The sequence below is a fragment of the Alkalimonas sp. genome (assembly GCF_020831925.1).
In the GTDB taxonomy this organism is placed as follows: domain Bacteria; phylum Pseudomonadota; class Gammaproteobacteria; order Enterobacterales; family Alteromonadaceae; genus Alkalimonas.
This window is the reverse complement of sequence record NZ_JAFIFQ010000031.1, coordinates 1-45,081: the sequence shown is the minus strand read 5'-3', so window position 1 is coordinate 45,081 and position 45,081 is coordinate 1. Positions and strand designations below refer to the sequence as shown.

33 protein-coding genes are annotated in these 45,081 nt (G+C 53.2%); 18 read left to right on the top strand and 15 right to left on the bottom strand.

Annotation, left to right across the window (positions count from 1 at the left end):
• The 4 genes from JJU14_RS10870 to JJU14_RS10855 form a co-directional block, all read left to right on the top strand.
• On the top strand, positions 1-1,497 hold a 1,497-nt coding region (locus tag JJU14_RS10870), incomplete at its 5' end, for a bifunctional aconitate hydratase 2/2-methylisocitrate dehydratase (RefSeq protein ID WP_228613439.1).
• 86 nt (positions 1,498-1,583) lie between these two features.
• Positions 1,584-2,006 (top strand): secondary thiamine-phosphate synthase enzyme YjbQ, encoded by a 423-nt coding sequence (locus JJU14_RS10865; RefSeq protein WP_228613436.1) that lies wholly within the window; start codon positions 1,584-1,586, stop codon positions 2,004-2,006.
• Between the two features lie 170 nt (positions 2,007-2,176).
• On the top strand, positions 2,177-3,070 hold the full coding sequence (locus JJU14_RS10860; RefSeq protein WP_228613433.1) for an ABC transporter ATP-binding protein: 894 nt from the start codon (positions 2,177-2,179) through the stop codon (positions 3,068-3,070).
• Positions 3,071-3,081: 11 nt separating this feature from the next.
• Entirely contained in the window at positions 3,082-6,681 is a 3,600-nt protein-coding gene (locus tag JJU14_RS10855; RefSeq protein ID WP_228613430.1) for a M1 family aminopeptidase, read from the top strand.
• A gap of 183 nt (positions 6,682-6,864) precedes the next feature.
• Here the strand turns inward: JJU14_RS10855 and JJU14_RS10850 are convergent, their stop codons facing one another.
• From JJU14_RS10850 to JJU14_RS10835, 4 genes are all read right to left on the bottom strand, one after another.
• A complete protein-coding gene (locus JJU14_RS10850; protein ID WP_228613427.1) occupies positions 6,865-7,266 on the bottom strand; it encodes a PIN domain-containing protein in 402 nt (133 codons plus the stop codon).
• Positions 7,263-7,496, bottom strand: a complete 234-nt coding sequence (locus tag JJU14_RS10845; RefSeq protein WP_228613424.1) for an AbrB/MazE/SpoVT family DNA-binding domain-containing protein — start codon at positions 7,494-7,496, stop codon at positions 7,263-7,265. The genes JJU14_RS10850 and JJU14_RS10845 overlap by 4 nt, the downstream gene beginning before the upstream one ends.
• A gap of 128 nt (positions 7,497-7,624) precedes the next feature.
• Entirely contained in the window at positions 7,625-10,057 is a 2,433-nt protein-coding gene (locus JJU14_RS10840; protein ID WP_228613421.1) for a helix-turn-helix domain-containing protein, read from the bottom strand.
• Between the two features lie 137 nt (positions 10,058-10,194).
• Positions 10,195-11,427 carry a multifunctional CCA addition/repair protein gene (locus tag JJU14_RS10835; RefSeq protein ID WP_228613418.1) on the bottom strand — a complete coding sequence of 411 codons (1,233 nt, stop codon included), beginning with the start codon at positions 11,425-11,427 and terminating at the stop codon, positions 10,195-10,197.
• Positions 11,428-11,504: 77 nt separating this feature from the next.
• Here JJU14_RS10835 and JJU14_RS10830 point away from each other — a divergent pair, with 77 nt between their 5' ends.
• Positions 11,505-12,419: an AAA family ATPase gene (locus JJU14_RS10830; protein ID WP_228613415.1), complete on the top strand. Its 915-nt coding sequence runs from the start codon at positions 11,505-11,507 to the stop codon at positions 12,417-12,419.
• An 89-nt stretch (positions 12,420-12,508) separates the two neighbouring features.
• Positions 12,509-13,264 (top strand): general secretion pathway protein GspB, encoded by a 756-nt coding sequence (locus tag JJU14_RS10825; RefSeq protein WP_228613412.1) that lies wholly within the window; start codon positions 12,509-12,511, stop codon positions 13,262-13,264.
• 1 nt (position 13,265) lies between these two features.
• Here the strand turns inward: JJU14_RS10825 and JJU14_RS10820 are convergent, their stop codons facing one another.
• Positions 13,266-14,414 (bottom strand): HD-GYP domain-containing protein, encoded by a 1,149-nt coding sequence (locus JJU14_RS10820; protein WP_228613409.1) that lies wholly within the window; start codon positions 14,412-14,414, stop codon positions 13,266-13,268.
• A 161-nt stretch (positions 14,415-14,575) separates the two neighbouring features.
• Positions 14,576-18,346, bottom strand: coding sequence for a bifunctional proline dehydrogenase/L-glutamate gamma-semialdehyde dehydrogenase PutA (gene putA / locus JJU14_RS10815; RefSeq protein WP_228613406.1), 3,771 nt, complete (start codon positions 18,344-18,346; stop codon positions 14,576-14,578).
• A 145-nt stretch (positions 18,347-18,491) separates the two neighbouring features.
• On the opposite strand from putA, the gene JJU14_RS10810 reads away from it, so the two are divergent.
• The gene (locus tag JJU14_RS10810) at positions 18,492-18,977 is read left to right on the top strand and encodes a winged helix-turn-helix transcriptional regulator (protein WP_091339548.1); all 486 of its coding nucleotides are present in this window, start codon (positions 18,492-18,494) and stop codon (positions 18,975-18,977) included.
• A gap of 31 nt (positions 18,978-19,008) precedes the next feature.
• On the opposite strand, the gene JJU14_RS10805 is transcribed toward JJU14_RS10810, so the two are convergent.
• Positions 19,009-19,608: a TIGR04211 family SH3 domain-containing protein gene (locus tag JJU14_RS10805; RefSeq protein WP_228613404.1), complete on the bottom strand. Its 600-nt coding sequence runs from the start codon at positions 19,606-19,608 to the stop codon at positions 19,009-19,011.
• Between the two features lie 153 nt (positions 19,609-19,761).
• Between JJU14_RS10805 and JJU14_RS10800 the strand changes: the two genes are divergently transcribed.
• Together JJU14_RS10800 and glnE are read left to right on the top strand one after the other, a co-directional pair.
• Complete coding sequence (locus JJU14_RS10800; RefSeq protein ID WP_228613402.1) at positions 19,762-20,682, top strand: inorganic triphosphatase; 921 nt, start codon at positions 19,762-19,764, stop codon at positions 20,680-20,682.
• Positions 20,683-20,690: 8 nt separating this feature from the next.
• Entirely contained in the window at positions 20,691-23,486 is a 2,796-nt protein-coding gene (gene glnE, locus JJU14_RS10795; protein WP_228613399.1) for a bifunctional [glutamate--ammonia ligase]-adenylyl-L-tyrosine phosphorylase/[glutamate--ammonia-ligase] adenylyltransferase, read from the top strand.
• Here the strand turns inward: glnE and JJU14_RS10790 are convergent.
• The 3 genes from JJU14_RS10790 to tolC all read right to left on the bottom strand — a co-directional run bounded on the left by JJU14_RS10790 (position 23,483) and on the right by tolC (position 26,477).
• Positions 23,483-24,055, bottom strand: a complete 573-nt coding sequence (locus JJU14_RS10790) for a TcpQ domain-containing protein (protein WP_228613397.1) — start codon at positions 24,053-24,055, stop codon at positions 23,483-23,485. The two genes, glnE and JJU14_RS10790, sit on opposite strands and share 4 nt — an antisense overlap.
• 40 nt (positions 24,056-24,095) lie before the next feature.
• A complete protein-coding gene (gene lpxL, locus JJU14_RS10785; protein WP_228613395.1) occupies positions 24,096-25,019 on the bottom strand; it encodes an LpxL/LpxP family Kdo(2)-lipid IV(A) lauroyl/palmitoleoyl acyltransferase in 924 nt (307 codons plus the stop codon).
• A 129-nt stretch (positions 25,020-25,148) separates the two neighbouring features.
• Positions 25,149-26,477 carry an outer membrane channel protein TolC gene (gene tolC, locus JJU14_RS10780; RefSeq protein ID WP_228613393.1) on the bottom strand — a complete coding sequence of 443 codons (1,329 nt, stop codon included), beginning with the start codon at positions 26,475-26,477 and terminating at the stop codon, positions 25,149-25,151.
• Between the two features lie 116 nt (positions 26,478-26,593).
• Here tolC and nudF point away from each other — a divergent pair, with 116 nt between their 5' ends.
• The 9 genes from nudF (at position 26,594) to rraB (ending at position 35,930) form a co-directional block, all read left to right on the top strand.
• Positions 26,594-27,220: an ADP-ribose diphosphatase gene (gene nudF / locus JJU14_RS10775; protein ID WP_228613391.1), complete on the top strand. Its 627-nt coding sequence runs from the start codon at positions 26,594-26,596 to the stop codon at positions 27,218-27,220.
• 64 nt (positions 27,221-27,284) lie between these two features.
• On the top strand, positions 27,285-27,746 hold the full coding sequence (locus tag JJU14_RS10770; RefSeq protein WP_228613389.1) for a DUF1249 domain-containing protein: 462 nt from the start codon (positions 27,285-27,287) through the stop codon (positions 27,744-27,746).
• Between the two features lie 13 nt (positions 27,747-27,759).
• Positions 27,760-28,521: a metallophosphoesterase gene (locus JJU14_RS10765; protein ID WP_228613387.1), complete on the top strand. Its 762-nt coding sequence runs from the start codon at positions 27,760-27,762 to the stop codon at positions 28,519-28,521.
• The gene (locus JJU14_RS10760; protein WP_228613385.1) at positions 28,518-29,123 is read left to right on the top strand and encodes a YqiA/YcfP family alpha/beta fold hydrolase; all 606 of its coding nucleotides are present in this window, start codon (positions 28,518-28,520) and stop codon (positions 29,121-29,123) included. The genes JJU14_RS10765 and JJU14_RS10760 overlap by 4 nt, the downstream gene beginning before the upstream one ends.
• Entirely contained in the window at positions 29,120-31,012 is a 1,893-nt protein-coding gene (gene parE / locus JJU14_RS10755) for a DNA topoisomerase IV subunit B (protein WP_228613383.1), read from the top strand. The genes JJU14_RS10760 and parE overlap by 4 nt, the downstream gene beginning before the upstream one ends.
• Before the next feature lie 54 nt (positions 31,013-31,066).
• The gene (locus JJU14_RS10750) at positions 31,067-32,485 is read left to right on the top strand and encodes a tetratricopeptide repeat protein (RefSeq protein ID WP_228613381.1); all 1,419 of its coding nucleotides are present in this window, start codon (positions 31,067-31,069) and stop codon (positions 32,483-32,485) included.
• Positions 32,482-34,764, top strand: a complete 2,283-nt coding sequence (gene parC, locus JJU14_RS10745) for a DNA topoisomerase IV subunit A (RefSeq protein WP_228613379.1) — start codon at positions 32,482-32,484, stop codon at positions 34,762-34,764. Before JJU14_RS10750 ends, parC begins: the two co-directional genes overlap by 4 nt.
• 49 nt (positions 34,765-34,813) lie before the next feature.
• Positions 34,814-35,554 (top strand): 1-acylglycerol-3-phosphate O-acyltransferase, encoded by a 741-nt coding sequence (locus JJU14_RS10740; protein WP_228613377.1) that lies wholly within the window; start codon positions 34,814-34,816, stop codon positions 35,552-35,554.
• A 4-nt stretch (positions 35,555-35,558) separates the two neighbouring features.
• The gene (gene rraB / locus JJU14_RS10735; protein WP_228613375.1) at positions 35,559-35,930 is read left to right on the top strand and encodes a ribonuclease E inhibitor RraB; all 372 of its coding nucleotides are present in this window, start codon (positions 35,559-35,561) and stop codon (positions 35,928-35,930) included.
• A 68-nt stretch (positions 35,931-35,998) separates the two neighbouring features.
• Here the strand turns inward: rraB and JJU14_RS10730 are convergent, their stop codons facing one another.
• The 5 genes from JJU14_RS10730 to JJU14_RS10710 form a co-directional block, all read right to left on the bottom strand.
• Positions 35,999-38,947 (bottom strand): TonB-dependent receptor, encoded by a 2,949-nt coding sequence (locus JJU14_RS10730; protein ID WP_228613442.1) that lies wholly within the window; start codon positions 38,945-38,947, stop codon positions 35,999-36,001.
• Between the two features lie 26 nt (positions 38,948-38,973).
• Positions 38,974-41,592, bottom strand: a complete 2,619-nt coding sequence (locus tag JJU14_RS10725; RefSeq protein WP_228613373.1) for a glycoside hydrolase family 16 protein — start codon at positions 41,590-41,592, stop codon at positions 38,974-38,976.
• A 180-nt stretch (positions 41,593-41,772) separates the two neighbouring features.
• Positions 41,773-43,263 carry a tryptophan halogenase family protein gene (locus tag JJU14_RS10720; RefSeq protein ID WP_228613371.1) on the bottom strand — a complete coding sequence of 497 codons (1,491 nt, stop codon included), beginning with the start codon at positions 43,261-43,263 and terminating at the stop codon, positions 41,773-41,775.
• Positions 43,264-43,288: 25 nt separating this feature from the next.
• Positions 43,289-44,287 (bottom strand): cupin-like domain-containing protein, encoded by a 999-nt coding sequence (locus JJU14_RS10715; protein WP_228613369.1) that lies wholly within the window; start codon positions 44,285-44,287, stop codon positions 43,289-43,291.
• A gap of 1 nt (position 44,288) precedes the next feature.
• A complete protein-coding gene (locus JJU14_RS10710) occupies positions 44,289-44,996 on the bottom strand; it encodes a SapC family protein (RefSeq protein ID WP_228613367.1) in 708 nt (235 codons plus the stop codon).
• Positions 44,997-45,081: the final 85 nt, after the last annotated feature.

The following is a 45,081-nucleotide window of genomic DNA, read 5'->3' as shown; positions in this document are numbered from 1 at the left end:
GTGTTCCGTCGTCCAAGCGCGAAAGACGATAGCGGCAAAGGCTTCACTCTGGCGCAGAAAATGGTCGGTAAAGCTTGTGGCGTGACCGGTGTGCGCCCTGGTACCTACTGTGAGCCAAAAATGACCACCGTCGGCTCGCAGGATACCACTGGCCCAATGACGCGGGACGAGCTAAAAGATCTGGCCTGTCTGGGCTTCTCGGCCGACCTGGTGATGCAGTCGTTCTGCCACACAGCGGCTTATCCTAAGCCGGTGGACGTTGACACCCACCACACCTTGCCAGATTTTATTATGAACCGTGCCGGTGTATCGCTGCGTCCGGGCGATGGCATCATCCACTCCTGGTTAAACCGTATGCTGCTGCCGGATACGGTCGGTACCGGTGGTGACTCGCACACCCGTTTCCCAATTGGGATCTCTTTCCCGGCAGGCTCTGGCCTGGTGGCCTTTGCTGCTGCCACAGGCGTGATGCCACTGGATATGCCGGAGTCGGTGCTGGTGCGTTTTAAAGGCGAGATGAAGCCAGGCATTACCCTGCGCGATCTGGTACACGCCATTCCGTATTACGCCATCCAGCAGGGCTTATTGACCGTAGAGAAAAAGGGCAAGAAGAACATCTTCTCTGGCCGTATTCTGGAAATCGAAGGCTTGCCTAACCTGACGGTCGAGCAGGCATTTGAGTTGTCTGATGCCTCGGCTGAGCGCTCTGCTGCCGGTTGTACCATCAAGCTGTCGGAAGCTTCGATTGCTGAGTACCTGGAATCCAACATTGTGATGCTGAAGTGGATGATCTCCGAAGGCTATGGCGATCGTCGTACCATCGAGCGTCGCATTCAGGCGATGCAGGAATGGCTGGCCAAGCCGGAGCTGATGCAAGCGGATGCTGATGCCGAGTACAGCGCGGTAATTGATATCGATCTGAGCGAAATCAACGAGCCTATCCTGTGTGCACCAAACGATCCGGATGACGCCAGACTGCTGTCGGAAGTCGCTGGCGATAAGATTGATGAAGTCTTTATCGGCTCCTGTATGACCAACATCGGTCACTTCCGCGCAGCCGGTAAGCTGCTGGATAAATACAAAGGCCAGTTGCCAACCCGTTTGTGGATTGCACCACCGACCAAGATGGATCAGGCTCAGTTGACCGACGAAGGCTACTACAGCATCTATGGCAAAGTCGGTGCCCGCACCGAAATGCCAGGTTGCTCGCTGTGTATGGGTAACCAAGCGCGCGTTGCTGAGAACTCCACGGTCGTATCGACCTCTACCCGGAACTTCCCGAACCGCTTGGGTCAGGGAGCGAACGTCTACCTGGCTTCGGCTGAACTGGCTGCAGTCAGCTCCATCATCGGTCGCCTGCCAACCGTGGCTGAGTACCTAGAGTACGCTAAGCAGATCGATGCCACCGCGGCAGATACCTACCGCTACCTGAATTTCCACAAAATGCCGCAGTACACCAAAAAAGCGGACAATGTGATTATTCAACAAGCGGTGTAATCAACAGCTGCACTACTAAAAAGACCTGCCGCGGCAGGTCTTTTTGCTTTAAACGGAACCAACCGCATGCAACAGACAGGAGATCTATGCAGTACATTCAACGAGAGCTTCAGCTATCGCCCTATCGGCGCGGCTTTCATTTGATCACCAATGATATCATCCGCGCCTTGCCGGAGTTAGCGACACTGCAGCAGGGGTTGCTGCATGTGTTTATTAAGCATAGCTCGGCGTCGTTGACGGTGAACGAAAACGCTGATCCAACAGTGCGCGGTGATTTCGAGCGCTTTTTCAGCCGTGCAGTACCGGAAAATGAGCCTTACTATCAACACAATGATGAAGGCCCTGACGATATGCCGGCACACCTCAAAGCCAGTTTGCTTGGCAGCAGTGTGACTGTGCCAGTAACCGAAGGACGATTGAATTTAGGGATCTGGCAGGGCATTTATCTGGGTGAGCACCGCGACCGCGCCAGCGGCAGAACCCTGGTGCTGACACTGCATGGCCGTTGATCATGGCAGTGATTTAACAGGCAAGCCCTCTTAGGCACTCAGAAATTACACCCTTGCAGTACTCTGTTACAAATCATTGATTCTGCCTTAACCCACACTCTGGCATAGTGGTCTACTGGTACTGAGATCATCAGTGATTTAGCTAATTTAAGTGCGTGAGGGGCTTCAGCATGCTGACTATTCGTAATCTATCCAAAACCTACAATAACGGTGTCAAAGCCTTGGATGCTATCAATCTCGATATTCCGGTAGGAATGTTCGGCTTGTTGGGGCCAAATGGCGCAGGGAAATCCTCGTTGATGCGCACCATTGCCACACTGCAATCCGCTGACCATGGTGAGATTGTTTTTAATGGTATTAAGGTTGCTGAACAACCGGACCAGATCAGGGCGACACTCGGCTACCTGCCGCAGGATTTTAACGTCTATCCGCGCATCAGCGCCCGGGATTTACTCGACCATGTTGCGATCCTCAAAGGCATTATCAATAGCAAACAGCGCAAACAACTGGTCGATACCCTGTTGGAACAGACCAACCTGCATCAGGTTAGCAAAAAAGCGGTCAGCTCTTTTTCTGGTGGGATGCGCCAGCGTTTCGGTATTGCCCAGGCGCTGATTGGCAATCCGGAACTGATTATTGTCGACGAACCGACAGCAGGGCTGGACCCAGAAGAGCGCAATCGCTTTCACAACCTGCTCGCTGATATTGGCCAAAGCAAAGTGGTCATTCTATCGACCCATATCGTTGAGGACGTAGCGGACCTGTGCCCACGCATGGCGGTACTGGCACAAGGTCGGATCCAGCTGGAAGGGGAACCTGCAGCCCTAATGCATGAGCTTCACGGCCAGGTATGGCGCACCGTAGTTGACAAGCAGCAAGCGCCAGCTCTGATGCAGCAACACACCGTTATTTCCAGTCACTTGCAGGCTGGTCGCAGTGTATTGCATGTATTGTCTGAGCAGCAACCAGCGGACGACTTTGTCGCGGTCACCCCGGATCTGGAAGATGTGTATTTTGCCACCTTGCATAAAGTGCGGAATGGCAGCACTGCCTGCCTGGCATAAGGAGAACTGCTATGATGTGGTTGCAACTTGCCCGTTCGGAAGCGCGTTACCTGCGTCGCTTGCCGTCATTTTATATTACTGCCGCACTTTTTTTCCTGCTGGCTTTTATGACCATTGCAGTGCCTAATGTAGAAATTGCGTTCGGTGGCCCAAGCGTCCATCAGAACGCACCCTGGTCCCTGGCTATGGCGTTGATGGTCTTTAGTATTTTTGCCATGTTCCTGGTTGCCAACTTTGTTGGAAATTCCGCGACTCGTGATGTTGTAAATCGGATGGATGGTATTATTCTGGCGACACCTGTTAGCAAAGGCGCCTGGTTGTGGGGACGCTTGACCGGTTCGCTCGCGATCACCGTGCTGGTGTTTGCCAGTGTGCCTCTTGGTCTGTTACTTGGCAGTTGGATGCCCTGGCTCGATGCTGAACGCTTCGGCCCGAACGTGATCAGCTATTACATTTGGCCATTTATTTTTCTGGTGGTTCCTAGCCTGCTGTTTTGTGCGGCCTTGTTCTATAGCCTTGCCGTCGCCAGTCGCTCCATTATGGGGATGTACCTTGGGGTTGTCGGTTTCTTTATTTTGTACCTGACCAGCAGTGCCTTACTTAGCGATCCGGATTACCGGACACTTGCCGCCTTGCTGGATCCATTTGGGATGTCTTCGTTTACAGAAGTCACCCGCTACTGGACAGCGACGGAGCGCAACAGCACGATGCCTGGCCTGGAAGGGCTTATTCTGGCCAACCGGCTGCTGTGGCTTGGACTTGCTGGACTTCTTATGCTGGCAACCCATGTGCTGATCGATCCACGCCGGCCACTGTCAATACGACGCCATAAAAAGCAACAGCAAGGCAATCCTGAAATCATTGCCCCAGTCAGCATGGCGCTGACAGAGTTACCTGCACCTGAAATTCATACCGATCGGCGCAGCTGGTGGCAGCAGTTGTTGCTGCGCAGCCGTTTTGAAGTGAGCCAGATTATCAAGAGTGCCCCTTTTGTGATTCTGCTGCTGTTAACCGTTTTCTTTATCGTATCTGGTCTGCTGCAAGGTAATTTTGGCAGCGCCTATGGCACTTCCGGCTGGCCCTTTACCCGCTTTATGGTCAGTCAGGTGATCGATGGGACTGTATTGATGATGACGGTCATCCTTATTTACTACAGCGCTGAATCGGTGTGGCGGGAGCGGCAAAGTGGCATGGGCGATATCATCGACTGCACGCCGACTCACAGTTCGGTGTTTTTTGTGTCGAAACTGGTCGGCCTGACGGCTGTGATCCTTGGCCTGACACTGGCCAGCATGGTGATGACCATCGGCTTCCAGTTAATAAAAGGTCATACCTGGTTGGAGCTGGGGCAGTACATCACCCGGTTGAGCCTGTGGTATGTACTGCCGCTGGTGATGTCGGCGGTGCTGGCGGTTTTTATTCAGACCCTAAGCCCAAACAAGTTCGCTGGTATCGGCCTGATGGTGCTCTTTATCATCGTGGGGATGACGCTGTCCAATCTGGGTCTGGAGCATCATATGTTCCATTTCGCTACCAGCCCGAATAGTCTGTACAGCGACATTAACGGCTATGGCCATTTTGTGCAGCCGCACCTTTGGTACATGTTGTATTGGGGTGGCCTTACATTAGTGATGGCGGCTCTGAGTTATGGTTTATGGCGTCGAGGCAACGAAGCTAGGTTGCGCAACCGTTGGCAGCAACTGTCTTCACAACTGGCGATGCCCGGAAAGGCGACCATGACCATCGGCTTGCTGCTTTTTGTCGGTGCGGGCAGCTGGGTTCATTACAATACGAGGGTGTTGAATGCGTTTCAGACCTCGAAACAAGGCATGGATTTGCAGGCAGCCTATGAACAGAACTATCGGGTTTACCTGGATATGCCTTTACCATCCATCACTGCGGTCGATTTGGAAGTGGATATCATACCCGAGCAGCGGCGCATAGATGCCCGTGGCCATTATATGCTAACCAACCTTTCAGACACGGTGATTGAACGCATGCTGGTGCATAAGCCGCCTCATGACTCCCGGGCTAGTAGCATGCTACTGCAGCTGGAAGGAGGCTCAGTGCAAGATATAGACGAGCGCTTCGGGGTGCTGTGGCTGCAGTTTGATACACCCTTACAGCCAACTGAGTCGCGACGCCTGGACTTCGAAGTGGCGCGGGTGAATCAAGGCTTTGTGGATAAAGGATCTGACCTCAGCGTGCTCTACAATGGCACCTTTATCAGCAATTCAGAGTTGTTGCCGTCGCTGGGTTATCAAAGCAATTTCGAGTTGCAGGATCGGCATGAACGACGTAAGCGGGATCTGCCGGCGCGACATCCGATGGCGGAACTGGATGATAGCAGTCAACTGGGTGTCAGCCTGTTTTCCGGTCAGTCGCATTTCATTGATTTTGCAGTGACCGTATCCACCAACCTGGACCAGCATGCATTGGCACCGGGATATCTGGAGCGACGTTGGGAGCACGATGGGCGGCGATACTTCCGTTACCAAATGGATGCTCCGATCGCGAATTTCTTCAATATCATGTCGGCTGATTTGGCGCTTACCCGCGAAGATCATAACGATATCGCCATCAAGGTCTACCATCATCCGCGTCATGCTATGAACGTGGGGCGAATGATTGCTGGTGTGAAAGACTCGCTGGATTACTTCACCGAGCACTTCGGGCCCTATCAGCACAGGCAATTGCGGATCATCGAGTTTCCTTACCGCAGTTTTGCCCAGGCATTCCCCAATACTGTGCCATTTTCCGAGAATATGGGGTTCGTGCTGGATTTGCGCGACGAAGACGATATCGACTTTGCTTATTACGTGACCGCCCATGAAGTGGCGCATCAGTGGTTTGGCCATCAGATTACGCCGGCCAACGTCAAAGGTGCCCAGGTACTGAGTGAAACTTTGTCGCAATATGGAGCGCTGATGGTGATGGAGCGGACTTATGGCAAAGCGGCCATGCGGCAGTTCCTGAAACGAGAGCTGGACCGTTACCTGTCACGTCGGGTGTTCGATATAGTAGGCGAGACACCACTGAAGTATGTGGAAATGCAGTCTTATATCTATTACGAGAAAGGTTCACTGGTAATGTACGCACTGCGTGACCGGATGGGTGAAGAACGACTCAACCGGGCCATTCGAAACCTTATCGAGCAGTTCCGCTTTCAGCATACCCCTTACCCGACTTCTGCGGATTTGTTAAAAGCCATTCGGGCAGAAGCCCATGACGACGAGCAGGACTTTATTACTGACTTGTTTGAACGCATCGTGCTGTTTGACTTTGAGACCCAAAGCGTCATCGCCGAGCAGTTGGATAACGGCCAATGGCAGCTGGAGCTGGTTATTGAAGCCCGCAAGTACGAAGCGGATGCTATGGGGGAGGAAACCGAGCTGGCGCTGGATGAATGGTTCGATATCGGAGCTTTGCAATTGCATCCGGATCGGGTACGCAGCGATAACGAGGTGTTGTATCTGGAGCGGCACCGAATCCAGTCTGGTGAAAACCGCATTCTGCTGGTGCTAGACGAACGGCCGGCATTCGCGGGGATTGACCCGTTCGTGAAAATGATCAGCCGCGACACCAGTACCAACGTACGTCAGGTGCGTTAAGGGGCCGGTCATTTACAGGACGCACAGTACCAGCTCTGTGCTGTGCGCCTGAATATGGGGTCCTGGCCGGGGTATATCTGGAGTTCCGCGACCGCGCTGGCGGCAGCATTCTGGTACTGACACTGCATGGCAGTTGATCATGGCATTGATTTCATTGATATGGATGAGCGCGGGTCGCTAGGCTTAGGTGGATGCTAAATAAACCATTCCTACGGATTGTGCCTTCTTATCAAAACTTACTATCGAAGAACACCCTCGATGTTCGCACATAACGGCGATCAGCGCATCGCTGAAATCGGCATTACCGCTTGAGAAGCGCTTGGTCGCCAGATAGACTAAATCGGCCTCGTCAATAACCAGCTGTTTTGTAGTCAGCAGCGCATTGACAACGTCTTCAATTGTCTTTCTTGGTTGGTCATAACAGGTCTCTAAAACCCAGATGATCTCAATCAGTACAATGGATGAAATAAAGCCTGGGTTGCGCGATGTCAGTTGATCTTCAATCAGCTTATTGGCCATGGCCGACTGGATTGGGTCATCCTGAGTTAAAAAGCGCACCAACACATTGGTATCGAGCCCAATCATTGGCCGGCCTTGCGTCGGATCGCGGCGTTCATTTCCTCAACGCTGACCATGCGTTTGGGTGTAACCATGCCCCGTAGCCGGGTGATATCCTCAACAGCGGCAAGCATCTCCCAATGGCCTTCAGTCACTTTTACAAATTCTACCCGATCTCCAGGGCCAACCTTGAGATCGTTGCGCACACTGGCCGGGATAGTGATCTGGCCTTTACTGGTCACTGTTGCTGTGGTCATGACTGCCTTTCCTTTTAGATGCTGCCTTACTTATAGTAAGGTAGCAAAGAGATGAAAAATTAGCCAGTGCTTTTCAACAAGCTTGTACTCAAAAACGTTCCCTTTGCGAACCATGAGATCAGTGAACTTCAAGCCATCAGCGCTAGTTTGATCTCGCCATAGGAATACTGCTCGCCGAGTGCTTCTTTGAGTACCTTCAGGCTGTCATCCCCTAGTCTTGCGGCCGTCTTGCGGATCACTGAGATCTTATCTGCTGACACCAGTTCGGTTAGCTCCAGCTCGCCCTGCGCCACATAATGGGCCAGGTGGCTTTCGATGGTGCTTCTGACCAGGCCCCGGCGTTCGGCAATCTGCTCCAGACTAAGTCCTTGCCGGTACAGGGTGAAGCTTTCCAGTCGGGTATCGGCTTTGTTTTTACGGGCAACTGGCTGCTCAGGGCTGACCGGCGCCTGGTTGGGCTCCAAACCCTTTTGCTGGCAATAATCGGCTACCAGCTGCAGGATAGCGTCACCGTATTTTTCGACGGTAGCAGGGCCTACTTTCGGCAGAGCTAGCAGCGTTGAAACATTGCCGGGCAGAGCATTGGCAATGTGCAGCATCACCTGTTGATGCAGTATGCGAAAGTGAGCCAGGTTCTCGGTTTTGGCCTGTTCGGCGCGCCAGTTTTTTAGCCTTTCCAGCAGTTCCGGATGCTGCATATCAGCCAGTTGAATCGGCTCGGCGGATTTTTTTGCCGGAGCCTGCTTGCTTTGGTCGATGTGCGCCCGCGCCACGGCTTCCTGATAACGGCAGCTGTCAAAGCCCTGTCGCATGCAATCAAGCGCGGCTAGCTTTATCGCAACAAGTTGACGCAGATGATCCGCCGCCTTATTCAGTTGTTTTTTGATGGCCTTGTTGTCCGTATCAAAACTAAAAGCGTCTAGCCAGACATGTAAATCAGCCAGTTTGTCGGTAAAATAATCCGCTGCTTTGTGCAATCGCTCCAGCACCCGTGGATCTTGTTGCGGCTCGTTATGCTGACTGAATAAAGACGTCAGCTGGCGACAAAAACTGGCAGCTACAGTGTGTACTTCGGAGCCGATGTTGTTGTTGATCGCATCCAGTTGGGCAGCGCTGGTGCAGTGGATTAGCTTATGATGTTCGTGCAGGGCACTGACCAGGTCATGCAACCGTCGGCTCCACTGGCTAAAGTCGAATGCGTCCAGTAACAGCTGCTGCTGATAGTCTATTCTGGCGCGCTGCACTATGTCTTTGGTCGGTGCGGTTTGCTGGCGGCTGAAGTGGCTGACGGCCTCGTCGGTCAGTACCGAGCGGGCCGACAAAGGACTGCTTAGCACCAGCCCCTCGAAGCTTTTACAGCGACTCAGTGCCACATAGATCTGACCATGGGAGAAAGCTGCTTCGCCATCGACAATGGCGCGCTCGAAGGTCAGGCCCTGGCTCTTGTGAATGGTGACTGCCCAGGCCAGCCGCAGCGGGATCTGAGTAAAGCTACCAATCACCTGTTCACTGATTTCGCCGGAGTCCTTATCCAACACGTATTTGATATTTTCCCAGCTTAGTGGCGATAGCTGAATGTCTTGCGACTCACCAGGGCATCGCACCCGCACCAGCTCTTTTTCCAGATGAGTGATCACGCCAGTCTTGCCATTGTAATAGCGTTGCTCGGTAGTATCGTTGCGCAGGAACATGACCTGAGCACCTTTTTTCAGCACCAGCTTGTCGGCAACCGGGTAGTTTTGTGGCGGATAATCGCCGTCAATGTGAGCAGCAAACTGCATTTCTGGCCCAGGCAGAGTGGCCAGCTGGCGTTCATTAATAGCATCTGCGCTGTGATTGTGGGTGGTCAGGGTGATGTAGTCCTCACCGGGCGCTGGCTGGAAGCCTGGCTTATAGCGGCTATTTAGCAATGCCAGGGCGGCGTCATCCAGTTGATTGTCGCGCACTTGGTTAAGCAGGCCGATAAAGCGGGGATCGGACTGGCGGTAGACCTGTTGCAATTCCAGCGTCAGCCATTTCGCTTGTTGCAGCGCTTTGCTTGAGAAAAAATAACAGCTGCCATAATGGTTTTGCAGCAGTGTCCAGTCCTGCGCTTTGGCGACCGGCGCCAGCTGATGCAGATCACCGATCATCAGCAATTGCACCCCGCCAAAGGGACGGTCTCTGCGCCGGTAGCGTTTAAGCACAGCATCCACCGCATCAAGCATATCGGCCCGGACCATACTGATTTCGTCGATCACCAGCAGATTCAGGCTGCGGATAATATTGATTTTTTCCTTACTAAAGCGGTTTTGTTGCGGCAACTCAGTGCCCGGCAAATAGGGGCCAAAGGGCAACTGAAAAAAAGAATGCAGGGTCACACCGCCGGCATTAACCGCTGCCACCCCGGTCGGTGCCGTTACCATCATGCGTTTGGGCGATTGTTGTTTCAGCTCGCGCAGGAAGGTGGTCTTGCCGGTACCGGCCTTACCGGTCAGAAACAAATGCATGCCGGTGTGCTGCACCAGCTCTCTGGCTAGTTGCAGTGGCTCATTGATGGCTGAAACGGGGTCATGTTCCATGCTTTGTCATCCCTGCTGTTCGAGTGCTATCCCAACCTAAAAGTTAGAACTTGTGATGCAAAAATGCAAATTTATTGTTTATTTGGGGCTGGGATTGTCTTATGTCGGACCCTTTAAAACGCTGCAGCCGGCCGGTATCAATCCATACGCTGTACGCGTTTTGCCTGATGAATCGCCTCCAACCTTGCCTGTTGTAGAGCTTGCTTGATGGCGTCGCCCTTCATGCCAGGCTGTATCAGGGGTTTGATATCCACAGTGCGAGCGGCCGCGGCCAGTTGCGGCAGGAGCTGTTCGGCCGGGTAGTCGGCCTGCTCAAAGCCAGTGCGGCCGCGCAGATCGGCGATGCAACAGCAGATAATGGCATCCAGCCGCTCGGGTTTGCGCCACAGATCAATACCATCAAACAGTTTTAGTACGGTACTGGCTTTCAGCTCTGCCGCCCGGTGGATCAGCTGGTGGTACTGGCAGACCAAGAGTGCCAAATCCCGGCAATCGTTCGGGACTTTTAAGCGCTGGCAAAGCTGCTGAATCAGCGGCAGGCCGGTGTGTTCATGGCCATGATGGGATGGCCAGTGTTCTGGCGGGCTGACACCTTTGCCTAAATCATGCACCAGGGCGGCAAAGCGGATATCGATGCGTTCGGAGAGCTGGGTTGCCTGCTGCAGCACCAGCAAGGTATGCACACCGGTATCAATTTCCGGGTGCCACTTGGCAGGCTGGGGCACGCCCCAAAGCGCATCGAGTTCCGGCATCAGCTGTTTTAATGCGCCGCAGCGCCTCAGCAGCTCAATAAATGCCTCGGGATGCCGGGTGCTCAGGGCTTTACTCAGCTCTTGCCAGACCCGCTCGGCGCTGAGCGCCTGCAGCTCGCCACTCTCACTTAGTTGTTGCATCAATGCGAGGGTGTCGTCGGCTACCTGAAAACCCAGGTGGTAATAGCGGGCATAAAAACGGGCCACCCGCAGCACTCGCAGGGGATCTTCGGCAAAAGCCGGTGAGACATGGCGCAGCACCCGCGCTTTCAGATCCGTGACGCCACCATAAGGATCGACGAGGGTGCCGTCTTCGGCTTTGGCGATGGCATTGATGGTCAGATCGCGCCTGGCCAGATCTTGCTCCAGCGTGACATCGGGCGCAGCGTAGGTCACAAAGCCGGTGTAACCCGAGCCTTGTTTGCGTTCGGTGCGGGCCAGGGCATACTCTTCTTTGGTTTTGGGGTGCAGAAATACCGGGAAGTCTTTGCCGACTTGCTGGTAGCCTTGATCCAGCAGTTGCTGCGGATGCGCACCCACCACTACCCAGTCCCGCTCGTGAAAGGGATAATCAAGCAGTTCATCGCGGACCGCACCACCGACAAGATATAGTTGCACAGGCTTTTCCAACGTCGCTTTTTTTGCCATTATACCGAACCACTGAAATTTTTCAGCGATAAGCACAGGATGCGCGCATGTACACCGGCTTTTTTGGCCTGCACAGTCAGCCTTTTTCCATAGCTCCGAACCCGGATTTTTTGTTCCTGAGCGGGCGTCACGCCGAGGCATTGGCGCATTTACGCTATGGCCTCGGTGATGCTGGTGGCTTTGTGCTGTTAACCGGCGAAGTAGGTACTGGCAAAACCACAGTTTCGCGTGCCTTGCTGCAGGAGCTGGATGAAAACACCGAACTGGCTTTTATTCTGAACCCGACCTTGTCGGAGCTGGAACTTTTAGCAACCATTTGCGACGAACTGCGTATTCGTTACAAAAAATCCGATGCCAGTCTGAAGCTGTTGGGCGATAAAATTAAAAATCGTTTGCTGAAAAATCATCAGTCGGGCAAACAAACACTGCTGATCATTGATGAAGCGCAGCACTTGCAGCCGGTGGTGCTGGAGCAACTACGGTTACTGACCAATCTGGAAACCAACAGCCGTAAGCTGTTGCAGGTGATTTTAATTGGTCAGCCGGAGCTGCAGCAATTATTGCAGCGTTCTGACCTGCGCCAGCTGGCGCAGCGCATCACGGCGCGTTACCATCTGATGCCGCTGACTGAAGCCGAAGTGCAACAGTATTTAAGCTATCGCTTGAAAGTGGCGGGCTCTGAGCGGCCGGTGTTTGAAGCTGCCGCTGTTCGCCAGTTGTATCAGCGCAGTCAGGGTATTCCGCGTTTGCTAAACTTGCTGGCCGACAGAGCCATGTTGGCGGCTTTTGCCCGCCAGAAACCCTTGGTGGGTAAAGCGGAAGTGCAGCAGGCCGCCAACGAAATTTTACCGGCCAGTGCCGGCCCTGCTCCGGCGCTTCAGCCTGGACAGTGGCTCTGGTTGCTGGCTCTGATCCCGTTCATGGCGGGGCTTGGCTTTATTCTTGCCCGCGTATTGGGCTAGGTGGTTTGGGTAGTATACCTCGCCATCTAAAACCAAGTGTTTAGATGGCAACTAGCAGGACAAAGCGTTTGGCTTTGCAGGAGTGATGCATGTCCATTTTGATGGATGCTTTAAAACAGCAACAAAATATCGCTGCCAATACCACAGCGTCTAACCGGGTAGCACCTTTCTGGCTGGGTGTCCTGGCTGGTGCCGCTATTCTTAGCCTGGCACTGGCTGCAGGGTATTGGCTCGGGACGCAGCAGACGCCTGCTGCAGCAATGGGATCGGGTCAGAGCACTGAGCCAGTGGTGGTGGCTAGTCAGCAACAGATCCTGGCGGCCTTATCCGAAGTGCCCGTCACCACCAGCGAGTCTAAGGTAGTAGAGCCTGTCGCTGCTACAGAGCGAACAGCGACCATCGAACCAGTAACTGTGGGGCCTGAACCACTTGTTATTGCTGCGGAGCCTGAGTCTCGTCCTGCCCGAGCTGCCTTGCCATCGCTCGATGAGTTGGAAGCCACCGAGGTATCGGCAGAGCTGCAGCAACGCTTTTCTCAGGTAGTGGATGAGTTGGAGCAAGCCGGGCAGCGCCGTGAGCATGTGCGGGTGCACGATGCCCCAGCTCGGGATATTTCCGAGTTGGCGCCACAGGTCCAGCAACAGTTGCCGCCGATGCGTTTTGAAGCTCATGTGTTTGCCAGTGTCCCTTCCAGGCGTTGGGTGAAAGTGAATGGACGTACTTTACAGCAAGGCCAGTGGCTGAGCACCGATATCCAGGTGGTGGAAATTCATCCAAACCATGTAGTATTACGCTATCGGCAGCAGGAGTTCAGTATGGCGGCGCTGAGTGAATGGTCGAGGTGAGTCAGAGGTAATTACTGGCTTCCAATCCGTATTGCTCCAAATCGATGCAGTAGTCGATGTGCTCTTCCTGATGCTTGGCCAAATCCAATACTTTAGCAGGAAGGTGGTGTTGATGCTGGCTGTGATAAAACACTTTGACCTTGGGTTGGGTCGGTTTCTTCGGATTATTTTCCAGCACCAGCGCCAGTTTGCCACTGTGTAGTTTCACCACACTGCCGGGTGGGTAAATGCCGATGCAGCGAATAAAGCGCTGAGTCAGTTCACTGTCGAGCTGATCGGGCGTTTTTTCCAGTAATTTTTTGCTGGCCAGCTGTGGATTCAGTGGCTTTTTACCGATGGGGTGCGACAAATTATCGTATTGATTGACAATGGCCAGCATTCGGCCGCCCTGGCTAATCTGGTGGCCTTTTAAACCTTTAGGGGAGCCGCTGCCATCCAAATGAGCGCAGTGCTGTGCCACCCATAACGACACTTCTGCCGGCAAGCGGTTCATTGGTGCCAGCAGTTTTAGGCTAGCTGGGATAGCGTCGATATCGCTGGTAGCAGCGCCCAGTGTGACTTTCCCTATATCGTGCAGCAAAGCAGCCATGATGAGATCCTGCAGCTGACCTTTCGATAGTTGCAGTTGCTGACCAAAAGCGGCCATATAGACGGCACAGTTGATGGCATGTTGCAGCAAATCATCACTGCTTTGAGCGATACGGCTTAAGCACAGCAGTACATCCTGATTTCGGCTGACTGAATCCGCCAGGCCGCAACTGACTTCCTGTACCAGCTCCAAATCGATGCTTTGCTGACGACGGCAGCTATCAAACAGCCGGCTTTGCTTTTGTTTGAGCTGCTGCCAGGTTTTTTCAGCCTTGGGTAACTCGGCGGAAAAGTCGACCCGCGTGAATTCGCTCTCATCCGGGGCTTCGGCGGTTTGACTATCAGCCCCTGCAGTATCGTCATTTGAGGATTGTGGCTTATGTGCGGCCAGATCCGGATCGATCCAGACTCGGAGCACGCCTTTTTTACGTAGCAGCTCTATGGTTTTTTTACTTCGCACAAGGCCGGCTTCTTTAATGAGCACATCGCCAGTCTGCTGGCTGACACGCACCACAAAATCACCCGGTTGCAACTGCTGCAAGGTTACTTCCTGTAATGCCATAGGGTTGGGGTTCCTCAAACTGCTCCAAGTCAGTTTATAGTGTAGCTCAGTAACGCTAAATTAACAGTAGGGGCCAGTGCCGTCAGAATGAAAAACAGCCAGCCCGGTTGGGCTGGCTGGATAGGGCACGAAATGACATGGCTGCTATTTCAGCAGGACAATTAAATATTATCCGCCATCGTCATTAGCGAGGCGTTGCCACCAGCAGCTGTGGTGTTAACCGTGATGGTTTTTTCAGTCACCAGACGATGCAACAAACGATGATCCGCCGGTGTGGTGATCAGCGGCAAAATCGCCCCTTCACGACTGGCGATCAGCTCACCGGCCAGTGGTTTGATGGCTGTACCGGATTGCACGATGGCACCCGCCAGGTCTGGTGCGGAGAGCAAGGTGGTCATGCTGGTTAGCTTGATCACTGCCATCAAATGAGCCGGCATGCCCGCTTGAACCAGGGCTTTCACCACCGCTTCTGCTTCTGGAAGGTCTTGTTCCTCCACGGCGGTGATTACCGCATTGCCTGCGGCAATAGCGGTCAGGGCACTGAGTAACCAGTGACTGAAATCCGCCGTCTCGTCGCGCAGCAAGGCCAGGGTACCGCGAGGCTCCAGCCAGAGGGTATTGCTTTCACCCGTAGGTCCTGGCAAGCGAATCGGTTGAGCCAGTTCTTGTTCAATCAACCGCAATTGACTGCGGGCAACAGAAATAACCTGCTCCAGATCCGGCTCCAGCTTAGCTACCACCGTATTTGCGGCCAGTGAGGCCAGAAACTGGCGCAATACCGAACTACGTTGAACAATCGGTGTTTGCTGCCAGATGGCCTGAGCCGTAGCTGCCGCTGGCATGGCGTAAGCAACCGCCCGGCTGGTGGTTTCTGCCAACAACAGGGAGCGCTTTTGCTCAGATAGTTCAGCATCTTCTATTGTCAGATTGTCTTTGACCAAACGGCTTAAGTAGAAAGGACCACCGGCTTTAGGGCCGGTACCGGACAGGCCGCGACCACCGAACGGCTGCACGCCGACTACAGCACCAATCATGTTGCGGTTGACGTAGATATTACCGGCTTTGATCGACTGGGCAACCCGCTCAGTCACTTCTTCAATCCGGCTGTGTACGCCCATGGTCAGCCCATAGCCGGTGGCATTGATCTGCTCAATGACTTTATCCAGCTCTGGGCCTTTAAAGCGAATCACATGCACCACAGGGCCAAACACTTCCCGCTCCAGCAAGGTCAGATCGCTGATCTCATACAAGTGCGGTGCGAAGAAAAAGTGACGATCACCTTCTGGGATCGGGCAGGCATAATGCAGCGTGGCTTTATCGCTTAAGTACTGCACATGGCTGGTCAGGCGTTCATGCGCTTTGGCATCGATCACCGGGCCTAAATCGCTGGACAGAAAGGCCGGATCGCCTACCGTTAGCTCTTTCATGGCGCCAACCACCATTTCGATGACGTCATCGGCAATATCTTCTTGCAGGAACAAGACACGCAGTGCCGAGCAGCGCTGGCCAGCACTTTGGAAACCAGACGCTATCACGTCATCCACTACTTGCTCTGGCAGAGCAGTGGAGTCGACGATCATGCAGTTTTGACCACCGGTTTCGGCAATCAAAGGTACTGGCTCGCCGACGCGCTCCGCCAGCTTACGGGCAATCCAGCAACCAGTTTCGGTCGAGCCGGTAAACATCACCGCCTGAATACGTTCGTCCGGCACGATGTGCTCACCGACCTGACGGCCCGGGGCGATCACCAGCTCGACTACGCCTTCAGGCAAGCCGCATTGCTGCATAATCTCCAGCGTGCGGATTGCTATCAGGCTGGTTTGCTCAGCAGGCTTCGCCACTACGGTATTGCCAGTGACGATAGCTGCGGCGACCTGGCCAAGGAAAATAGCCAGCGGGAAGTTCCACGGGCTGATGCAAAGCACCACACCACGCGCTTCGCTTTCTTCTGGTAACTCCTCAGCACGGGCAGCGTAATAACGGCAAAAATCCACCGCTTCGCGCACTTCCGCAATACTATCTTGCAGGGTTTTACCGGCTTCTTTGATGCAGATAGTCAGTAATTCGTCCTGATGGCTTTCCAGCGCATCGCCGATTTTGCGCAGTAAGTTAGCACGTACTGCTACCGGGGTTTGCGACCAACTGTCAAAGGCTTGCTGGGTTCTTGCCAGGATAGCCTGCATGGCTTCGGCATCGGCGTATTGAATGTAACCTACCACCTCGTCCAGATTGGCCGGGTTGGTGACCGGATGCCCATTAATTGGCTGTTCCAGTTTGGCAATCACCGCCAGCCAGGACTCCATCGCCTGCTTGATGGGGATCAGTTGATCGCAGTCGCTGATGTCGGTGCCGCGAGAGTTCAGGCGCTCACTGCCATACACATCAGCGGGCAGTGGGATTTGCCGGTTGCGTTTTTGCCGCCAGTTACGCACGGTTTCCAGTGGGTCAGCCAGCAGGCTTTCGACTGGAATGGTTTCATCAATGATGTTGTTGACAAAAGAGCTGTTGGCACCGTTTTCCAGCAAACGACGCACCAGATAGGCCAGCAGATCCGCATGCTCACCGACAGGGGCATAGATGCGGCAAGGTACTTTATCATCACGCACTACCTGATCGTACAGCGCATCGCCCATGCCATGCAGGCGCTGGAACTCAAAACCGCTGCGATCCGGTGCCATTTCCAAAATGGTGGCCACGGTGTATGCGTTGTGGGTGGCAAACTGTGGGTAGATGGTGTCGCGATAGGCCAGTAGCTTTTTGGCGCAGGCCTGGTAGCAGACGTCGGTGGAAGGTTTGCGGCTAAACACAGGGAAATCGTGCAAGCCTTCAACCTGGCTCAGTTTAATTTCGGTATCCCAGTAAGCACCTTTCACCAGGCGTACCATCATCTTGCGGCCAACTTTTTCAGTGAGTTCGCGCAGCCAGTCAATCACATGGATGGCACGTTTTTGATAGGCCTGCACGGCCAGGCCAAAGCCCTCCCAGCCATCCAGTGCCGGATCGCTGAACACCGCTTCAATAATATCCAGCGATAAATCGAGCCGGTCGGCTTCTTCAGCATCCACGGTAAAACCAATGTTGTACTGTTTGGCTGCTACGGCCAGTTGCTTCAGAAGGGGGATCAGCTCGGTTAAAACCCGATCGCGCTGAGCGAATTTGTAGCGTGGGTGAATGGCCGACAACTTAACGGAAATGCCCGGGCTTTTAAAGGGGCCTTTACCAACCGCTGCTTTACCAATGGTCTCGATGGCGGTCAGATAGCTTTGGAAATAGCGCTCGGCATCGGCCATGGTACGAGCACCTTCACCCAGCATGTCGTAGGAATAGGTATAGCCGCGCTTTTCCTGCTCTTTCGCACGCTCAATGGCGCTGCTGATGGTGGTACCCATCACAAACTGGGTGCCCATGATTTGCATGGCATAGCGCACTGCCTGGCGGATCACCGGCTCGCCCAAGCGGCCACAGGTACGTTTTAGCAGGCCAAACTGCTGAGCTTTACGCTCATCGCTGTAGTTGACCATTTTGCCGGTCATCAGCAAGCCCCAGGCCGAGGCATTGACAAAAATCGACGAGCTGTTGCCAAGGTGCGAGCTCCAGTTGCCTTTGGCCAGTTTGTCGCGAATAAGGCGATCCATGGTGTTGTTATCGGGTACCCGCAGCAGGGCTTCAGCCAGACACATCAGCACCAGGCCTTCTTCGGTCGATAAAGAGAATTCATTCAGCAGGGCATCGACACCGCCTTTACCTGTCTGGGCTTTCCGAATCGCCAGCACCATTTGGCGGGCCCGCTCCCAGGCCCGGCTACGGGCATTGTTGCCAACATCGGCCTGAGGCAGTAAGAAATCCAGCACCTGATCTTCATCGGCACGGTAGAAGTCACGAATTTTTTGGCGCAGAGGGTTGGTGGCCTCCAGTGAGTCACGAAATAACATCAAAACCTCCCGATAAAAACCATAGCTAAGTATGACGCGCATTCTAGGAAAAAGTTGACCAAATAGGGTGGTTTATTTTGCCTTTAAACCGGATATAATTCGGCCAAATGGCGAAATTGCCCTAAAAATTACTGTGAGCCTGCCCATGGTGAAAGTACGTGCCCTCGATCGGATAGATATGAATATTCTGGAAACCCTGCAGCGTGAAGGGCGCATTTCCAATGTTGAGCTGGCGCGGCGGGTGAATTTAAGTGCCAGCCCCTGCATTGATCGGGTGAAAAAGCTGGAACAAGAAGGCTATATCGAACGTTATGGCGCCCAGCTTAACGCCAGTCGGCTGGGTTTTGGCACTACGGTATTCATTCAAATCACGCTGGATAATACCACCAGCGATGTGTTTGATCGCTTTAAAGAAGATGTGCTGAAAATTCCCCATGTGGTGGAGTGCCATATGGTGGCTGGTGGTTTTGATTACTTGCTAAAGCTGCGTTTGCCGAATATGGATGCTTACCGCATCATTCTGGCCGAGATTGTCGACCTACCTGGCGTGATTAAAAATCATACCTATGTGGTGATAGAGCAGGTGAAAAAAGACGAGGGACTGCCGCTTAAAGCCAACGAACAGCTTTAAAAGGCCTGTCTTTGCAGACAGGCCTTACGACTTACATCCAGCGTTCGCTGTTTTTCCGCCGAGGCATTAGCAGCGGCAACAACAAGCCAAGTAAGAGACCAAAACCCAGAATAGCAGCACCCAGTACTTTGGGGTTTTGCCAAACACTGCTGTGTTCGGCATCAAACTGAACTTTTAGCTGCTCGTAAGCGCTATTGGCAACCTGCAACTGATCACGCACCCGGTTGTACTCTTCGGTACGGGTCGACAGTTCGCGGCTTAACTGCTGGTTTTGTTGTTGTAACTGATTCAGTTCTGATTGTTGCTCAGTTAATTGCTCATTCAGTTGTTGCAGTTGTACCGCCATACCGGGTGAGGTTGAAACGTATTGACCAGGGAGCCAACCACGACGATTACCTTCAAACTGAATTTGGACGTAGCCTGAGTCTGCATCCCTGTCCAGCAGCTGGATGGCATCACCAGCATTGACGGTACCGATAATACGAAACTGGTTACTTGGTCCTGAGTGAACATAAACAAACAAGGCATCGCTGATAAAAGCGGGTTCGGCAGTGTCGCCGTAGCTGTGCGAAGGAAAAATCAGAGCTACACTTAACAGCAGTGTACAGACAAAAGCGGTGGTTCTGAACATGGGCCATCCCGTGACGGTAATCATTTGGTTCTACTGAGTTCGTATCAGGATGATAGGGAGTTGTGATCGAATTGACAAGTCTGGCAGGAAAAGTCTTGTTGGCCTTGCTCAGTTATTTTAAGGTAACAGAAACAGAGCTGGCGGAAAATGACCATGGCGATGGAAATTGAGTTGAAGTTTTTGCTGCAATCGGTGCCTGCTACCGAGTTGGAAATCCTGTTAAAACCCATGGTGCAGCAGCTGCAAGCCGGTAAGGCATTGCATCTGCGCAATGGCTACTATGATACGCCAGAGCACTGGTTCCAGCAGCATGGTATGGGTTTGCGTAGCCGCCAGCAAGACGATGATATAGAGCACACCATTAAATTGGCGGGGAAGCAGCACGGTGCCTTGCATGCCCGCCAGGAATACAACGTGAAGGCCAGCCAGCTCGTACCTCAGTTGGCTGCTTTTCCTGCTACCATTTGGCCGGAGCACACCGATGTTCAGGCTTTGCAGCAACAGTTGACCGAATTGTTTCGCACTGATTTTTGCCGTCAGCCTTGGTTATTAACGCTGGCACAGAATACGCAAATTGAGCTGGTGCAGGATGAAGGTAAGATAGTCACTGCCGATAGCCAGCAACCAATTTCTGAGCTGGAGCTTGAACTGAAATCCGGGGATGTCAGCCAGGTCTTTGTGTTGGCCCGGCAATTGGTGGCGGCCTTGCCATTACGATTGGGCGTGCAATCCAAAGCCGAGCGGGGCTATCGTTTAACCGGCTCCAAACCTTTGCAGGTCAAAGCGCTGCCATCTGAGGCAAGCCCGGTATTGTTGCTGCGGCTGCTGCAACACAATGAAGCCTGCTATATGCAGGAGCATAGTCCGGATGCGATGCTGACGGTTTCGCTGGCGCTGAACCGGATTGCACAGTGGCTGAAAACACAGCCCGCTTTGCAGCGCTGGCAGCCGATCTGTACCCAGCTCTCAGCCAAAGCAGCGCAAAGCAAAGCTGACCAGCAACTATTTTATGGCTCCGACTACAATTTGCTGCTGCTGGCGTTGTCGGAGTTCTTTCTGATAGCTGAGCAGTAACACCCCAAATGAATGCATTCAATAAAGCGCTGGCGCTCTGCCAGCACCTGCCCGGTTTTACCGAGCTGACTGAACCACAGCAACAACGCTTAGGCTGGTTGTGCCGTTGTAGCCCTTTTTTAACTCGCTGCTTGCAGCAGCAACCTGAGCTGATGCAACTGCTATTGGACGATCAGGTACTGGCAGCACCATTGGATTTGACCGATCCGCTGACAAGCTTGGTTGAGCAGGATGAAGCCAGCGTATTTAAAGCCATTCGTCTGTTTCGCCATCGCAGCCTCGCGCAGCTGCTGGCGGCTGATTTGCTGCAGTTAAAAGCTATTGCTCAGGCTTTGCAGGAAGTGTCGGCACTGGCTGAGCGCTGCATCAACAGTGCCTACCATTGGACCTACCAGCAATTAACCCCTCAGTGGGGCACACCTTTGACCGACAGTGGTCAGCCAATGCCACTGTTAATTTTGGGCATGGGCAAGCTAGGCGGTGGTGAGCTGAATTTCTCTTCCGATATCGATCTGATTTTTACCTACCCGAACAATGGTGAAACCCAGGGCGGGCGGCGCAGTACTGAACATCATCAGTTCTTTTTACGGCTTGGCCAGAGGTTGATCGCCGCTTTGCATCAGGTCACTGCCGATGGTTTTGCTTACCGGGTCGATATGCGTTTGCGGCCTTTTGGTGACAGCGGGCCTTTGGTGCTGAGTTTTGCCGCTATGGAAGATTATTATCAGGAGCAGGGGCGGGACTGGGAGCGTTACGCCATGCTCAAAGCCAGGGTGATGAACCCGGATGGTCAGTACAGTGCTGAACTCAAGCAATTGCTGAGGCCTTTTGTTTACCGGCGTTACATTGATTTTTCGGCCATCGAGTCGCTGCGCCGCATGAAACAACTGATAGAGCAGGAAAACCGCCGTCGTAATCGCAGCGACAACATCAAGCTGGGCGCTGGTGGTATCCGTGAAGTGGAGTTTATCGTGCAAACGCTGCAGCTGATCCGCGGTGGCCGCATCCCACAATTGCAAACACCTTCTATTCTGCAGGCGTTACCGCAACTGACGACACATGGGTTGCTGGATGCAGCCCAGCAGCAGCAACTGACCAACGATTATCTGTTTTTACGTCGGGTTGAACAGCTACTGCAGGGCATGGACGACCAACAGACTCAGACTTTGCCAGACCAGACGGAGCAACAAGCTTGTCTGCTGGCGATGCTGCAGCTCAGCAACTGGAGCGAGCTGCAGCAACAAATTACCGATGCCATGCTCCGTATTCACCAGGAGTTTTTGCAGGTGATTGAACCGGAAGAGGCGGCCGAGCCGGATGAATTATTGGTCGGCAGGCTGCTGTGGGACAGTGCACAAAGTGCTGAAGAGTTGGCTGAGCAGGTAGATTGGCTGAACGCCGAACAGGCTGGCAAGCTGGTGGCTCAGGTACTGGATTTTCGTCAGGAGTCTCAGCGCCGTGCTGTGGGGCCCAGAGGCCGCGATTATTTAGCCCGCCTTATTCCTCAAGTGCTGCATTTGCTGGCCTCCAACCAGGTCGGTGTCTCGGTGCTGGAGCGGATCTTGCTGGTTTTTCGCAGTGTGATGACCCGTACTGCTTATCTGGAGCTGTTGTTTGAAAACCCGTCTGCCCTGCAGCAACTGGTGACCCTCTGTAGTCAGAGTCAGTGGCTAACGGAGCAACTGGCACGTTACCCTATTTTGTTGGACGAATTGATTGACCCGGCGCAGCTGTATCAGGTGCAAACCAAAGCGGATTACCAGGACAGAGTACGCCAGCGGTTGCTGCGTGTACCTGAAGAGGATCTGGAGCTGTTGATGGAAAGCCTGCGTCAGCACAAACAGGCCCAGCAGCTGCGGATTGCGGCGGCCGATATCAGTGGGGCTTTGCCGCTTATGCAGGTTAGTGATCATCTGACCTGGCTCGCTGAGGCCATGATGGAGCAGGTGGTGGAGCTTGCCTGGCAGCAAATGGTGGCTCGTTATGGCTATCCGGCAGGTTTAGCCATGGGCAGTGACAAAGGCTTTGCAGTGCTGGCCTATGGTAAGATGGGTGGGCTGGAACTGGGCTATGGCTCCGATCTGGATCTGGTGTTTGTGCACAATTGCGATAGCCTGTCACCAACCTCGGGCGATAAAGCCATCGACTCCCGGCAGTTTTATTTGAAACTGGTGCAGCGTATTCTGCATTTATGCACCACCCGCACCGCCAGTGGTGTGTTGTACGAGGTGGATACCCGCTTACGCCCATCCGGCAATTCCGGACTATTGGCCATTCATCTGCATACCTACCGCGACTATTTGGCAACGGAAGCCTGGACCTGGGAGCATCAGGCGCTGGTGCGAGCGCGTCTGGTGTATGGCGATGCTGTGATTGCCGCGCAGTTTTCACAGATCCGGGCTGAGATTTTAAGCAAAGAACGTGTCATTGCCAGCTTGCAACAGGATGTACTTGGCATGCGCGACAAGTTGCGCCAGCACCACGGCAGTGACAATGAGCAGCTTAAGCATGCCAATGGTGGCTTGATTGATTTGGAGTTCATTAGCCAGTATCTGGTACTGGCGCATGCCAGCAACCATGCTGGCCTTTATCAGTACAGCGACAATATTCGTATTCTGCAGGCTGCCGGTGAGGCCGGGCTTATATCTGCAGCCGAGGTAGAGGGGCTGCAACAGGCTTATCAGTTGATGCGGGCAGTGCAGCATCGCCTAACGCTACAGCCGGTGTTGCCCCCGGAGCTATCCGGGCTGGCGGATGCCAAGGCCGCAGTGCAGGCAGTTTGGCAAAGGTTGTTTAAGGGCTAGCGCCGGCTTAAACGCTGGCAGTTTTGCTGCACATAAGGGTTGGGTTGATCGGTAATCACCAGCGCACGTTCTTTATGGCAAATATAACTAAGGATAGGGCTGGGGAAGTCGGGTTCAATAGCCGCCGCTACTTCGCTGATGGCCGCCGTCATGCTGCCATTGGTCTGAAAGTATTGCTTCACCACATAATCCCGCGGCAGCGTCCAGTAAAGTTCCAGGCCTTCGGCCTGGGCGTATTCTTCCAGTTTGGTTTTGACGGTATCGCCTTCGCGAAATCGGCGGTCGGTTTCACGGCCTTGCCAGTTTTCAGCCAAAGGTGAGACTTGCCGTGCCCGCTGCTCCAGTTGCTGCGTTAAGCGGTGGCTGGTATCGGGCAGGCTGATGACAAAGTCACTAAGTTGGATATCGGCGATGGTACCGCGGATGCGTTCGTAAAAGCTGCTCAGCCCCTCGGCAGCGCGATTGCTTTGTTCCCGCTCCAGGTTAAAAAAGTCGGGCCGAAACAGCAATAAGTACACCAGGCCGGATAACAGCACTGTGATAATCAGACTTCGGATCCAGAACCACATTGTACTTACCCCATATCGATGCCAGCTGCTGCTTTGGTCATTAGTATAACCCCGGATCGTCCGGATTGGGACGGGTTTTAAAGCGTCGGTGCAACCACATGTATTGCTCTGGCGCGCGCAGTACGGCTTGCTCAACCCAAGCGTTGATTCTACGCACATCGGCAGCGTCATCCCCTGAAGGGAAATTATCAAATGCAGGCAAGCACTCTATCTCGTATCCCTGGTTGTCAGGTAATCGACGAGTATAGACCGGGATCACCTGGCAGTTAGCATTGCCGGCAAACAGCAGGGTACCGGTAGTCGTGGCTGTTTCTTTGACCGCAAAAAATGGCACAAATTCGGCTTTTTTACGGCCATAATCCTGGTCCGGTAAGTAAAAACAAACTTCACCCTCATCCAGCGCCTGCAACAGGGCTTTGACTTCCCGCTTGCCAATCATGTATTTGTTGGCTTTGATGCGGCCCCGGTATTGCAGCCAGTCCATCAAGGGGTTGTTGTGCGGCCGGTAAAAGCCGACGCTTGGCAGGCTAAAGCCAAAGATACGGCCACCCGCTTCTAAGTGCAGCATATGTGAAGCCAGCAACAGCACGCCTTTACCTGCCTCGCGGGCTGCCTGAATGTGCTCAAAGCCTTTTAATACACCAAAGCGCTTCAGACGCCAGGCAGGCCACCACCAACCGATAATGGTATCGAACAGGGCGCGACCGCTTTCTTTAAAATTGGCCTGCAGCAACTGCTCCCGTTCAGTGGACGTCTTCTCCGGGAAGCAGAGTTCCAGATTGCGTCTGGCTACTTTGGCTCTTGATTTCAGCAACTTTAACAGCAAAATGCCGATGCCATCGCCGAGCTTCATCAACACGGCATACGGCAACCAACTGATCAGCCACAGCATGGCGCAACCCAGCCAAATGCCCCAGTAGCGGGGATGCAGAAAAGACCATTGAAATTGCGGCGCTTTAACCACCCCAAACCCTCAGTTTGCCAGAAAGGGGGCTATTGTAGCGGAAAATTATGGTCAGACAAAAGGTTAGCGCCGGAAAACAAAGAACGCAGCAGATGCTGCGTTCTTTGAGCGAATAAAGTGGGGTAACGATTATAAGGTCAGGGCGCGGTTGATATCTGCCAGATCCTGTTCGGTCAGATTACCCGCCGCCAGTTTCAGATCCAGCACCGATAAGATGTAATCGTAACGAGCCCGTGACAGGTTACGACGAGCATCGAATAGGTTACGGGTACTGACCAGCACATCGACAATAGTACGGGTACCGACTTCAAAACCGGCTTCGGTCGCTTTCAGGGCGCTTTCTGCCGAGACCACCGCTTGCTCCAGCGCCCGGATGGACGAGGTTAATGCTCGCACATTGTTGAAGGAGCTACGAACCTGACGAACGGTGCTGCGATAGGTTTGCTCTACCAGCTCGCTGGTTTCAACGAAGTTGGCCTGGGCCACATTCACACCAGCGTTCACCGAGCCACCCCTATAGATGGGGACCCGGACATTAATACCTATTGAACTGCTATCTTGGCGGGGACCAGTGCCGCGCTCGATAAAACTCGAGTCGTAGCCACGGGCCTTGCTGCTGCCTATATTGGCTTCAAGACCCACCGTTGGCAAGTGACCAGCTCTGGCGCGATCAATTTCAATACGCGCGATTTCCAGACCAATACGCTGGGCTTGCAGCTCGAAATTGTTTTCTTCGGCAATGCTCAGCCATTGCTGCGGCTCGGCAGGGTTAAGCGGTGCTGTGCTGAATAAATCAGTATTCAGACCTGCCAGTTGACTGTGGTATTGGCCGGTGATTTCCCGCAGCTGTTCAAGCGCAATTTCCAGATTGTTTTCGGTGGCGATTTCACGTGCTACGGCATTATCAAACTGGGCCTGGGCTTCATGCACATCGGTAATGGCGGTTAAACCGACGGCAAAGCGCTGTTTGGTTTGTTCCAACTGACGTTCAATCGAGCGTTTTTCTGCCTGAATAAAGGTTAAATCGTCTTTGGCTTTTAATACATTGAAGTAAGCATCGGTAACTCGTACGATCAGAGCTTGAGCCGCACTGTTGTAGAAGGTCTGGGCTTGCAGTGCCTGTTTTTCGGCAATATCAAGGTTTTGCCAGTTGCGTCGATCATAAATACTTTGATCCAACCGAAAGCCTGCACTTAAAGTAGTTCTGTCATCACCAAAGGTCCAGTCGCGCTGATCGGCACGGGTTAGACCGGCGCTAAAGCCAATGTCAGGCAGTAAACTGGCTTTGCTGATATCAATACGGGCAACAGCGGCATCACGGCTGGCGGCAGCACGCTGAATGACCGGATCTTTTTGCGTGGCCAATTGATAAACGCTTTGCAGGTTGTCAGCTAGGGCTGGCAGACTGAAGACGCCAAACGACGAGCACAACAGGGTAGCGACTAATTTTTTATGCATGAGCAGGGGATCCTGAGTGAATCAAACTGAGTAAATGATAACCTGTTTGTGGTTTGAGTGTGAAACCGTAAACCGTAAAGTTATCCCTTCAAATGTAACAGAATGTGAGTACGCTGATGTCAGAATTCAAGGCCATAGAGTATCCTGTTTTTTCTGAAAAAGATGTAGAGATACGCGACCAAAGCACGGTTTTTCAGGGTTTTTTCAAAATTGATCGTTACACCTTGCGGCATAAATTGTTCGGCGGTGGCTGGAGCGACTGGATGCCGCGGGAGATTTTTGAGCGCGGTCATGCCGCCGCTGTGCTGCCCTATCATCCAGCCAGCGATCAGCTGGTGTTGGTCGAGCAGTTTCGCGCCGGTGCCTTAGCATCGTCGCCCAGTCCCTGGTTGCTGGAAATCATTGCTGGCATGGTGGCGCCCGGCGAAACCATGACAGAAGTGGCTATACGGGAAAGCCGTGAAGAGGCCGGGCTGACCATAACGGAGCTGACACCCATGCTTAGTTATTTGTCCAGCCCGGGAGGCACCACCGAGCGCATTCAACTGTACTTTGCTACACTGGACACTTTGCCAACCGAAGGTATTTTTGGTTTAGCGCACGAGCATGAAGATATTCGAGTGCACCTGCTCCCAAGGCGACAGGCCTTGCAATGGCTTGAAGAAGGCCGCATAGATAATGCAGCAACAGTGATTGCATTGCAGTGGTTGGCGCTGCATTATAACCAGCTGTTTCCCGCCTGACCGGCGCACTGTCTGCAGCCGTGTTGCAGACTGGAGCTAACAACAAGGGGTGTTCAAAGTAACTATGACTGCAAAGCCGACAGCAAAGCCGGCAGTAAAGCCAAAGTACCGGCCAAAACTGCCAGACTTTCTTAGTCTGTGCGAACGTAATTTCGCCCAGCTAAGCCCTTTGCTGCCGGCAGAACACGCTGTGGGTGAGCGTCAGCTGATAGGGCTGGACGATACCAGTTATTTCCGGCTCGAAGTGCTGGAGGTCTGCCCCTATACCACTGTATTACGCATTGTGCCGCTGCAGCATAGTGATTGGCCGGTGCCACAACCTGCTTTTGATGTGCGTTTGTACCACGACGCCCGCCTGGCCGAGGTCATAAGCTGCCATGGTCGCCGCGGCTTGAAAGCTGTGTATGATTACCCCAATACCGAGATGCTGCAACCGGACGAAAAACGGCAGGTGAACCGTTTGCTCAGTGACTGGTTGCGGCTATGCCGGCAACAAGGCTTTCGGGCTGAACCGGTACTGAGTTGATAACGAGCGTTAGATGCTAGCTTACCACTTTCCTGAGCAAGACCAGCTGCGTTTGGTACAACTAACAGATTGCCATTTGCTGGCCGAGCCAGATGCTTTGTACCAGGGCGTACAGCCCTATCAACAACTTGCTGCTGTGTTGCAGCAGTTGGCTGGTGAATGGCCGGATGCTTTACTGCTGACGGGGGATTTAAGTCAGGATCACAGCCTGGCGTCCTATCAGCATCTGCAGGCTTTGATGCAACAGGTACCGGTGCCGGTGTTTTGGTTGCCTGGAAATCATGACGATAGCCAGCAGCTGAGTGAGTTACTGACGCAAGCGCCGTTTTTACCACATAAATGTTTGTATGCTGCCGGCTGGCAGCTGCTGTTGCTGGATAGTACTGGCCCGACCCCTGCCGGCTACTTTCCGGCAGAGCGCCGGGCCGAATTGGCAGCGCAGCTGGATAAACACAACCAGCCTGGCTGGCTGTTTGCCCACCATCATCCTTGGCCCATTGGCAGTTCAATCGATCGCCACGGTTGGCAGGATGCGGAACCATTTTGGCAATTGTTGCAACAGTATCCTCAGGTGCGAGGTCTGGCGCATGGGCATTGTCATCATGCCTATCGGCATCGTCAGCAGGGCATTGAGTTGGTCGGTTGCCCGGCAACTTCGGTGCAGTTTCAACAAACGACCGAATGGCAGACTGACGCACAGGGACCGCAATGGTGCGACTGGTCTTTTCATCACGATGGCAGTGTTCAACTTGATTTTAAAAGGATCATGCCATGAGTTTGATACTCTATCTGCATGGCTTTGCCAGCTCATCGCAGTCAGATAAAGCGCTGCAAACCCGGGCTTATTTTCAGCAGCATCACCCGGAGATTGAATTGCTGGTGCCGGATTTACCCTATACCCCGACCGAAGCTTTGGCCGAAATCAGCCAGTTGTTGGCCGGCCGGGTACCAACGGCGGTGATTGGTAGCTCATTAGGAGGCTTTCTTGCCACCTGGCTGGCGGAGCAGCATGACTGTCGTGCTTGTTTAATTAACCCGGCGGTGGCCCCTTATCGACTGTTGCGTCAGCATCTGGGCCTGTATTTTCACCCGGTGCGTCAATGCCATTACGAGGTATCTGAGCACGCCATGGCGGTGTTGCAGCAACTGGAGCCTTCAGTACTTGCCAAGCCGTCGAATTATCTGGTACTACTGCAAAGTGGCGATGAAGTGCTGGATTACCGTCAGGCCCTGCGGTTTTATCAGCACTGCCAATTGGATGTGCAGCAGGGCGGCGATCACAGCTATCAGAATTACGTGCAACAATTGCCAGCCATCGTGCGCTTTTGTTTGCAAGCCGATGAATTTCGAACACAACAGGTAATGTATCGACCATGACAGCTCAAAGCTATAACGCCGATTCGATTGAAGTCCTTACCGGGCTTGAGCCCGTGCAGCGCCGTCCGGGCATGTATACCGATACCTCCAGACCCAATCATCTGGCGCAGGAAGTCATCGATAACAGCGTCGATGAAGCCCTGGCCGGACATGCCAGTCAGATTAAAGTGACTCTGCACCCGGATCAGTCGCTGGAGGTGGTGGATAACGGTCGCGGCATGCCGGTGGATATTCACCCGGAAGAAGGCGTCTCTGGGGTTGAGTTGATCTTCTGCCGGCTGCACGCCGGTGGCAAGTTTTCCAATAAAAATTATCAGTTTTCCGGTGGCTTGCACGGTGTTGGGATCTCCGTCGTCAATGCCTTATCCACTCGGGTGGATGTCACGGTTCGACGTGATGGCAATGTCTATGAGATGGCGTTTGCTGATGGCGCGAAGACGCAGGAACTCACCGTTACCGGCACTGTCGGCAAGCGCAATACCGGTACCCGGGTGCAGTTTTGGCCCAATGCCGGCTACTTTGACTCGGCCAAGTTTTCTGTGCCCCGCCTGTTGCATGTGCTAAAAGCCAAGGCGGTACTCTGTCCTGGCCTGAGCATCGAATTTGAAGACAAGATCAACCATCAGAGCTATAGCTGGTGCTATCAGGATGGCATCCGCGATTATCTGGCCGAAGCGGTCAAAGACTTTGTTGCTTTGCCGGAGCAGCCCTTTGTCGGCAACTTTAACAGCACCCAGGAAGCGGTCGAATGGGCCATGCTGTGGTTGCCGGAAGGCGGTGATCTGGTGAACGAAAGCTACGTCAACTTGATCCCAACCGCGCAGGGTGGTACTCACGTCAATGGCTTGCGCCAAGGGGTGCTGGAAGCCCTGCGTGATTTTTGTGAGTTTCGTAATCTGCTACCACGTGGCATTAAACTGTCACCGGAAGATGTCTGGGATCGCTGCAGTTATATTTTATCGCTGAAAATGCAGGACCCGCAGTTTGCCGGCCAAACCAAAGAACGCTTATCGTCGCGCCAGGCGTCGGCTTTTGTTTCTGGTATTGTTAAAGATGCCTTCAGCCTGTGGCTGAATGAGCATACCGAAATAGCTGAAGCGCTGGCTGAACTCTGCATCAGTAATGCCCAAAAGCGACTGAAAGCAGCGAAAAAAGTCGTGCGGAAAAAAGTCACCTCCGGCCCGGCTTTACCCGGCAAACTGGCGGATTGCTCAGCGCAGGACTTGCAGCGAGCCGAGCTGTTTCTGGTGGAAGGGGACTCGGCCGGTGGCTCAGCCAAACAAGCGCGGGACCGTGAGTTTCAAGCAGTGATGCCGCTGCGCGGAAAAATTCTGAACACCTGGGAAGTCGAGTCCGGCCAAATTCTGGCCTCGCAGGAAGTGCATGATATTTCAGTTGCCATTGGCATGGACCCGGATTCTACCGATTTATCGGCGCTGCGTTACGGTAAAGTCTGTATTCTGGCCGATGCCGACTCCGATGGCTTGCACATTGCTACCTTGTTGTGCGCCCTTTTTATGCGCCATTTCCCTGCTTTGGTGGAAGCCGGCCATGTCTATGTTGCCATGCCGCCCTTGTACCGCATCGATATTGGCAAGGATGTTTATTACGCGCTGGATGAAGATGAGAAAAACGGCATCCTGGACCGGATTGAAGCTGAGAAGAAAAAGGGTAAGGTCAATGTGCAGCGCTTCAAAGGCCTTGGTGAGATGAACCCACTGCAATTGCGGGAAACCACCATGGATCCGAACACCCGCCGGCTGGTGCAGTTGACCATCGATGACCAGCTGCAAACCATGGAGCTGATGGATATGCTATTGGCGAAAAAGCGCTCCACCGACCGCCGCCAGTGGCTAGAGCAAAAAGGCGACAAGGCGATTCTTGCCTAGCTGCCTGATGCAGGTATACTGGCTCGTTAACAAGGTTGGTTCGCTGGAGTACGGATGAAAATCACTGCAAAGCTGATGGTTGCTCTGCTGGGGCTGTACAGCCTGAGCCTGATGGCGCAAGCGGATATGCCAGCTGGTGCGCCGGACTGGTTGCAGCAGGTGCATGAGCAGAAGCGGCAGCAGCCTGATGCCATGCTGGCGCTGTTGCAACAGCACGAAGACAGCATACCGTCCCTTCCCCGGCAAGTGCAGCGCAGAGCCTATCAGGAGTTCGCCACCTTATTTGGCATGATGGGACAGCACCAGCAGCAGCTGGCTTATGCCCGTAAAGGGCTGGCACTGGATGATGCCGCTGATACTTTGCGTGTGGAGTTAATGTACAACCTTGGTTTTGCTACCGAGACGCAAAGCAACTATTTGGAAGCACAGCAATATTATCAGCAGGGTATGAAACTGGCTGAGCAGTTGGGCGAAGAGTCGCTGCGCTTAAGGGGCTTGATCAATCAGGCTGCAGCTTTAAGTGGCCAGGAGCACTATCAGGAAGCGTTAGCACTGCTGCAACAGGTCTATCAGCAGGTCGAAACCTTGGACGATTGGGAGCTGGAAGCGGAGGTCAACGCAGAGCTCGGTTTGTTGTATGCCACCATCACCTTTGAAGAGGAAGGGGTGCAGTTTCTTGATAAAGCCTATGCCATGTATAAAGAAAAGGGGTGGCGTAAAAGCAAGATAGCTGTCTTGTACAATCTGGCACGAAGTTACAGCTTTTTGGAGCAATACGAGCAGGCGTTTGCTACCTACCAGCGGATGCTGACGGTCAGTCAGCAGTACGATGATCAATTGAATTTGTACTATGCCTATTTTGGATTAGCGATCAGCAGCCATGAATCGGGTCGTTACAACGCCGCTTTGACCTACATACAAAAAGCCGAAGAATTTAAACATTTGCTGCAATCACCACTAAGCGAGATAGTGCATTACTATGAAAAATCATTAATTTATAGTGGCTTGCAGCAGCACTCTATGGCATTGCAACAGCTCATGCTGGCCAGGCAGTATCTGCAACAACTCAGTGATGGCGAAAGTGATTCCATGCGACTGAATATTGAATTTATGCAGGCACATTTGCAGGCCAGTCTCGGACAATATGAGCAAGCCTATGAGTCGATGCAGGAAGTTTTTTTTCTATTCCAGGAAAGGTTTAATCAGGAAAGCGAACTGGCTCTGAGTAGTTTACGGCTGAGCTTCGCCCAGGAGCGAGAGCAAGCTGAACGCGCCTTGTTGTTGAAAGATAATGAACTGCAGGCCTTGCGTTTGCTGGAAGCTGATCGCAAACGCCTGATCCAGTGGCTGTGGACCGCAGTGTTTGCTATTACCAGTTTGGTGCTGTTTATTCTGCTGCTATGGCAGCGCATGGCTCGCCGTGACACTGCGCCAGACTCTCCCCATGATCAAGAGGAAACTAAGTCGTTATGACCGACACCATCATTACCGCAGACGGTGTAGAGCAGCTGTCGTTACGCCGCTTTACGGAAGAGGCTTACCTCAATTATTCCATGTACGTCATTATGGACCGGGCCCTGCCGCATATTGGGGATGGCTTAAAACCGGTACAGCGTCGCATTGTCTATGCCATGTCTGAACTTGGCTTAAGCCATATTGCCAAGTACAAGAAATCCGCTCGTACCGTCGGTGATGTGCTGGGTAAATTCCATCCGCATGGTGACTCCGCCTGTTACGAAGCCATGGTGTTGATGGCGCAACCGTTTTCGTATCGCTATCCGTTGGTGGATGGTCAGGGTAACTGGGGGGCACCAGACGATCCTAAGTCTTTTGCTGCCATGCGCTATACCGAGTCCCGTTTATCACGCTTTAGTGAGGTTTTGTTATCAGAGCTTGGGGCTGGCACGGTCGATTGGACGCCCAACTTTGATGGCACCCTGGACGAGCCGAAAGTGCTGCCGGCACGTTTGCCACATATTTTATTGAATGGCATCACCGGCATTGCAGTGGGTATGGCAACCGATATTCCACCGCACAATGTGCGGGAAGTGGCGCACGCCTGCGCTTTGCTGTTGGATCAGCCAGACAGCTCTATTGCTGATTTAATGCAGTATATTCAGGGGCCGGATTACCCGACCGATGCCGAGATCATAAGCAGCAAAGACGACATAGTGGCCATGTATCAAAGCGGTCGAGGCAGCATCCGCATGCGTGCCCGCTATCTGCTGGAAGATGGCGATGTGGTGATTACTGCGCTGCCGCATCAGACGTCCGGTGCCAAAATCCTGGAGCAGATCGCAGCCCAGATGCAGGCGAAGAAACTGCCGATGGTGACCGATTTACGCGATGAGTCTGATCATGAAAACCCAACCCGCATTGTGGTGGTTCCGCGTTCGAACCGGGTGGACATCGAGCAGCTGATGCAGCACTTGTTCGCCACCACAGATCTGGAAAGAAGCTACCGGGTCAATCTGAATATGCTGGGGCTGGATAACCGACCCGGTGTGCGCGATTTAAAAGCCATTCTGACAGACTGGCTGGTGTTCCGCCGTGATGTGGTGCGTCGCAGGTTGCAGTACCGACTGGATAAAGTGCTGGACCGCTTGCATGTGCTGGAAGGTTTGCTGATTGCCTTCTTAAACATCGATGAAGTCATTGCTATTATCCGCGAGCACGATAAACCCAAGCCGGTGTTGATGGAACGATTTGGCATCTCGGATCGTCAGGCCGAAGCCGTGCTGGAGTTAAAGTTACGGCACCTGGCCCGGCTGGAAGAAATGAAAATTCGTGGCGAGCAAGACGAGCTGGCCAAAGAGCGTGACAAACTGCAGGGTATCCTGGGCTCCAATGCCAAGCTGACCAAGCTGATCCGGGCAGAGATCCTGGAAGCTGCAGAGAAATACGGCGATGACAGGCGTAGCCCGATCGTAGCCCGAACTGAAGCCAAAGCCCTGTCTGAAAAAGAACTGCTACCGAGTGAGCCTGTCACCGTAGTGCTGTCGGAAAAAGGCTGGGTCCGCTGCGCCAAAGGCCATGATGTTGATGGCACCACATTAAGTTACAAGGCTGGCGATGGCTTTAAATCGGCCGCCAGCGGGAAGAGCAATCAAAATGCGGCCTTTTTAGACAGTTCGGGCCGCAGTTTTTCGGTAGAAGCGCATGAGCTGCCTTCGGCCCGTGGTCAGGGCGAGCCCTTATCGGGTCGCTTTAATCTGGTGGCTGGTGAGGCCTTTGAGCATGTGTTTATGGCCAAAGACGATCAACTGCTACTGTTTGCCTCCGATGCCGGTTATGGCTTTGTCGGTCGCTTTGATGACATGCTGACCCGCAATAAATCTGGTAAGGCTTTGCTCAGCCTGCCGACCGGCAGCAAGGTGCTGCCACCGGTGCCCATTCGTCAGCCGGAAACGGATCTGGTGGTCTGTGTCTCCACCGAAGGACGCATGTTGGTATTCCCGGTACAGGATTTGCCGCAGCTTAGCAAAGGCAAGGGCAATAAGATGCTGTCCATCCCGTCTGCTAAAGCGGCCAGCCGGGAAGAGTATGTCCGCCTGATGACGGTGATACCGGCCGATGGCGGTGTGGTACTCACCGCTGGCAAGCGCAAGCTGAGTTTAAAGGCGGCCGACTTGGAGCATTATCGTGGTGAGCGTGGCCGACGGGGCAATAAGCTACCGCGTGGCTTGCAACGCATTGATCAGATGGAGTTGTTGCCGGGCGCTGCCGCAAGCAGTGATCAAACCAGCCTGTGATGTGCAACCGGCTATACTGTGCGCTTTTTAAAGAATCAGGACATTGCCTGTGATTGCTGTGGTTCGTTTGTTGTTGGTGCTGTGCTTTATTGTACTCAGCACTCTGGTTGGCTTGGTGATCTGCCTCTTCCGGCCTTTTCACGCCAATAATGTGGTGTTGTTCGGTCGCTGGTATGCCTGGTGTGGCCGCATCTTTGGTGTTGAAGTGGAAGTTAGGCGGCATCCGGCGGTGCCTGATGCACATCCCTGCGTCTATGTAGCCAACCATCAGAACAATTACGACCTATTTCTGATGCCGAATGCCTTGTTGCATCGCACCGTCACCATCGGAAAAAAAAGTCTGCGACTGATCCCGTTTTTCGGTCAGTTGTATTGGCTAAGCGGTAATATTCTGCTGGACAGAGACAACCGTAGCCGGGCCGTGGGAACCATGCAGGGCTCCGTGGACCGCATTCGTAAAGAGCAATTGTCGGTCTGGATGTTTCCCGAAGGTACCCGCAGCTACGGCCGGGGTCTGCTGCCTTTTAAAACCGGCGCTTTTCATATTGCCCAGCAAGCCCGGGTGCCGGTGGTACCAGTCTGCATGAGTTCGACAGCGCACATCAAGTTGAATCGCTGGCGCAATGGCAAGGTAATCATTGCCATGCTGGAGCCAGTTGTTGTGACTCCGGAAACCCAAATTCGTCCACTGACCAGGCAAGTGCATCAAATGATGGCCGATAAGCTGGCCGAGCTTGATAGCGAGCTTAGCAGCGACTACACTGCCCAAAGTCTTACTGCGCGGAATTAACCCTATGGAAAACTGGCAAGAATTTACTGAAGAGACCATCGCAGCATTGCTGGAAGACGGCAGCGATCCGGATGCACTTTATACCATTGAGCACCACTTTTACCATGCTGACTTCAAGAAGTTGGAGCAACTGGCGGTCGAGGTGTTTAAGTTAGGGTTTGAAGTGACCGATGCGGAAGAAATTGAACTGGATGATGGCAGTCTGGCCTGGGTGTTTGATGCCATTCGCGAACAGTCGCTGGATGCGGATGCGATCACTGCCGATGCCATCCGACTGGAGAAAGTCGCGGCCGAACATGGCATTGAATACGATGGCTGGGGCACTTACTTCGAAGATGAAGATGGCTTTGATCCGGATGAGGACGACGATTTCTAACGAAGCCACGATACAGCGAAAAAATGCCCGCATCAGCGGGCATTTTTGCATGGTTCCAGGGAAGGCCGTTAGAAACGGTAACGGGCGCCTAACGCATAACGCGGGCCATACTGACGGGCAAACAGGAACTGCTCCTCGTAGCGGCCATAACCGCGCTCGGTGGCGTTGGTGATGTTGATGCCTTCAAAGAATACCGTCAGTTGCGGATTGATGTCGTAATTCACACTCAGATCCCATTGGGTGTACTGGCGAGCGAATTGTGGTGGTGCATCTGAGGATCCTTGCGCCTGACCAACCCCAATCAGATAACTATCCCGCCAGGCGTAGGTCACTTTCACCGACAAGCCATCTTTTTCATAAAACAGTTGAAGGTTGGCAGAGTCGCTCAGGCCACTGAGTGGTGCTTGTTGTTCCAAGCTTTCGGTATCAAACTTGACATCGCCATTGACGAAGGTGGCATTGGCACCAAAGCCAAAGCCAGTGTCACCCAACAGGTGTTGCCAGGCAATCTCGACCCCATCGACCGACTTACTGTCGGTATTCTGCGGTTGGCTGATGCTCCAAACGATCAGCGGATCTTGTGCTGTGGGCTCAATCCGGCCATCGGCATTGCCATGACCATTGGCTAGCATCTGCTCAAAAATGGCAGTGCTGGTGGCCTGCTCGCCACGTGCTTCGATATCGGCCACTGCCTGGTTGTAGCGCGGGCCATTCAAGATATCATGTAAGCCATCAATGGTAATATCGGTGATGGTGGTTTGAATGAAGTTGTCGACGTTTTTACGGAAGTAACCAATGGCCGCATAGCTTCCTTCGGCGTAGTAGTACTCCAAGGTCAGATCCAGGTTGCTGGACTCGAAGGGCTGCAGATTGGTGTTACCCTGTCCGCCACTGCGCGCGCCAGGGCGCGGACTACCGCTTAAACTCCGGCCACCAGCCAGAGCCCCCAAAGGTGCCCGGGAAATGGTTTTACCCCAGGAGAAACGGCCAATCAGATCATCGGTCAGTTCCACCCGCACATCAAACATGGGTAAAAACACATCATGCTTGCCAGTCAGGGTTAAGAAGGTATCTTCGCCCTGCTCGTACTGCATGATCCACTCGGATGCACTTTCCCAGTTCACCTGACGCTCTACCCGTTGGCGTACCGTGCTGGTGACATCGGTTTCTTCATAGCGCAGGCCAGCATTTAATTGCACCGGATAAGAGCCAACATCAAACTCCCAGGCTGATTGCAGATAGATGCTGTTGGTCACTTCTTTGACCGAGCTTTGACTGGTAATGCCATTAAAGTAGGCATCGGGCACAAAGGCATCACTACCCATAACATCGGCGGTTAAAAATGCCATTTGCCGGGCGACCGCTTCATCAAAATCAAAGGTGTAGTAATAGTTGGTCAACATATTGGTGCCACCGCCCTGGAATTGATCCAGGAAGTTACGGGTGCTGTTCAGTGTAAACATGCTGTCCGGGAAGATTTCCCTAAAGCTAGGGTTAAAGCCTGGGCCACCGCGCAGACCACTCCAGGCATTCCAGCCACCAAAGTTTTGCTCGGTGCGGGCAACACCGCCTTTAATTTCCAGCAGCGGCAGATTAAAGCGCGAGTTAAACCAGGTGCCGTCCAGTTGCAGCTGTTTGATCTCCGACTCACCAGGCGAATGAATAAACTGACCGAAGTTGGAGTCGATTTCACCTGGTTGCAGTACATTGGTGCCGTTACGCCATAAAATTTCCATCTGCGGGATATCACCGGTGCGGTAATCGTAGATCTTGGTGATCAGTTGGTCCGAACCAAGGATCACCTGCCCCCAGTTACCGCTGCCTTTATCAGCGCCATTATCGGTTTTGTTGTTGGAGTCGTGATAATCCAGTTGCAGGCGGAAATCATCGTGCAGCTGCCAGTCGGCGTTAAAACCAATGGAGCGGGCTTTTACTTCGGTGGTGCCTTTGCTGGCAGTAAAGGAGCCATCATTGCCACCAATATCGGCAAAAATAGCTGTGCCTCGCTCATCCAGCTCATAGGCATTGATGTTGCCGCCAAACTCATTCCAGATACCCCAACCAATCACTTCCAAACCCGTCAAAGACCGGCTGGCGGTGTAGTCCATGGTCAAGGTCAGATTATCTGTGGGCGCATACTGCAAGGTAAGCTGACCATTGGTGCGCTCACGCTGTAAGTCTTCGATGCTGTAGTTCATGTCTTTTGGGAAGAAATGATTGCCGATTGGGTTACCTTCTGCATCGCGTGGGCGCGCATCGGTGACAAACTGACTATCCAAAGATGGCAAAGGCACATTGGCTTGCCAGCCCTGAATGTTGGCCTGTTGGCGTTGAAAGTCCCGGCGGTGATGAGAAAAGGTGAAGGCGGCACCGAAACGATCATCAAAGAAGGTATTGCTATACACCGCTGCAAATTCCGGGGTGATGTCGTCGCCTTTTTCATTAGAGCTGTCGTACAGCGCCTTCCCCATGATAGCGAACTGTTCACCTGGCCGTTGCAGTGGGCGCGTGGTGACGATATTCACTGTTGCACCTAAGCCACCACTTGGGTTTTCAGCCCGGGCGGTTTTATACACCTCCAGAGCACTGACCCCTTCGGAGGATAAATTCTCCAGATTGTACGAGCGGGTGAAGCCGGAGCCAGGCATTTGCCGGCCATTCAAGGTGATCAGGTTAAACTCAGGGCCAAAACCCCGCACCGTGATCTGGCTGCCTTCGCCATTAGCACGGCTAACCGAGACACCCGTAATACGTTGCAGCGATTCTGCCAGGTTGGTATCCGGGAACTTGCCCATTTCTTCAGCTGAGATGGCGTCCACCACACCAGAGCTTTCCCGTTTGAAATCCATGGAGCGCGCTAAGCTGCCGCGAATGCCTCGTACTTCAATGATCTCAATGGCGTCGGCTTGCGTGGTAGCGTCATTTTCGCCCGCCAGAACTGGCTGGAGGGCTGCTGTGGACAGCACGACAGAGACAGCGGCTGCGATGCGGTTTTTCGAAAAGATTTTTGCTTTCATCATCATTCTACTCTTGTCGGTCTGTTTTAGTTATTGGAGATTTCGACGTTGGCCATGCGATAGACAGCACCATTGCCTTCACCCCAGGCCGGGAATACCATCAGTACGTTGATGGCACTGATATCCAGGCCCGCATCAAACAGGCGCTGCAGCGGGAAGCTGTAGCGTTGCCACTGACCAGCAATAGGTGCATCACCGCCTTCGGTCAAAGGCAACTCGACTTCAGTGGCAGCGCCAACCGATTCAATTTTAAACAGCCAGGGGGCAGCCGGATTGTTCGGCAGCTCGACAATTTTTAAATCGAGGCTCACAGCACCATTCGCCAGCAGTGCGGTGGCATCAAAAGATACGCCTTCATTGGCCAGGAAACCCATTACGGTAGGTTGACTACCAATGACAAACTGAGCGCTCGGGCCTTTTTCAGCGTCCATTTCTACCGTCGGCGTAGAACCACCGCAGCAATCCCAAATACTCCAGTCCGCATTCACAGTATTGCCAAACAACACCAGGTTATTGCCAGCTGCGTTGGGGTTGTAAATCCGCACCTTGTTCATGCGATACACGGCACCTTCACCGGTGCCCCAGGCAGGAAATACCATCACAACATCAATGGCGCTCAGATCAAGACCCGCATCAGACAGTGCTTGCAAGCTGAAGGTATAGGTCTGCCACTCACCAGTGACGGGATTTTGGCCAGCGTTGCCAGAAGCCAGCGGCAGTTCAACCTCTGTACTGGCATTGTCGGATTCAATCTTAAACAGCCAGGTTGCATCCGGGTTGGATGGTGCATTGACTACTTTTAAGTCGAATTGAACCACCCCTTCATGCAGCATCGCAGAGGCATCAAATGGAGTGCCACCACCCAGGGGCGCCCGGCCAATAAAGCCCATCACTGTTGGTGAGGCTCCAATCTGGAACTCTGCAACCAGGCCTTGTTCTTCATCCTGCACCTCAATCGGCGTGCTGCCACCACAGCAGTCCCACATGGGCCAATCCAGGTTTTGCGCGTTGTCGAAAATGACCAGCTCCGGGAAGCTTTGCTCGGCGCCACTAATTTCCACTTGGTCCAGCAGATAAACAGCCCCTGCACCTACCCCCCAGGCAGGGAATACCATCACGACATCAATGGAGCTTACGTCCAAGCCCATATCGGCCAGCATTTGCAGCGGGAAGGTGTAGCTTTGCCATTGGCCTGTTACTGGCATCATGCCTTCGACGCTGGCATCCAGCGGTAGCTCGGCAAAGGTGGTATTTTCATTGCTTTCTACCTTGAACAACCAGGCTGCATCCGGGTTATTAGGCATTGAAACCACTTTCATATCAAAGCGGATAGCGCCTGTTTCCAGAATAGGCGATGCATCAAAGGCGGCCGGACTCCCAGTAAAAGCTGAGCGGCTAATAAAACCATTCACGGTTGGCTCGTTGCCCACCAGGAACTCATACACATTGCCACGTTCGGCATCTTCTTCCAGTTGTGGCGTAGAGCCACCACAGCAATCCCAGGCAGGCCAGCTCGGGTTGGTGGTGCCATTGGCAAAAATGGTCAGGTTTTGCGGGATACCGGTCGATGGCGGTGAGGGGATAGGGGCCATGCCAGTGACAAGCGTATCCTCATCTTTGTAGCCAGCGCGCACCGTGGCGCAACCTTTACCCGTTTTGGGGTTGGAGGCACACTGGTACACCCGCACATAATCGATTTCAAACACCTGGCCATCGGCAAAGACATCGGCATCGATGCCGCCATTATTGACATTCTCTGGCCAGTTGCCACCGACTGCCAGGTTTAGGATCAGGTGAAAGCGTTGATCAAAAGGTGCATTGTTGTACTGGGTTTCCAGTGCACCGGTGATCTGGTTGTAGTATTCGGCAAACCAGCCACGGTGACGTAAACCAACCACTTCACCTCGGCTGTTAAAGCGCAGCTGCGAGGCCATCTGGGTTTGGTACAGATAGCCATCGACGTACCAACGAATTTCGCCTTCTTCCCATTCAATGGCGTAGGTATGAAAACCATCGGCTGGGTTGGCGCCATCGGGCAGGGTGTATGCTTTGCCGGAGTAAACATTGTTTGGCCAGTCGCGGCCATAGTGCAGGGTACCATGCACCCGTGACTCGACGTTGCCTTCTTCATCGGCCACTTTCAGGTTGACGGCTTCCACAATGTCTATTTCGCCGGACTTGGGCCAGCCACCGTACACGGAGTCGGTTGGCATCATCCAGATCGCCGGCCAGCTGCCCTGGCCATAGGGCATTTTGGCCCGCACTTCAATGCGGCCATAACGCCAATCGCCCTGGTTTTTGGTATTCAAGCGGGCAGAGGTGTAAGGCTTGGCTGCGCCTTCTTCCGCCGGTAAGGCAATAATCTTCAGAGTGCCATCAGAAACAAAAGCATTGTTTGGGCTGTCGGTATAGCATTGCTGCTCTTGATTACCGCCGCCCCGGCAATCCACCTCAAAGGTCCACTTACGCAAATCAATGCTGTTTCCTTCAAACTCGTCACTCCATACCAGTTGCCAATCGCTGACTGGCTCGGTGGGATCAACTGCGGTGAAATCGGAATTGGTATTGACGTCCCCGTCACAACCAATCAGGCTGCACACCACAAGGGCGGCTGACAGTTGCTTGAATCTTGTTGTTGTAATCATAACTTGAGTTCCTGGTTTTGTTGCTATACCTGTCATTTAGCAATGGTGATACTAGCCTAAATGTAAGCGCTTACATTTAGGCTAGTGCAATTTATGACCAAGGTCAATGCAATACGGGTTTAAAATTAAAAAATGCCAAGTGGCAAGCTAGCATGTTGTCAAGGGTAGTAGTGGTGACTATTACTTTGCCATCGCTGGGCAGTAGCTTTGCAAAAACGCCTGATGACTCGGCAATTGTGCTACCAACCGCTGATTTTGCAGTTTGATTTGACTAAGAAAATGATTCAGCTCCTGCTCACTCATCAGCTCCACGATCGGGTGATACTGATCTGGCACCATGCCTTGGCCCAGCATCACTTGCGTCCAGGAGTTTTCACCAAACAACTCGTTCGGTACCTTAAACACCCGGCCCGTTTCCTTAAACAAACGAATGCGATGAGCAAGTGACTGCGGAATGGGCATGCTTTGGCAATAGCGCCAAAATGCTGTGTCGCGGCGCGCGGTAACATGGTAGTGCAGAATAATAAAATCGCGAATATTCAGTACTTCATGCTCGGTTTGCTGATTAAACTCATCGACATCCGCCTGGCTGATGCCATTGAGTGGGAACATTTGCAGCAAGCGGACAATACTGCGCTGGATCAGGTGGATACTGGTTGACTCCAGCGGTTCAATAAAACCACTGGCCAAGCCCAGCGCGATACAGTTTTTGTTCCAGTGCTTGCGGCGCATGCCGGTACGGAATTTGATGAGTCGCGGCTCGGTCAGCAAGTCGCCACTCAGATTGGCCAGCAACAAGGCTTTTGCTTCATCATCTGAGCAATGCTTACTGCAATACACCAAGCCATTACCGACCCGATGTTGCAAGGGTATTTGCCACTGCCAACCGGCCCCATGGGCAATCGAACGGGTGTAGGGCACTGGCTCACGCGTGGCACTGGTTTGCACCGCAATCGCCGAGTCGCAAGGTAGCCAATGGCTCCAGTCATCAAAACCGGTGTGCAGGGTTTGTTCAATCAGCAGGGCGCGAAAACCGGTGCAGTCAATAAACAGGTCGCCAGCAATGCGCTGACCGTTAGTCATCTGTAAGGCGGTAATAGTGCCGCTTTGCTCACAGGTTTCAACCTTGGCAATTTTACCTTCAATGCGGGTTGCGCCATGTTGTTCTGCCATGGCGCGCAAAAATTTAGCGTACAAACCGGCATCGAAGTGAAAGGCATAATTTAATGACCGATTCGGCAAATGGGCAAACTTAGCAGCCTTTGCCGCCAATAACTCTGGGCAATAATCACCGTAGTCACTGGCGAGCCCGACTTGCTGGCCTTTTAACCAGAAATGCTGAAAGCCCGCTGCCCAGCAATCCTGGCCAGTGGTACCGAAGGAGTGAATGTAGTCCTGGCCCTGATCGCGCCAGTTCTCAAATTGAATGCCCAATTTAAAGGTAGCCTGGGTGGCGGCCATAAACTCAGCTTCGTTAATGCCCAGCAGCTTATGCAGGGTTAAAAGCGGCGGAATGGTCGCCTCACCCACGCCTACGGTAGCGATATCGTCACTTTCGACCAAACAAATTTGTAAATGCTTACCCATAAGTTTGGCAAAGGCGGCGGCCGCCATCCAGCCAGCGGTTCCACCACCGGCAATCACCACGCGTTTGATTGCTTGCGACTGCATTTGGACCTCGTTGTTATCTATTGAGTTATCTATTGAGTTTATTTAACAGTTCAGCACGTACCTGCCGGGCCAAAGGCTCCGTCAACAGGCCTTGCAAACCGCGTAAGTGTTCAGGTATGTGCCCGGCATTTCCGTGACCAAACACATAATGCTCAAAGTGTGCGCGCCATGCTGCTTTTTGCTCTTCCGGCAGAGCGTTGATACTCAGCATCGCCAGTTGTAACGCCAGTTGCGGGCTAGGAAGATAGCTGGGGCTGTCTCGCCACCAAAAGTTCATCAGCACATTGAGCGGGCTAAGCGCCTCAACGTGATGCCACCACATGCTAGGAATGATCAACGCATCCCCAGGCTCCAGTTCTACCACCTGCGCATGCGTCATGGCTTCGGCAAATTTTGGAAATTGCGCAAAATCTGGCTTGGTGAAATCCACCAGGCTTATCGCTCGGCCTGCGGGAGAAGCATCCATTGGGCCAATGTACAAGTTTGCTAATTGTTCGGGCGGAAATAAGGTAAAGCGACGACGCCCGGTTACCACCACCGCCAAGTTTTGTGGCAGGTCAGCGTGCGCCGCAACGCGGCTTTGATTGCCAATCCACAAGCTGGGTAGTGGATTATCAGCCTGCTGAGCTAATGCTGGGACATGTTGCTGTTGCAACCACTGTGGAAACCAACGTGGGACAAAGGTAGCCCCGACATACCAGTGGGCACCGTCATCTGGCGAAGCCAGCAGTTGGTCAAGCTTGGCGTGCACCGGTTGAAAGTTAAAACCGCTGAAATCCGCATTGTAAAATACCCGGCCGCTACTCTGGGCATCACTGATATAAGCGGTTAGGGGCTCACCACTGTAATGGCTTAGTAAATAATCACGAATGGCAGTCTCACCTTGTTTCGCTGCGCAGACAGCCGGCCAGTGCGCCGCAAAATCAGGCAAGTGCAGCGGCTTCGTGCTATTGAGCATGGCAGTGCTGATGCTATCCGCGGTTACGCCGGACTGCGTGGCTACCGGTTGCGCCGCAGACCACATCTTAGTTCATGTCCAGCAGTTGATTTTTAAAACCAATCAACCGCGCAAATTGTGATTGCGAGGCCAGCATCATGTAAATCGCGTCTAAGTAACCCGCCTGCTGCAACTGCGTCAATTGCTCGCCACTGAGCTTAGCTAAGTTTGGCTCATTGATGGTATAAAAACCATGCAAACTGTGCTGTTGGCCATTGTTCAGGGTGACATCGAGTACGAAAGACTCAATCAACTCCAGTGCCAGTAGCTGCTCACTGAACTGCTTGGCGTCGGTAATGCCATGGTGCAAGGTTTCCAATTGCTCAGCCACTTGCTGTAAGTAGGGACTGTGACCACCAAATTCCAAAAACAAAGCCTCCCCAGTGGTGCGGTTCACTTTCGGGTGCGCCGTGTCAATGTGGATCACGCGCTCACCATGCTGTAAGCCGATGGTAAAAGGCTCGCGGGCGATGTCTAATGGTATGTAGCCAGCTTGCCACCGTTGTTGTTGCACAAACAGGTTTTCACCTGCCTGAAACCCCAACAGCAACACAGGCATAAACTGCCCGGTGTTGCCGTCTTTGTAAAACAGAATGGGGTAATAGGCTTGCGCAGCACGAAACTCAGCTGGGAAACTTAAACAAAACATTTGTTTGTCACCTAGTTCCGGGCTGCGTTCAGTGCGGATCTTCACGTCAAGATGGTCAACGTTATTGAGTAATTCGATAGTAGCCATCGGCTCCCCTTTAAATTTTTTGTAAGCCGTGAGCTTTGATTTGGTTCAGTAACTCGCGATTACTGACCAAGCCCGCTCTGAGCTG

Bases quoted from the DNA above. Each gene is read 5' to 3' on its own strand.
- rraB (WP_228613375.1), top strand. From the start codon at position 35,559: ATGGAAAACTGGCAAGAATTTACTGAAGAGACCATCGCAGCATTGCTG.
- JJU14_RS10820 (WP_228613409.1), bottom strand. From the start codon at position 14,414: ATGGCATTACAGGAAGTAACCTTGCAGCAGTTGCAACCGGGTGATTTT.
- JJU14_RS10750 (WP_228613381.1), top strand. From the start codon at position 31,067: ATGAAAATCACTGCAAAGCTGATGGTTGCTCTGCTGGGGCTGTACAGC.
- JJU14_RS10825 (WP_228613412.1), top strand. From the start codon at position 12,509: ATGTCCATTTTGATGGATGCTTTAAAACAGCAACAAAATATCGCTGCC.
- JJU14_RS10810 (WP_091339548.1), top strand. From the start codon at position 18,492: ATGGTGAAAGTACGTGCCCTCGATCGGATAGATATGAATATTCTGGAA.
- JJU14_RS10865 (WP_228613436.1), top strand. From the start codon at position 1,584: ATGCAGTACATTCAACGAGAGCTTCAGCTATCGCCCTATCGGCGCGGC.
- tolC (WP_228613393.1), bottom strand. From the start codon at position 26,477: ATGCATAAAAAATTAGTCGCTACCCTGTTGTGCTCGTCGTTTGGCGTC.
- JJU14_RS10770 (WP_228613389.1), top strand. From the start codon at position 27,285: ATGACTGCAAAGCCGACAGCAAAGCCGGCAGTAAAGCCAAAGTACCGG.
- putA (WP_228613406.1), bottom strand. From the start codon at position 18,346: ATGTTATTTCGTGACTCACTGGAGGCCACCAACCCTCTGCGCCAAAAA.
- parC (WP_228613379.1), top strand. From the start codon at position 32,482: ATGACCGACACCATCATTACCGCAGACGGTGTAGAGCAGCTGTCGTTA.
- JJU14_RS10710 (WP_228613367.1), bottom strand. From the start codon at position 44,996: ATGGCTACTATCGAATTACTCAATAACGTTGACCATCTTGACGTGAAG.
- glnE (WP_228613399.1), top strand. From the start codon at position 20,691: ATGAATGCATTCAATAAAGCGCTGGCGCTCTGCCAGCACCTGCCCGGT.
- JJU14_RS10725 (WP_228613373.1), bottom strand. From the start codon at position 41,592: ATGATTACAACAACAAGATTCAAGCAACTGTCAGCCGCCCTTGTGGTG.
- JJU14_RS10840 (WP_228613421.1), bottom strand. From the start codon at position 10,057: ATGGAACATGACCCCGTTTCAGCCATCAATGAGCCACTGCAACTAGCC.
- JJU14_RS10760 (WP_228613385.1), top strand. From the start codon at position 28,518: ATGAGTTTGATACTCTATCTGCATGGCTTTGCCAGCTCATCGCAGTCA.
- JJU14_RS10860 (WP_228613433.1), top strand. From the start codon at position 2,177: ATGCTGACTATTCGTAATCTATCCAAAACCTACAATAACGGTGTCAAA.
- JJU14_RS10845 (WP_228613424.1), bottom strand. From the start codon at position 7,496: ATGACCACAGCAACAGTGACCAGTAAAGGCCAGATCACTATCCCGGCC.
- JJU14_RS10720 (WP_228613371.1), bottom strand. From the start codon at position 43,263: ATGCAGTCGCAAGCAATCAAACGCGTGGTGATTGCCGGTGGTGGAACC.
- JJU14_RS10730 (WP_228613442.1), bottom strand. From the start codon at position 38,947: ATGAAAGCAAAAATCTTTTCGAAAAACCGCATCGCAGCCGCTGTCTCT.
- JJU14_RS10790 (WP_228613397.1), bottom strand. From the start codon at position 24,055: ATGTGGTTCTGGATCCGAAGTCTGATTATCACAGTGCTGTTATCCGGC.
- JJU14_RS10765 (WP_228613387.1), top strand. From the start codon at position 27,760: ATGCTAGCTTACCACTTTCCTGAGCAAGACCAGCTGCGTTTGGTACAA.
- JJU14_RS10715 (WP_228613369.1), bottom strand. From the start codon at position 44,287: ATGTGGTCTGCGGCGCAACCGGTAGCCACGCAGTCCGGCGTAACCGCG.
- JJU14_RS10855 (WP_228613430.1), top strand. From the start codon at position 3,082: ATGATGTGGTTGCAACTTGCCCGTTCGGAAGCGCGTTACCTGCGTCGC.
- parE (WP_228613383.1), top strand. From the start codon at position 29,120: ATGACAGCTCAAAGCTATAACGCCGATTCGATTGAAGTCCTTACCGGG.
- JJU14_RS10800 (WP_228613402.1), top strand. From the start codon at position 19,762: ATGGCGATGGAAATTGAGTTGAAGTTTTTGCTGCAATCGGTGCCTGCT.
- JJU14_RS10805 (WP_228613404.1), bottom strand. From the start codon at position 19,608: ATGTTCAGAACCACCGCTTTTGTCTGTACACTGCTGTTAAGTGTAGCT.
- JJU14_RS10830 (WP_228613415.1), top strand. From the start codon at position 11,505: ATGTACACCGGCTTTTTTGGCCTGCACAGTCAGCCTTTTTCCATAGCT.
- JJU14_RS10850 (WP_228613427.1), bottom strand. From the start codon at position 7,266: ATGATTGGGCTCGATACCAATGTGTTGGTGCGCTTTTTAACTCAGGAT.
- nudF (WP_228613391.1), top strand. From the start codon at position 26,594: ATGTCAGAATTCAAGGCCATAGAGTATCCTGTTTTTTCTGAAAAAGAT.